The following is a 56,284-nucleotide window of genomic DNA, read 5'->3' on the forward strand; positions in this document are numbered from 1 at the left end:
TCGGCCTCGTGCCGACCAGCCTGCTCGGGCGCATCGCGGGGCATCCCGCCGTGCTGCACGAGGCCGGCACCAGCCTGTTTTCCGCCGCGATGAACCGCGATCTGGCCGCCGACAACGACCTTTTGCCGGATCTCGGCCTCGCCGACCTTTCCCCCGCCGCGCTGAAGGCGCTGTGCGAACAGGGCTTTTCCGCGTGAATATCCAAGAAGGAGGGGCGTCTGTTGACGACCCCTCTCCTGCGTCACGCTTGCGGCCTCTCTTTCGTCACCGTTGGGTTTAACCCGAGGGTCCACGCCGCAGGCGGCGCGATGGATGGTCGGGTCGAGCCAGACCATGACGGAAGAGAGCGAGAGGCACTTTGATAACGACCCGGCTGCGGTCGTCTCACATGACCGCACCGATCTGCCACGGCACGAATTCGTTGCGGCCGTAGCCGAGCTCCTCCGATTTCGAGCGTTTGCCCGAGGCGACGGCGAGGACCGTGTCGAAGATTGCCCGGCCCTTCTCCTCCAGCGACACGCCCTCGACGATATCGCCGCAATTGATGTCCATGTCGTCAGGCATGCGGGCGTAAAGCTCGCTGTTGGTGGCGAGCTTGATCGAGGGCACCGGCTTGCAGCCATAGGCCGAGCCGCGCCCGGTGGTGAAACAGAGGATGTTGGCGCCGCCGGCCACCTGTCCCGTCGCCGCGACGGGATCGTAGCCGGGCGTGTCCATGTAGACGAAGCCCTTGCGGTCGATGCGCTCGGCATAGCGGTAGACGCCGCGCAGGGTGGAATTGCCGCCCTTGGCGACCGCGCCGAGCGATTTTTCCAGGATGGTGGTGAGCCCGCCCGCCTTGTTGCCGGGGGAGGGGTTGTTGTTCATCTCGCCGCCGTTGCGGCGGGTATAGTCCTCCCACCAGTGGATGAGGTCGACGATCTTCTGCCCGACCTCGACGCTTTCGGCGCGCCGCGTCAGGAGATGCTCGGCGCCGTAGATTTCCGGGGTTTCGGACAGGATGGCCGTGCCGCCGTGGCGGACCAGCATGTCGGCGGCCACGCCCAGCGCCGGGTTGGCGGTCAGTCCAGAATAGCCGTCCGAGCCGCCGCACTGGAGCGCCAGCGTCAGTTCGGCGGCGGAGACCGGCTCGCGTTTCGCCCGCGCCGCGAAGGGCAGCATGTCGCGGATGCGCGCGACCCCTGCCTCCACCGCCTTGCGCGTTCCGCCGATCTCCTGAATGGTCAGCGACTGGAAGTGGTCGCCCTCGGCGATGCCGTAGGTGTCCTTCATGCGCGGGATCTGGAAGACTTCGCAGCCGAGGCCGACCAGCAGGATGGCGGAGAAGTTCGGGTGGCTGGCATAGCCCCATTGCGTGCGCGACAGCACGTCGAAGGCCTCTCCCCTGCCGGCCATGCCGCAGCCCTGCCCGTGCGGCAGGGGAACGACGCCGTCGATGCCGGGATAGTCGCGGAGAATGCCGGAGCGCTCGATCGTGTCGGCGACGTAGTCGACGACGGTGGCGGAACAGTTCACCGAGGAGAGGATGCCGATATAGTTGCGCGTGCCGACGCGGCCGTCGGCGCGGCGGAAGCCCTCGAAGAAGGCGGGAACCTCGCCGGGCCGCAGGCCCTCGGGCGGCCTCGCCTCGGAGGCGAAGGCGTAATCGCGCTCGAAATCCTCGCCCATCGTGACGTTCTTCTCATGCACCCATTCACCGGGTGCGATGTCGGAACTGGCAAAGCCGATGATCTGGCCGAACTTGCGGATCGGCTCGCCGCGGGGGATCGGGCGCACCGCGACCTTGTGGCCGCGCGGCACGCGGGCGGCGGTGACGACCTCGCCTTCCGCCGGGCTGCCGGCGGGCAGGTCGGCGACGGTGACGACGACATTGTCCTGCGCGTTGAGGCGCAGGGTCTTGTTCACGCTCATGTCATACCTCCAGAATGGCCTTGATCACGCCGGTGTCCGGGCGCGACCAGTCGGCGAACAGTTTGACGCCGTCTTCCAGACGGCCCGTATGGGTATTGAGCGCCCGTGTCGGCACCGCGCCGGCCTCCATCTGGCGGACGACCTCGGCGAAATCCTCCGGCTGCGCGTTGCGGCTGGCCAGCAGCGTCGCCTCGCGCTTGTGGAACTCCGGGTCGGAGAAGGCGATATCCTGCCGCACCACCGACAGGAGCACGTAGCGCCCGCCGTGGGCGAGGAAGTTGAAGCCGCGCTGCATGGGAATGGCGTTGCCGGTGGCGTCGATCACCACGTCGAACCCGTCGCCGCCGGTCATGCGCATGGCCTCCGTCCCGGCGGAGGCGTTGGCGGGCAGCGAGGTGTTGGCGCCGAGCCGGTCGACGGCGAAGGCCAGCCGGTCCTCGCGGGTGTCCATCACCGTGACATGGGCGCCGCGCGCCCTGGCGAAGATGATCGCCGACATGCCGATGGGCCCCGCGCCGGTGACGAGCACGCGGTCTTCGCCGGCGATCGCGCCGCGCCGGACGCCATGCGCGCCGATAGCCAGGAACTCGATCATCGCCGCGTCGTCGAGCGCGATGCCGCCGGTCGGAACCACGTTCCGTTCGGGAACCGAAAGATATTCGGCCATGCCGCCGTCGCAATGGACGCCGAGCACCCGGATGGCCTGGCAGGCATTGGTCAGCCCCTTGCGGCAGGCATGGCAGGCGCCGCAGGAGAGATAGGGCACGATATAGACCGGATCGCCCCGTTTCAGCGCGCTGCCCGGCGGCGCTTCCTCCACCGTGCCGGAAAGCTCGTGGCCCATGACGCGCGGATAGTCGAGAAAGGGATGCTTGCCGGCGAAGATGTGAAAATCCGTGCCGCAGATGCCGACATGGCGGATGCGCACCAGAACCTCGTCGTCCGCCCGCACCGGGGCGGGCCGGGAGATGACGGAGAGGCGGCCGGGCTCGTCGCAGATCAGGGCCTTCATGACAAGAACCCCGTCCGTCCGGCGAAAGATGCCCGGATGGCGTGCATGCGGCAGGCGGCTGCGATCATGAAATCCTCCCTTTCAGGTCGCGGCGAATGTCTTTGTTCTTTTTCGATAAAAGACATCAGGCTTGCGCGCAATTTGTTTTTTATGTTAAAAAATCAACCGTAAAAAACATGCGTCGGCGGTCCCGGGAGACAAGGACGGGAGACAGGGAGCGGAATGAAGACCAACGTGGTCTACAGGCGGGCCTACAACCGCTGCCTCGATCTGCTCGCAACGCACGCGCCGGGCGGCGGCCTGCCGTCCGAGCCGGCCTTTTCCGCCCTGCTCGGCGTCAGCCGCACGACGGTACGCGCTGTTCTCGCTGAGCTGGCGTCGCGCGGCATCGCCGGTGTGGACGGCCGGGAAAAGCGGCTGCTGCGCCGCCCCTTGCGCGGCGATTATCTCGACGCCGCCGCGCTGGAGCCGATGGCCGACATGCTGGAGCGCAAGTTCATGGCTTGGATGGTCGGGCCGGACTGCCATGCCGGGCAGGTCATCAACGGGCTCGATCTCGCCCGCCAGTTCGGCGTCTCCACCTCGGCCATCCGCGAATGCCTGAACAAGTTCAGCCATTTCGGGCTTCTGGAACGGCAGAGCAACGGCCGCTGGCGGACATTGGGCCTGACCGTCGATTTCGTCGAGGAACTGTTCGACATGCGCGAGGTGATGGAATTTCGCGCCGTCGACCGCTTCGTCGCCCTGCCGGACGGCCACCCCGCCTGGGAGGCGCTGACCGGGATCGAGGAGCAGCACCATGCGCTGATCGCCGATTTCGCCAACCGCTACCGCGATTTCTCCGAACTCGACCACCGTTTTCACCGGCTGGTCAACAGCGTCGCGCCGAACCGTTTCCTCGGCAATATCCACGGCGTGATGTCGGCGATCTTCCACTACCATTACCAGTGGAACAAGAAGCACGAGAAGGAGCGCAACCACATCGCGCTTCAGGAACACCTCGCCTATATCGACGGGCTGCGCAGCCGCGATATCGCCCGCGCCCGCGCCGCCAGCCGCCTTCATCTGGAAACCGCCCGCTCCACCATGCTGGCCTCGATCGAGATCGCTGGCGAATAATGGTCCTACCAATGCCGTCTTGACTCCGGCGAAAATTGCCGTATTCGAAAAGACAGAGGACGTCTGGAGCAGGGGTTTCGATATTGGTAGGACCAAATGAGGCCGCGCCGTCGCTGGCGGGCGAGATCGAGGCGATGATTGCCGAACGCGGGCTTGCGCCCGGCGCGCGCCTGCCGGCCGAGCGGGCGCTGGCCGGCGAACTCGGCGTGTCGCGCTCGCGGCTGCGCGAGGCGATCCAGCAGCTCGTCAGCCGCGGCGTCGTGGTCAGCCGCCGGGGCGGCGGCACCTATGTCTGCGAACCGGGCGCGGCCTTTCCGTTCGAACGGGCCCTGCAACCGCTCGGCGCCCTCATCCGTACCGACAGCGGCTACTGGCGCGACGTGATGGAAATCCGCAAGTCGCTCGAGACGGATGCCGCCTATTACGCGGCCCTGCGCGCCGACGCGGCCGACAGGGCAAGGCTTCGTGCCGCGCTGGAGGCCGTGAGCGGGCCGGGAGCGGACGATCCGGCGGCGCAGGCGCAGGCCGATGCGGCGTTCCACATGGCGATTGCCGGGGCCTCGCACAACGCCGTTCTGCGGCAGGTGATGGCCGGCCTGTTCGAGCTGATGCGCGTCAGCATCGCCGAAAGCCTGAAGCAGCTTTTCCGCCTGCCGAGGACGGCGGAGGAACTGGAGCGGCAGCATCGCCGCATCGTCGAGGCCATTCTGGCGCGCGAGCCGGACAAGGCGAGGGCGGCAGCCGCCGGCCATCTCGCCTTCGTGGAGGATTGCCTGGGGCGGATCGACGAGGCGGCGGCCCGCGACCGCCGCGCCGCGACCGCCCGGCACGTCATCTTGCAGGAGGAGGCAGGATCATGATCATTTCGTCCGCAACGGACTACCGCGAGGCCGCCCGCCGCCGGCTGCCGCCGTTCCTGTTCCACTATATCGACGGCGGCGCCTATGCCGAGCATACGCTGCGCCGCAACGTCGACGATCTCGCCGGACTGGCGTTGCGCCAGCTCGTGCTGAAAAGCGTCGGCGAGGTGGATATCGCCTCGACCTTCTTCGACGAGGCCGTCTCCATGCCCGTGGCGCTGGCGCCGGTGGGGCTGACGGGCATGTTCGCCCGCCGGGGCGAGGTGCAGGCCGCCCGCGCAGCCGCGAGCCGGGGCATTCCGATGACGCTTTCCACCGTCTCGGTCTGCCCCATCGAGGAGGTGCAGGCCCGGGTGCCGAAACCGATCTGGTTCCAGCTCTACGTGCTGCGCGACCGCGGCTTCATGCGCAACGCGCTGGAGCGCGCCTGGGCGGCGGGCATCCGCAAGCTGGTCTTCACCGTGGACATGCCCGTGCCCGGCGCGCGCTATCGCGACGCCCATTCCGGCATGTCGGGGCCGAGCGGGCCGGCGCGCCGCTTCCTTCAGGCGGTGACGCATCCGCGCTGGGCGGTCGATGTCGGCCTGCTCGGCAAGCCGCACGATCTCGGCAACATCTCGGCATATCGCGGCGAGCCGACCCGGCTGGCCGATTACATCGGCTGGCTCGGCGCGAATTTCGATCCCTCCATCGGCTGGGTCGATCTGGAATGGATCCGCGATTTCTGGAAGGGGCCGATGATCATCAAGGGCATTCTCGATCCCGAGGACGCGAAGGACGCCGTGCGCTTCGGCGCCGACGGCATCGTCGTCTCCAACCACGGCGGCCGCCAGCTCGACGGCGTCCTGTCGTCCGCCCGCGCCTTGCCGGCGATTGCCGACGCGGTGAAGGGCGAGCTGGCGATCCTCGCGGATTCCGGCATCCGCTCGGGGCTCGACGTGGTGCGGATGATCGCGCAGGGCGCCGACGGAGTTCTCATCGGCCGCGCCTTCGTCTACGCGCTGGCGACGGCGGGCCAGGCCGGGGTGGAGAACCTGCTCGACCTTTTCGCAAAGGAAATGCGCGTCGCCATGACGCTGACCGGCGCGCGCTCGGTGGCCGGGATTTCGCGCGAAAGCCTCGTGCGCGAGATGAGACAGGCGGCCGGGTAGCCATCCGCCGCTTCTGGCGGAAAAGGGCCGCCTTTATTGCAGCCCGGCGTTTAACGGGATCGCTGAGCGACTCTCTCTCGTTGTTTTCACGCAATTCCGGACGGAAAACCGCTGCACACTTTTCCTGGAATTGCTCTATCGCAGCCCGGCGTTCACCAGATCGCGCCAGCCGCGCGCTTCGGCCAGTTCCAGCGGGAAAAGGCCGGGAATGGCGAAGAAGGAGGCCGAAGGATCGGCGGGGTCGGCATCGGCGGCCGCGGCGAGGATTTCGGCGCGGCGCGGATCGTCGCAGTCCCCGCGCTTGCGCACGGCGGCGATCCAGACGGCGACGGCATGGGCGAACGCTGCCGCGTCGCCGTCATCGGACAGGGCACGGACGGCGGGCGCGAGGAGGCGCTGCGGCAGCTTCTGCGTCGTGTCGAGGGCGATCTGGACGCAGCGATGCGCGATGGTCGGGTTGGCGAAGCGCTCCATCAACTGGTCCATATAGGCCGGAAGGTCGACGCCCGGCACGGGATCGAGCGTCTTCGCCGCGGCGTTCATGTGCGTGCGGGCCTGCGCGGCGAATTCCGGCACGGCCATGACGTCGCGGATGCAGTCGAGCGCGGCCAGAATGCCGAGATGGGCGAGCAGCGTGTGCGTTCCGTTGAGCAGGCGCAGCTTCATGTTCTCGTAGGGTTCGACGTCGCCGGTGAAGATCGCGCCGCCGGCCTCCCACTGCGGCCGGCCCAGAACGAAATCGTCCTCGATCACCCATTGCAGGAAGGGTTCGGTGTCGAGCGCCAGCGTGTCCGTCACGCCAAGGATGCGCTCGGCGCGCTCGCGCGTCTCGTCCGTCGCGGCGGGCACGATGCGGTCGACCATCGAGCAGGGAAAGGCGCCTTCCTCCGCGATCCAGCGGGCCAGTTCCGGGTCGTGCCGCCCGGCCATGTCCAGCACGAGGCGGCGGACGATCCGGCCGTTGGCGGGAAGGTTGTCGCAGCACAGGACCGTGTAGGGCGCGATGCCCTTGGCGCGCCGCAGCGCCAGCCCCTCGACGAGGAAGCCGATGACGCCGACCGGCGCATGCGGATCGGCGAGATCGGCGGCGATGGCGGGATGACCGGTATCCAGCCCGCCGCTTTGCGGATGCAGGCCGTAGGCCTTTTCCGAGACGGTCAGCGTGACGATCCGGGTGTCGGGGCTCGCCAGACGATCGAGAACCTTCGCGCCGTCCTGCGCGGCGCAGACCCAGCCCACCGTAGTGCCGACGATTTCCGGCCTGTCGTCGCCGATGCTGCGCACGGTGACGGAATAAAGGCCGTCCTGCGCTGCGAGCGCCTCGACCGGTTCGGCCGAGCGCAGGTTGACGGCAACGATGCCCCACGGCCCGAACTGCGCGTCGAGCGCGCGCTGGGTGAAGACGGCCTGATGGGCGCGGTGAAAGGCGCCGAGGCCGATATGGACGATGCCGGGCGTCAGCGCCGTCCGGTCGTAGGAGGGGCGTGCGACGAAGGGGGGCAGGGCGATTTTCGCGGAAAGCCGTTCCATGTGCTCATACCAGTCCGTAGCGGTGATGAAGAAGCGTGCGCTCGATGCCGCGCAGTTCGGCAAGACCCTTGAGGCGGCCGATGGCGGGGTAGCCCGGCTGGGCGCCGCGCGCCAGGTCGTCGAGGATGTCCTGCCCGTGGTCCGGCCGCATGGGAATGGCATGGTCGGCGCGGCCTTCCTCGCGGCGGCGGGCCTCCTCCGCCAGCAGGGCGGCGATGACGGCCACCATGTCGGTGCCGCCTTCCAGATGCTCGTCCTCGAAGAAGGAGCAGGGCACGGTGTCGGTCTCGCGCGTCACGTTGCGCAGGTGGACGAAATGGATGCGGTCGGCGAAGCGCGTGGCGATGGAGGGCAGGTCGTTGTCGGGCCGGGCGCCGAGCGAGCCGGTGCAGAGCGTCACGCCGCTGGCGCGGCTGTCGACCTGCGCCAGCATGTGGGCGTAGTCCGCCTCGGTCGACAGGATGCGCGGCAGGCCGAGCAGCGGCCAGGGCGGATCGTCGCCATGCGCGCAGATGTTGATGCCGGCCTCCTCTGCCACCGGCGTGACCTCCGAGAGAAAATCGACGAGGTTCTGCCGGAGCGTTTCGCGGTCGATGCCCTGGTAGGACCGCAGTTTTTCCAGCAGCTCGTCGAGCGAGTAGCCGTCCGCCGAGCCGGGCAGGCCCGCGCCGATGTTGCGGCCGAGCGCCGTGATCCTGTCGTCGGCCATCGCGGCGAAGCGTCTCGCCGCCTCGTCGGCCAGCCATTCGGGATAGTCGGCCGCCGCCTCCGGCCGCTTCAGGATGTGGATGTCGAAGGCGGCGAAGTCGGGCAGGTCGAAGCGCATGGCGCGGGCGCCGTGGCGGGTTTCCCAGCGCAGGTCGGTGCGGGTCCAGTCGAGCACCGGCATGAAATTGTAGCAGACCGTGCGGATGCCGGAGGCGGAAAGGCGGCGCAGCGTTTCCTGCCAGTTGGCGATATGGGCCCTCCATTCGCCCTTGCGGGTCTTGATGTCCTCGGACACCGGCACGCTTTCCACCACGTCCCAGACAAGGCCGCCCTCCCGGATTTCGGCGTGCCGCTTCTCGATCTCCGCGACGGGCCAGACCTCGCCGGTCGGGATGTGGTGCAGGGCGCTGACGATGCCCTGCGCCCCGGCCTGCGCCGCATCGCGCACCGTCACCTTGTCGACCGGTCCGAACCAACGCCATGTGTGTCTCATTGTCCTGGTCCTCCGCAGATCAGTTGAAGCCGGCGAATGTGAGCTGCACCTTGCAGGCGGCCGTGCGGTCGCCGGCCTGCTCGAAGGCCTCGACCGCCCGTTCGAGAGGAAATGTATGCGAAATGATCGGGCGCACGTCGATGGCGCGCCGGGAAATGAGATCGACGGCCTGCGGGAACTCGGCGTGGAAACGCTGCGAGCCGCGCCAGACGATCTCCTTGCCGACGAGGGCGTTGAGCGGGATCGTCACGTCGCCGGTGACGCCGACCTGCACGATCACGCCCCGCGGCCGGACGGCGGCGAAGGCCGAGCGCAGGGCAGGCGCGGCGGCCGAGCAGTCGAATGCCACGTCGAATGCGCCCTTGTTCGCCTGAAAGGGCGCAAGGCCGTCCGGCTGCGTCGCGACGTTGATCGCGGTCGTCGCGCCCATCGCCGGGGCGCGGGCGAGCGCGGCGTCGGTCAGGTCGGTCATGACGATTTCGGCCGCCCCCGCGTGGCGGGCCGCGGCGGCCGTCAGCAGGCCGATGGGGCCGGCCCCGGTGACGAGGACCCGCGCGCCGGCAAGGTCGCCCGCCTGCGCCACGGCATGCAGGCACACGGCCAGCGGCTCGGCGATGGCGGCCTCGCCCGGCGTTACGTCCGGCCCGACGGGGTGGCACTGGATGGCGGGGACGACGAGCCGGTCGCGGAACATGCCGTCTTCGTGGGGAAGGCGCATGGCCGAGCCCATGAAGCGCATTTCGAGGCAATGGATCGGCTGGCCGATGTCGCAGTAATGGCAGCGGCCGCAGGGCTGCGACGGGTTGACGGCGACGAGCCGGCCGACGGCAAGCCCCTCGATCCCTGTGCCGCTTCCTGTGCCGATAGCCTCGACGACGCCCGCGGCCTCGTGGCCGGAAACGATCGGCTGGCGAACGCGGACCGGGCCGAAGCCGCCGTCCTGGTAATAGTGAAGGTCGGAGCCGCAAATGCCGCCGGCCGCCATGCGCAGCGACACCTCGCCCGGGCCGGGCGGCGCATAATCCATCGTTTCGACCCTCAGGTCCCGCATGCCATGAAGGCGGGCAACGCGCGTCTGCATCTGTTTAAAGCCTTTTCTGCTTGTCTTCGGGGAAAGGCCCGCGCCGCCGGTGCCGCGCGAGCCTTCGTTTCGTCAGCGGATCAGCCCCATCTGCGTGGGCAGCCACAGCGAGATCGACGGGATGAAGGTGATCAGCAGCAGGGCGATGAACAGCGGTACCAGCCAGGGCAGGATGGCGATCGTGGTCCGCTCCACCGACAGTTTCGATATCCGCGACAGCACGAACAGGATCATGCCGACCGGCGGCGTCAGCAGGCCGATCATCAGGTTCAGCGTGACGATCAGGCCGAGATGGACCGGATCGATGCCGTAGCGCGCGGCGACGGGCATGAGGATCGGCACGAGAATGCTGATCGCGGCGATGGTGTCGAGGAAGGCGCCGACGATGAGCAGCAGGATGTTGACGATGATCAGGAAGGTCCACCAGTTGTCCGTTAGCGAGAACATGAAGTCGGAGAACATCTGCGCCGCCTGGCTGACGGTGAGAAGCCACGCGAAGATCGATGCGGCGGTGACGATGAACAGCACCGACGCCGTGGTCTCGATGGTGTCGAAGGTCGCCTTGGCCAGCGTCTTGAAGGTCATGGTGCGGTAGCGCACGAGGCCGAGGAACAGCGACCACATGACGGCGGCGACGGCGGCTTCCGTCGGCGTGAACCAGCCCATCGTCATGCCGCCGATCAGGAGAACCGGCGTCATCAGCGCCATCACGGCGGAGAAGTCGTAGTACCAGTCGAGCGCGACGAGGGCGGCGAGGCAGAGGAACACGGCGACGTTGAGCGAAAGCCCGAGAAGCAGCATCACGTAGACGGCGGCCGGGAAGGACAGCACGATCACCACCTCCATCGAGGCGGAGAGGAGCTGCTTCATCTCGAACGGCGTATCGGAGCCCCAGCCCTTGCGGCGGGCGAAGACGTAGACGGTCAGCATCATCAGCACGGTCATGACGACGCCCGGAATGATGCCGGCCATGAACAGCGCGCCGATCGAGGCGTTGGCCATCATGCCGTAGATGACGAAGGGCAGCGACGGCGGGAAGATCGGGCCGAGCGTGGCGGAGGCGGCGGTGACGCCCACGGCCGCCTCGACCGGATAGCCGTGGTCCTTCATCGCCTTGATCTCGATGGTGCCGATGCCGGCGGCGTCGGCGAGCGCCGTGCCGGACATGCCGGAAAAGACCACCGAGCCGATGATGTTGACCTGGGCGAGCCCGCCCTTCATCCAGCCGACCAGCGACAGCGCGAAGCGGTAGATGCGGCCGGTGACGCCGGCGATGTTCATGAGATTGCCGGCCAGGATGAAGAACGGCACGGCGATCAGCGGAAAGCTTTCGACGCCGGCGATCATGCGCTGGGCGGCGATGATGTCGGGCGCGACGCCGTAGAGGACGAGATAGAGAAGCGAGGCCACGGCCATCGACACGGCGACGGGGGTGCCGATGATCATGAGAAGAAGAAAGGAGCCGATGAGAAGCAGCATGTTCAAATCCCCTGTATGCCGCCGGCTTCCTGAGCCTGCTCGCGTACGGTTTTCTTGCCGGTGAGGTCCTTGACGAAGTTCTGGAAGGAACGCAGGAACATCAGCACATAGGCGGCGAAGACGGTGTAGAAGACGAGGCCGCGCGGCAGGTCGACCGTGACCATGCGCTCGTCGCCGACGATTTCCAGATAGCGCCACATCAGCCACGAGATGTAGGCGAAGAAGGCGATGCAGATGAGGTCCACCGACACTTCCAGGAAGCGCACGGCGCGCTTCGGCAGGAAGCGGTAGATGAGGTCGACCTGGATGTGGCGCATCATGCGCACGCACATGACCGAGCCGAGGAAGACGACGAGCACGAGGCAGTTGGCCGCGATTTCCTCCGTCCATGCCAGGCTGTTGTTGAGGGCGTAGCGCGTGAAGAATTGCAGGAACACGCAAAGGCCCATGCCCCAGAACACGGCGAGCGCGATCCAGTCCTCGATGGCATAGGGCGAGATGTCGACCGGCCCGATTTCTTCCTCGAAGGCATGCGCCATCTCTTCGACGCTGATGGGGGCGTTCTGTTGGTCTGTCATTTTGGAAGGCTCCGCTGAACGGGATGGTGCAGGGATCTTGGATCCCGGCGCCGCAAGCGGCGCCGGGCTTGCCGTATCCGTCACTCGATGGCGCGGATGGCGTCCCAGTCGGCCTTTTCGTAGCCGAAGTCCTCGAGCTTGACCTTCTCGATGACGTTCTTCTCGAAATCGGCCTTGTCGATCTCGATCACGTTGATGCCGTTGGCCTTGAACTCGTCGACCAGCTCGATCTCGCGGGCCTCGATGGTCTTGGTCGTGCGGGCGGCGGCTTCCTGCATCACCTCGGTGAAGATCGCCTTGTCCTCGTCCGAAAGACTGGCCCAGCGGGTCTTGGAGACCAGCGTGTTGAGATGGTCGACGATGTGGCCGGACAGGACGACGTTCTTCTGCACTTCGTAGAACTTCTTCGCCTCGATGGTCGTCAGCGGGTTTTCCTGCGCCTCGACCGTACCGTTCTGGAGCGCCAGATAGACTTCGGCGAAGGCGATGGGCGTGGTGTTGGCGCCGCAGGCGCGCGGCATGGCCAGATAGGCCGGAACGTCCGGAACGCGCATCTTCAGGCCCTGCATGTCGGCACATTTCTCGATGGGCCGGTTGGACGTGGTGTGGCGCGTGCCGTAGTAGCTGACGGCGACGATGTGGTTGCCGGTCTTTTCCTCGTAGGCCTCGGCCAGCCTCTTGAAGACGTCGCTCTTGGTATAGGCGATCAGATGGCTCGGATCGCGGAAGACGTAGGGATAGTAGGTGACGCCGATCGGCTTGTGGTCGCGGGCGGCGAAGCTCGACCCGGAGATGATGATGTCGACCGTGCCGAGCTTGAGGCCCTGGTTGATATCGGCTTCCTTGCCGAGCTGCGAGGCCGGGAAGACCTCGATCTTGTAGCGGCCGTCGGTGCGCTTGGCGATTTCCTCGGCAGCCCAGACGGAATCCGTGTGGAACGGTTCCGACATTTCGTAGACATGCGCCCATTTGAGCACGGTTTGCGCATGGGCGGACAGCGCGGACGCCACGACGATGGCCGTCGCGCCGAGCAGGGTTTTCAATCTGATATTCATTCTCTCCTCCCGAGTTGATGTCAGATCTGCGTCGAATGTCCCTTCGCGCCGGTGGGTGCGAAAGGGTCAGTCTTCTCTTGCCGGCTCCTCCCCGAAGCTTTCAGAGAACCTCGTCTGCGCCAGAACCAGATGCCGGCGCATCGCCTCGCGCGCGGCGGCGGGGTCGCCGGCGGCGATGGCATCGCGGATGACGCGGTGCTCCTCCAGCGCCAGCCGCCAGGTGTGCGGGCCTTCGAAATAGCTGGCGAGCTTTTCGAAATAGGGGGTCATGCGCTTGTCGTAGATCAGGCCGGTGAAGCGGTTCAGCGCCGAGTTGCCGATGATGTCGGTAATGGCGGTGTGGAAGGCGCGGTCGCAGGCAAGCGCCGTCGTCGCGTCGCCCAGAACCGCTTCCATGCGCCCGAGAATGGCATCGAGCCGGGCGATGTGCTCCGGCCCGGAGAGCCTTGCGGCTTCCTCCGCGATGCCGCTCTCGATCAGGCAGCGCGCTTGCAGGATCTCGAACGGCCCGTCGCTGTCCTCGGCCGGCGCGGCGTCGGAGGGCGCGCGCGGCTTGCGGCGGACATAGACGCCCGATCCCATGCGGATGTGCAGGTGGCCCTCGACCTCCAGCACGATCAGCGCCTCGCGGATCGTCGGGCGTGATACGCCGAAGCGTTCGGAAAGCTCGCGTTCGGCCGGCAGCTTGGCGCCGGCCTTCAACTCGCCCGTTTCGATGAGTGCACGAATCTGCTCCGCGACCTGCCGGTAAAGGCGGCGCGGCTCCAAGGCCACGAACATCTGCATCCTCCCGGCGCACCGCTCCTCCGGTGCGCGCCGGTCAGGTTGTCTGACCGCTTTTCCCAGTAAAGCCCTTCATGCCGCAAAGTCAATCGCAAAAATGCGGCATATGTTTCATAAAGCATTGAATTATAAAGCAAAAATAACAAAAACGCCATCCTCCGCGGCGTTGGCGCCACGGTGCGGTCCGGTCGGGTTCCGGCATGCCGATGCGGGCCGGCCTCAGCCGCCGGGCATGGCCACGCCATATCGTTGCGCCAGCGCCTCGAAGGCGGACAGGGTGGCCGGGTCGATGGCGACACCCTGTTCCTCGCGGCGCGCGGCGACGTCCCACTCCCGGTCGCCGGGCGCCATCACCCGGCAGCCTTCCCGGGCCTGCGAATGGCGCAGCGTTTCCAGATAGCGGTTCATGCCCTCGTCGAAGGCGGCGCGTTCGATGAAGGCCTCGGGCCGGATGGCCAGCACGAAGGCGCCCATGCCGCGCGGCGTCGAGAAATCGGGGCCCTGCATCGGCGCGATGTCGAAGGACAGTTTCATGCCCGTCAGCACGGCGCTGAGGATTTCCGCCAGACCGGCGAGGCCCGCGCCCTTGAAGCCGAATTCGCCGCCGAGCGGCGCGAGCATCGCGGTTTGCCCGGCGTCCTGCGTGTCGAACCCCCGGGCGTCGGAGGCCACGGCCTGCGGCAGCGGCTGGCCGAGGCTGCGGTAGAGCAGCACGCGGTTGAACGGCACGGCGCTGGTCGCCATGTCGAGCAGCCACGGATTCGCGCCTGCCGTCGGAACCGCGACCGAGATCGGATTGGTGCCGTGGAAACGCTCCGCGCCGTCATGCAGGCGCACGAAGCTGTCGGAATTGGCGAAGGTGAAGCCGATATGGCCGCGCCGCGCCGCCTCGATGGAGAAGGCGCCGGCCGGCCCGAAATGCGAGGTGTTGCGGATGGCCACGGCGCCGATGCCGAAGCGCTCGGCCAGCGCGACGGCCCGCTCCATGCCCGTATAGGCGGCGAGCGCGCCGTGCGCGTGGTCGGCGTCGAGCGTCTCGACCGCGCCGAAGGCGGAGACCGTCACCGGTTTCGGCGCCTTGTTGAGCCGGCCGCCCTCCAGCGCCTCGACGTAATGCGGCAGAAGCCGGATGCCGTGGCTGTCGACGCCGTGGCGGGTGCCGTGCATCATCGCCCGCGCCGCGGCGTCGGCGGTGGCACGGTCGGCCCCGCAGGCCGCAAGCGTTTCGCGGCAAAACCGGTCCAGTGCGGCAAGGCCGACGCCCGCCTGCGGATTTGACTGCAACATCGCGGTTCCTCCTCCCGGCGCCGTGTGTTGGAATGTATTGTGCGTACACTAGACATTTTGAATGCGCGGCGCAATCCCCGGCGCGCGGCATCGCCTATGGTTTCGGTTGTCCGGGTGCGTGCTTTGCGCCATTCTTTGTGGAAAACCGCTGATCGGGAAGGAGCCTGCCCTGAGCATGCGCAGCCATACGTCGCCCATCGCCCCGAAACTCTACCGGCGGGCCTGTGACGCGCTGGCCGCCGATATTGCCGGCGGCATCATCGCGCCGGGCACGCGCCTGACCGAAACGGCGGTCGCCGGGCGCTTCGGCATCAGCCGCGCGCCGGCCCGGCAGGCGCTGGCGGAACTGGCGCGCCTCGGCCATGTCCGCAAGGCGGAAGCGCGGGGCTATGACGTCGTGGATGGCGCCGCCCCGCAGGCGAGGTCGCCCGGGACGGATGCGGCCGGTGCTCCGCCGTCCGGGGATCCGAAGATTCATTTCCTGTCGAGCTGGGAGCTGATCTATCCGGATATCGAGATCGAGATCGTCTCGCGCACCTCGCTGGCGGGCTGGCGGATCAACGAGGCGTTGCTGGCCAAGCATTATGGCGTCAGCCGCACGGTGGCGCGGGACGTGGTCGCCCGGCTCCAGCAGCGCGGCATCGTGCAGAAGGACGACAAGGGCCGCTGGCACGCGCCGGCGCTGACATCGCAGCATATCGACGAGCTTTACGAGCTGCGCTGGGTTCTGGAGCCGCTGGCGCTGGAAAAGGCGGTGCCCCGCCTGCCGAAGGGGCTTCTTGCGCGGATGCGCGCCCATGTCGAGGCGGCGCTGGCGGCGACCGAGGTCGACGGCTCGACGCTCGACGCGCTGGAGCAGGAGCTGCATGTCGAGCTGCTCGGCCATTGCGGCAACGCCTCGCTGATGCGCGCCATCAGCCTGCCGCAGGCGCTGCTCGTCGCCCACCATTTCCTCTACCGCTGGACCTCGGAACTGTTCGACACCGAGCCCTTCCTGCCGGAACATCTCGACATCATCGCCTGCCTGGAACGGGGCGACACCGGGGCCGCCGGCGCGGCGCTGGTCGACCATCTGAAGATTTCCCGCCAGCGCGCCATGCTGCGCATCCAGGCGGTGGCCGAAATCATCCGGCCGGACGAGCTGCCCTATCTGGAACGGCTGGAGGTGGGCTAGTTGTTCAGTCCCGCCATCAGGCGCACCTGCCGCAATGTGTTCTCGCGGCTGCGGCCGAGATGGGCGAGGAGGGCCTCGACGGCCCGCCGGCCGTCTCCGGCGTTCACGGCGTCGAAAATGGCGGCGTGCTCGGCAATCGAGCGGTCGTATTCGCCGGGCACGGAGACGAACAGCGTATGCGTCTGGGCGAGGATGCGCGCATGGGTTTCCGCAATGAGCGGAATGCCGGCGGCCCGCACCAGCGCGCCGTGGAAGGCGCGGTCGTGGGATAGCGCCTGCGACAGGTCGTCGAGCGACGCGGCGCCGGCGAACGCCCTGTGGCCTTCGAGGCTGGCGGCAAGGTTCGCCTTCACCCCGGCGTCGATTCGCCCCGAGGCGAAGGCCGCCTCGACCGCACCCTTCTCGATGAGGATGCGGGCGGCGTAAAGCTCCTCCACGTCTTCCTGCGTGAAACGGCGCACGACCATGCCGCGCCGGGCCGCCGTCACCAGCAGCCCGTCCGCCTCCAGCCGCAGGCAGGCCTCCTTTACCGGCGTCGGGCTGATGCCGAGATCGGCGGCCAGATCGTTCGGCAGAAGCCGCGTGCCGCCGGCAATCCGCCCGTTGACGATGCGTGCGCGCAATTCCCGATAGGCCTGCTCGGCCAGCGTCGTTTTCACTAGGGTCATGGCGGCAGGATCGACCAGCCTTCCGGCAATGACAAGAGAAAATAAAAAATTTTTTATTTTGTGAGATGAAAAGTTTCGCGCTACCAATGGCCGTCATGGCGCTGCCGGAACCGTGGAAACGCTGCGGGGCCGGCGCCGCGCAACCGGGAGGAGGAGACCCGTCATGAAGATCGCATCGGTCGAGCCGTTCATCCTGCATCTGCCGCTGACGGCGGAGTCGATTGCCGATTCCACCCACAGCATCACCCACTGGGGCGTCGTCGGCGCGAAGATCGCCACCACTGACGGGCTGGAGGGCTACGGCTTCACCGGCACGCATGCGCATCTGCCCTCGGACCGGCTGATCACGGCCTGCATCCGCGATTGCTACGCGCCGCTTCTTTCCGGCGAGGATGCCGCCGACCACCAGCGGTTGTGGACGAAGCTCGCCCGCCATCCGGCGCTGCAATGGGTGGGCCGCGCCGGCATCACCCATCTGGCGCTCGCGGCGATCGACGTGGCGCTGTGGGACCTGAAGGCGAAGAAGGCGGGCGTGCCGCTCTGGTCCTGCCTCGGCGGCGCGCGCACCGACCGGCTGGAAGCCTACAACACCGATATCGGCTGGCTGTCCTTTTCGACCGACGATCTGGTCGCCGGTTCCGCCCGGGCGGTGGAGGAGGACGGCTTCACCCGCATCAAGATCAAGGTCGGCCACGACGATCCGACTATCGACGTGGCGCGTCTGGAAGCGGTGCGCAGGCGGGTGGGCAGCGCGGTGCGCATCGCCATCGACGGCAACGGCAGGTGGGACCTGCCGACCTGCCAGCGCTTCTGCGCGCGGGCGGCCGGCCTCGACATCTACTGGTTCGAGGAGCCGATGTGGTACGACGACATCGCCGGCCATGCGGCGCTGGCCCGCAGCACGCCGATCCCGGTCGCGCTCGGCGAGCAGCTCTACAGCGTCGACGCCTTCCGCGCCTTCATCGCCGCCGGGGCCGTCGCCTATGTCCAGCCCGACGTGACGCGGCTCGGCGGCATCACCGAATATATCCAGGTGGCCGATCTCGCCCTGGCGCACCGCCTGCCCGTGGTGCCCCATGCCGGCGAGATGAGCCAGGTGCATGTCCACCTGAGCTACTGGCACCCGGCCTCCACCATTCTGGAATATATTCCGTGGATCAAGGATCATTTCCATGAGCCGGCCCAGGTTGAAGGCGGCATTTTCCACCGTCCCGAACAGCCGGGCGCGAGCACCACGCCGCTGGCCGACAGTCTTGCCCGCTACGGGCAGAGCCTCGGCTGAACCGATGTGGCCGGGGTGGGCGTTTCCGGCTGGAACCGGCGCGCGGAAATGCTCTACAGTCACGATCAGGTTGTCCGACAGTTGCGGAAGGAGAGAGACATGCCCGCCCCGAAAAATCCGTTCAAGCAGGCGCTGAAGGAGGGCCGCGTCCAGCTTGGCCTCTGGCAGGGCCTGACGAGCAGCTATGCCGTCGAGATCTGCGCCGGGTCCGGCTACGACTGGCTGCTGCTCGACGGCGAGCATGCCCCCAACGACCTGCCGGCCCTTTCGGCGCAGGTCCATGCCGCGCAGGGTTCGCCGAGCCATGCGGTGGTGCGCCCGCCGGTCGGCGAGACCTGGATCATCAAGCAATTGCTGGATATCGGCGCCCAGACGCTGCTGATCCCGATGGTCGAGACGAGGGAACAGGCCGAGGCGCTGGTCAGGGCGACGCGCTATCCGCCGCACGGCGTGCGCGGCGTCGGCGCGGCGCTCGCCCGCGCCTCGGCCTACAGCCGCATTCCCGACTATCTGGAAACGGCCAATGACGAGATCTGCCTTCTGGTGCAGATAGAGAGCCGCGCCGGGCTGGCCGCCATCGACGACATCGCCGCGCTCGACGGCATCGACGGCATCTTCATCGGCCCGGCGGACCTCGCCGCCGACATGGGCTATCTCGGACGCTCCGGCAACCAGGCGGTGCAGGACGCGATCGCGCAGGCCTTCACCCGCATCCGCGCCCACGGCAAGGCGGCCGGCATCCTCACCGGCGACGTGTCGCTCGCCAAACGCTACCAGCAGCTCGGCGCGACCTTCATCGCCATCGGCATCGACGTCCTGCTGCTGGCGGCGGCGACCGAAAGACAGCTCGCCGATTTCCACGCGGCGGAAGCGGTCGTCGGCCCGGTCGGCGACAAGGTCTACTGAGACGCGGTCTCTTGCAGCCTCCCTCGCACGCCCTTTCCCGCGTCATGGCCGGGCGTGACCCGACCATCCATGCGAGGGGTGCCGCATGGATCCTCGGGCCGGGCCCGAGGATGACGGCTGGAGAGGATTTCCCCCGGAATGGTTCCGTGTCATGCTGGTGGGCGACAAGGTTCACCGAGGCTCGGTCTTCCGCCTTTTTCCCTCTCATGCTCCCTTTCCGCTGTCATGGCCGGGCCTGATGCGGCATCCACGCCGCGGGTTCAGGGTGGATCCTCGGGCCGGGACCGGGGATGACCGCTGGAGAGGGTTTCCTCCGGAATGGTCCGGGGCGAGCGGAGGGCCGACAAGATTTACTGAAGTGCGGTCTCCGCTGCCTCTCTCGCACGCGCTTTCCTCGTCATGGTCGGGCCTGACCCGACCATCCATATCGCGGGTGCAGCGTATCCCATCGACGATGGCGACCGGAGAGAGCGCCCTCCGGAAACGATCAAGGCCGCCTCGTCGGAGGCGGCCTTGAGGCGCGGCGGCATGGGTCGAGGATGATGCCGCCGGCCGTTCAGCGCAGGTCTTCGGGCAGGAGATCCTGCGGCATGTTCTGGTAGGACACGGGCCGGAGGAACCGGCGGATGGAGAGGGTTCCGACCGAGGTGGCCCCGAAATTGGTGGAGGCCGGATAGGGCCCGCCGTGGACCATCGCGTCGCAGACCTCGACGCCGGTTGGATACCCGTTGGCGAGAACGCGGCCCGCCTTGCGCTCCAGAACCGGCATCAGCCGGCGGCCAAGCTCGGTGTCGGCCTCGTCGAGGTGGAGGGTGGCGGTGAGCTGGCCCTCGAAGCTCTTCGCCACCTCGATCATCTCGCCGGCGTCTTCGACGGTGACGATCAGGCCAAGCGGACCGAATACCTCCTCCGAAAGCGCGTGGTTGGAAATCCAGTCCTTGGCCGACACCCGGAAGAGATAGGGGGTCGCGTTGCGCAGATCGCAGGTGGAGGTCATCACCTCGCGCACGCCCGAGCCCGCCGCGATGCGGTCGCGGCCGTCGCGATAGGCGCTGGCTATGCCGTCGGTCAGCATGACCTGCGGTCCGGTTTCGGAGAGCGCGGCGCGGGCCGTTTCGGCGAAGGCGTCGGCCTGCGCCTCAAGAATGACGGCGATGCCGGGATTGGTGCAGAACTGGCCGGCGCCCATCGTCAGCGAGCCGGCCCAGCCTTTGGCGATTGCCTCGCCGCGTGCGCCGGCAGCTTCCGGCAGGATGAACATCGGGTTGACCGAGCCGAGTTCGCCGAAGAAGGGGATCGGTTCCGGGCGCTTTGCGCACAGGTCGAACAGGGCGCGGCCGCCGGCCAGCGAGCCGGTGAAGCCGACCGCCTTGATGAGCGGATGGGTGACGAGGCCGGTGCCGACATCGCGGCGGCCGCCTTGGATGAGCGAGAAGACGCCGGGATGCAGGCCGAGCGTGACGATGGCCGCATGGATGGCCCTGGCGACGATCTCGCCGGTGCCGGGATGGGCGGAATGGCCCTTGACGACCACCGGGCAGCCGGCGGCCAGCGCCGCGGCCGTGTCGCCGCCGGCCGTGGAAAAGGCCAGCGGGAAGTTCGAGGCGCCGAAGACGGCGACGGGCCCGACCGGGCGCTCGATCAGCCGGATATCCGGCCGGGCCAGCGGCTTGCGGTTGGGCAGGGCCTCGTCATGGCGCCTGTCGAGATAATCGCCCTTGCGGATATGGGAGGCGAAGAGGCGAAGCTGGCCGGTGGTGCGGCCCCGCTCGCCCTCCAGCCGGCCGGCGGGCAGGCCGGTCTCGGACGTGCCGATTTCGGTGATCGCCTCGCCGCGCGCCTCGATCTCGTCGGCGATGGCCTCGAGGAAGGCGGCGCGCTGCTCGCGGGTGGAATAGCCGTAGGACCAGAAGGCTTCCTCGGCGGCCTCCGCCGCCCTGTTCACCAGCTCCACCGTGCCGGTGAAGAAGTCGTACGCCTCGCCGTGGGCCGGTTCGCTGCGGAACGTGGCGTCGGTCGCGACCCATTCGCCGGCGACCAGATGCTTGCCGTGTGGCTTGAAACTCATCGTTTTTCCTCCCGTTTGTCGTCAATGGTTGTGGCGCGGCGGCGTCTTCGAAAGCTGGCGGAACTGTTCCGCGCCGCGGATCGTCGCCCCGTCGGAAAGCTGCGTCACGGTCTGGCGATAGATCATCTGCCAGGGCGTGGCGTCGGCGGGCGTCTTGGGAATGCCGTCCGCCTTGCGGCGGGCGATTTCGCCGTCATCCACCAGCATATCACATCGTCCCTCGTTGAAGTCGATGCGGATCGTGTCGCCCGTGCGCACCCAGGCCAACCCGCCGCCCGCCGCACTTTCCGGCGAGGCATTGAGGATCGAAGGACTGTCGGCGGTGCCGGACTGGCGGCCGTCGCCGATGGTCGGCAGGCTCATGATGCCGCGCTTCAGCAGGTGATCCGGCGGCTGCATGTTGACCACCTCCGCCGAGCCCGGCCAGCCGAGCGGCCCGGCGCCGCGAATGACGAGGATGCACCTCTCGTCGATGTCGAGCGCCGGATCGTTGATGCGGCGATGATAGTCCTCCGAACCGTCGAAGACGATGGCCCGGCCTTCGAAAATGCCCTCGCGGCCCGGCTCGGAGAGATAGCGCCTGCGGAAATCCGCCGAAACCACGCTCATCTTCATGATGGCGAAATCGAACAGGTTGCCCTTCAGCACGAGGAAACCGGCCCGTTCCTTCAGCGGCTCGTCGAACGGTTTGATGACCTCGCGGTCGGTCGCCTCGCGGCCCTTCAGGTTTTCGGCCATGCTCTTCCCCGTCACGGTCGGACAGGTGCCGTCGAGCCTGCCGGCGGCCAGCAGCTCCCACATGATGGCCGGCACGCCGCCGGCGCGGTGGAAGCGCTCGCCGAGCCAGGCCCCGGCGGGCTGCACGTTGGCGATGAGCGGAATGTCGTAGCCCACGTCCTGCCAGTCCTCCGGCCTCAGATCCACGCCGGCATGCTTCGCCATCGCCATCAGGTGCGGCTGGGCGTTGGTCGAGCCGCCGATGGCGGAATTGACCCTTATGGCATTGAGGAAGGCCTCGCGCGTCAGGATGTTCGAGGGGCGGATGTCTTCGAGCACCAGTTCCACGGCGCGGCGGCCGGTGCGGTAGGCCATCTGGCCGCGCTCCCGGTAGGCGGCGGGAATGGCGGCGCAGCCGGTGAGCGACATGCCGAGCGCCTCGGCCATCGCGTTCATGGTCGAGGCCGTGCCCATCGTGTTGCAATGGCCGACCGAGGGGGCCGAGCTGAGGGCCGCTTCGAGAAACTCCTCGTGGCTGATCTCGCCGGCGGCGTATTTGCGGCGCGACCGCCAGATGACCGTGCCGGAGCCGACGAGTTCCCCTTCGTGCCAGCCGTCGAGCATCGGCCCGCCGGAAAAGACGATGGCCGGGATATCGACGGTCGAGGCCGCCATCAGCGCCGAGGGCGTGGTCTTGTCGCAGCCGGTCGTCAGCACCACGCCGTCGAGCGGGTAGCCGTAGAGGATTTCGACGAGGCCCAGATAGGCGAGGTTGCGGTCGAGCGCTGCCGTCGGGCGCTTGCAGTTTTCGAACAGCGGATGCGAGGGAAACTCGATGGGAATGCCGCCGGCATCGCGGATGCCGTCGCGGATGCGTTTGGCCAGTTCGAGGTGGTGGCGGTTGCAGGGGTTGATGTCGCTGCCCGACTGGGCGATGCCGATGATCGGCTTGCCGGCGCGCAGCTCCTCGGGTGTCGTGCCGTAATTCATGAAGCGTTCCAGATAGAGCGCCGTCATGTCGAGATGGTCGGGATTGTCGAACCAGTCCTGCGAGCGCAGGCGGCGGCCCTTTGCGCTGTCGTCGCTCATCGGTCCTCCTCCTTCCGGCGGCCGTTGATCTTTTCGAGGTGCAGCAGCAGGCCGGAATGGTCGGTCTCGGCGTGGCCGTCCGCCACGAAGGCGCGGAATTCGCCGCGCACCTCCTCGGTCAGCGGCAGGCGCAGCGACAGGCTTTCGGCCATCGCCGCCACGGCGTCGAGGTCCTTGAGTTGCAGCCGCGAGGGGCCGCCGGGCTGGAAGGCGCGGTCCACCATCCGCTGGCCGTGCAGCTCCAGGATGCGGCTTTCCGCGAAGCCGCCGCGGATCGCCTCGCGGAACCGGCCGCGATCCGCGCCGCCGGCCTCGACCAGCATCATGGCCTCGGCCACCGCGCCGATGGTCACGGCGACGATCTGCTGGTTGGCGAGCTTGCAGACCTGCCCGGCGCCGGACGGGCCGACACGGGTGACGCGGCCGAGCGGGGCGAAGACGTCGGCGAGGCCTTCGATGACGTCCGCCTCGCCGCCTGCCATCAGCGCCAGCGTGCCGGCCTCGGCGCCGACCGTGCCGCCGGAAACCGGGCAATCGACATGGGCGATGCCGCGGGCCTTGAGCTTTGCGGCGTGCTCGCGGGCGACCGGCGGGGCGATGGACGAGGTGTCGACGACGACGGCGCCGGGCGCGAGCGCCTCCGCGACGCCGCTGTCGAACAGCACCGCGCCGACGGCTGGACCGTCGGACAGCATGGTGAAGACGACGGAAGCGTCCTTCACCGCGCCGGCGGCGGTGGCGGCAACCGTCGCGCCGTCGCCGGCAAGGGCCTCGGCCTTCTTCGGATCGCGGTTCCAGACCGTGACGTCGAAACCTGCGCCCAGCAGCCGCCGCGCCATCGGCGCGCCCATCAGCCCCGTGCCGAGAAAGGCGATTTTCCGGTTTGCGGTCACAGCCTGCCTCCCAGCTCGTCGTCGATATGGGCGCGGATGATCTCGTCGAACGAGGTTTCGGCAACAAAGCCCAGTTCGCGGGCGCGTTTCGCCTCGAAGCCCGGCGCCCAGCCGGCGCACATGCGGGCGATCATCTCGTCCGGCTCGCGGCGGATGAGCTTCACCGCCCCGTCGCCGGCCACGCGGCGCAGCGCCTCGATCTGCTCGCCGACGGTGGCGGAAAGGCCGGGCATGGACAGGTTGCGGCGCGGGCCGACCTGCGAAAGATCCATTGTCGCGGCATGGACGAGGAAGCCGACGGCGGAGCGCGGCGAGGTGTGCCAGTGGCGCACGTCTTCGGACACAGGCAGGACGGCCTCCTGCCCGACCAGCGGCTCGCGCAGGATATTGGAGAAGAAGCCGGACGCCGCGGCGTTGGGCCTGCCGGGGCGGATGCAGATCGTCGGCAGGCGGATGCCGATGCCGTCGAAGAAGCCCCGGCGGGTATAGTCCGACAGCAGCAGCTCGCAGATCGCCTTCTGGGTGCCGTAGCTGGTCAGCGGCGTGGTGTGGAACTCGTCGGGAATGGGGAAGGGCAGCGGCGCGCCGACGACGGCGATCGACGAGGTGAAGACGATGCGCGGAAAGTAGCCGTCCGCCTCATGGGCGGCGCGCACCGCGTCGAAGAGGGCGCGGGTGCCGTCGAGATTGATGCGGTAGCCCTTGTCGAAATCAAGCTCGGCCTCGCCGGAGACGATGGCGGCCAGATGGAAGATCACGTCCGGGCGGCCCTCGATCAGCTTTTGTGCCGTGCCGGGCGCGGAAAGATCGCCGGTTTCGAGCACTGTTCTGCCGGCGAAGCCGTCCGGGGTCTCGGGCGGCACGACATCGACCAGCGTCAGGGCCTCGACCGGCGCTTCGCCGAGCGCGCCGTCGCGCGCCAGACGCCCGGCCAGCTTGCGGCCGACCATGCCGGCGGCGCCGATAATCAGGATATGCATGCGTTTTCCTCCTCCGTCCTTTCACGCGCAGCGGGAAGCCATGCCGCTGCGCGAAAAAAAGTATTTGTAAGGTTGTCTGATAACCTTATATCATGCGTTTGAAAACCGAATAATGCAGTTGCCCCTCACTTCCCGTGTCCGAAAGGGCCGGACGGGGAAGGGGCAGGAGGAAAGATGACCAGCAAAGGCAGCCGGGCGGCAATCGAGGCCCCTGTGGAAGATCTTGTACAGGGGCTCGTGGCGGCGCTCGGCGCCGACCTCGTCCTTTCGGGCGGGGAGGTGGAGCGTTATTGCCGCGACTGGCACGGCGACGTGACGACCGGTGCGGTGGCGGTCCTCCGCCCGCGTTCGACGGAGGAGGTTTCGGCCTGCGTGCGCGCCGCCGCGGCCCTCGGCCTGTCCGTCGTGCCGCAGGGCGGCAATACCGGCCTTGTCCTCGGCGCGACGCCGGACGCGCCCTCCGCGCAGGTCGTGCTCAGCCTGGAGCGCATGACGCGCGTGCGCCGCATCGACGCGGACGATTTCTCCGCCGTCGTGGAAGCGGGCGCGATCCTCGCCGAGTTCAAGGACAGGGTGGAGGATGCGGGCATGTTCTTTCCGCTGGCGCTCGGCGCGCAGGGTTCCTGCCGCATCGGCGGCAACGTCTCCACCAATGCCGGCGGCATCAACGTGCTGCGCTACGGCATGACCCGCGAGCTGGTGCTCGGCCTCGAGGTGGTCCTGCCCGACGGCTCGGTCTTCGACGGCCTTTCGACGCTGCGCAAGGACAATCGCGGCATCGATCTCAAGCAGCTCTTCATCGGCGCGGAAGGAACGCTCGGCGTCGTGACCGCCGTGTCGGTCAAGCTCATGCCGCAGCCGGAGCAGGTGGCGACCGCGCTGATCGGCCTGAAGGCGCTGGACGATGCGATCACGCTCTACCGCCGCGCCCGGCGCGATTGCTGCGACCTGCTGTCGGCCTTCGAATTCATGCCGCCGCTGGCCTTCACGCTGGCGCGCGAGGCCATGCCGGATCTCGCCATGCCGATGGACGGCGGCTATCCCGCCTATGTGCTGATGGAGATTTCCGGCTCCGGCCTGATCGACATCGAGGAACTGATGCAGCGCTTCCTCGAAGGGGTGCTGGCGGACGAACTGGTCGTCGACGGGGTGATCGCCACGTCGCGCGACCAGTCCCGCAAGCTCTGGCTGTTCCGCGAGGGCATGAACGAGGGGCAGGCCCGGCGCGGCCCGCACCTGCGCACCGACGTCTCCGTGCCGCTCTCGCGGCTGGCCGATTTCGTCCGCGACGCGGAGGCAGCGGTGCTTGCGGCGCTGCCGGATTGCATCTGCGTGTCCTATGGCCATGTCGGCGACGGCAACGTGCATCTGAACGTGCTGCCGCCCGGCGATCTCGGCCGCGCCGACATCGACGCGCGCATCTACCGGGCGAAGACCGTGGTCAACGAGGTCGTCGATGCCTATCGCGGTTCGATCAGCGCCGAACACGGGATAGGGCGTCTCAAGAAGGCGGATTTCGACAAGCGCCTGCCGGATGTGCAGCGGCGGCTGCTGACCGCGATCAAGGCGGCGGTCGATCCGACTTTGGTCATGAATCCCGGTTGCCAATTGAATTTTCCGTCGCTTTCGGGGAAAAGCGCTTAAGCGGCAATGGAAAGAAAGGCGGCATGTCGGTGGATTTCGGTCAGATCAGGCGCACTGAGCATCTTCCCGCGCGTATCGCGGTCCAGATCGCAAGCGACATTCACGACGGTCGCCTGAAGCCGGGCGACAAGCTGCCGACGGAACATTTCCTGGCCCGGTCGCTGGGCGTCAGCCGCTCGGTCGTGCGCGAGGCGATCGCGCAATTGCGCAACGAGGGGCTGGTCGAGACCCGGCAGGGCGTCGGCGCCTTCGTGACGGAGCGCCAGTCCCGCCAGATCCGCATCGGCGAGGACGAGCTGTTCGAGCGCGACAGTTTCCGCGATCTCTTCCAGCTTCGCATCCCGCTGGAAATCGAGGCCGCCGGGCTCGCCGCCGTGCATCATACGGCGGACGATCTTGCCCGCCTCGACGCGGCGCTCGACCAGATGACCGGCGCGGAGAAGTGGACCGAGCAGGGCATCGTGGCCGATCTCGCCTTCCACCGGGCCGTGGCCGAGGCGACGGGCAACGACTACTTCGCCATGTTCATCGGCTTCATCGCCGAGCGCATCAGCCTGGCGATCAACGCCGCCCGCGCCAAGGCGGTGCTGGAGGAGATCGTCAACATCACCATCGAGGAGCATGTCGTGGTGCGCGACGCCATCGCCAGCCGCGATCCGAAAGCGGCCCGCGCCGCCATGCGCCGGCATCTGCTGGGGGCGGCGGCCCGCATCGACCTGACGCTCGAAACGGACTGAGGCCTTTCCCCGGCCTGCATATGGCCGGTGGGAATTGACGATGGATAATTGCAGGGCGTGTATTTCGGCGCTGGACAGCGCAACCGAGTCCGACTAGAACATTTCCGTATGGTTGTCAGACATCCTGACAATATGGCAGGCCGACTGGAGGGTCGCCTGCGGAGGAGCAGAGGGAGGATAGCTTGGTTTCCAGGCCTTCGCTGAATGCCGGCACGATTCTGCCGGAAGACGCCGTCGACGCCGTGCTGATCGGCCGTGTGTGGTCGAACGCCGCCGGGGGGGCGAGCCCCGTCCTGGTGCGCGACGGCCGCGTGCTCGACCTGACCGCAATCGCCGCAACCGTTTCGGGCCTGCTCGAAATCGACGGCATCGCCGCAAAGCTGGCGGCGGCCGCCGATCTTGCCGATCTCGGCAGCCTCGACGATTTCCTGAACGGTGCGTCGGGCCGCCTGCTGGCGCCGGTCGATCTTCAGGCCGTGAAGGCGGCGGGCGTCACCTTCGCCGACAGCATGCTGGAGCGGGTGATCGAGGAACAGGCCAAGGGCGATGCCTCGCGCGCCAGGGCGATCCGCGAGAAGCTGGCGCCCGTCCTGGGCGACAGCCTGCGCGGCGTCGTCGCGGGCTCGCAGCAGGCGGCCAGCGTCAAGGCACTGCTTCAGGAGATGGACCTCTGGTCGCAATATCTCGAAGTCGGCATCGGCCCCGATGCCGAGATCTTCACCAAGGCCCAGCCCATGTCGTCGGTCGGCTGCGGCGACACGGTCGGCATCCACCCGATTTCCGAGTGGAACAACCCGGAGCCGGAGGTGGTGCTGGCGGTGCGCTCCGACGGCGCGATCCTCGGCGCGACGCTCGGCAACGACGTCAACCTGCGCGACGTCGAGGGGCGCTCGGCGCTGCTGCTCGGCAAGGCCAAGGACAACAACGCCTCCTGCGCGATCGGCCCTTTCATCCGCCTGTTCCACGGCGGCTTCACGCTGGAGGCGCTTTCGCGCGTGCGCGTCTCGCTGCGCGTCGAGGGCACGGACGGCTTCGAAATGACCGGCGAGAGCCCGATGGAGGCCATCAGCCGCTCGCCGGCGGACCTCGTCTCGCAGTTGCGCAACCGCAACCACCAGTATCCGGACGGCGCGGTGCTGTTTCTCGGCACCATGTTCGCCCCGGTCAAGGACCGGCGCGGCGCGGGGCAGGGCTTCACCCACGAGATCGGCGACCGGGTGGAGATCGCCACCCCGCTTCTCGGCCGCCTCGTCAACTGGGTCGACCGCTCCGACGCCTGCCCGGAATGGACCTTCGGCACCCGCGCGCTGATTGCGAACCTCGCCGCGCGCGGCCTTCTCGAAAAGGTGTGACGGCCATGATCAGGACACTCATCAACCTGTTCTTCCGGTTTCTCGAAATCCTGCTGGTGGTGATGATGGCCGGCATGGCGCTCATGGTCTTCGTGAACGTCGTCATGCGCTACGGCATGAATTCCGGCATCGCCATCTCCGAGGAAATGTCGCGCTACTTCTTCATCTGGGTCACGTTCATCGGCGCGGTGCTGGCCTATCGCGAACACCTGCATCTCGGTGTCGAAACGCTGGTCGCCAAGTTCGGGCGCACCGGCCGCCTGGTGCTGATGGCGCTTTCCAACCTCATCGTGCTCGGCTGTTCCGGCATCTTCTTCTGGGGAACCTGGGTCCAGCTTCCGATCAACACCAGCATGGTGGCCACCGTGTCCGGCCTGTCGATGGGCTGGGTCTACGGCATCGGCCTGTTCACCGGCGGCGGCATCTTCCTCATCGCGCTCGAACGCCTCGTCCGCCAGGCGACGGGCCGTATCACGGACGAGGAGATCGCCGCCTTCGCCGGCGAGAACATGAGCCTCGAACAGCTGGCGGAGCGTACCTGATGACCCTCTTCGTCTTCGTCGGATCGCTGCTTGGCGCGATGGCCATCGGCGTTCCCGTCGCCTTTTCGCTGATGTTCTGCGGCGTCGTGCTCATGTGGTACATGGACATGTTCAACTCGCAGATCATCGCCCAGAACATGATCGCGGGTGCCGACACCTTCACCCTGCTCGCCATTCCCTTCTTCATCCTGGCCGGGGAACTGATGAATTCCGGCGGCCTGTCGCGCCGCATCATCGACTTCGCCATCGCCTGCGTCGGCCACATCCGCGGTGGCCTCGGCATCGTCGCCATCCTCGCCGCCCTCATCATGTCGAGCATTTCCGGCTCGGCTGCCGCCGACACCGCTGCGCTCGCCGCCATCCTGCTGCCGATGATGGCCAAGGCCGGCTACAACGTGCCGCGCTCCGGCGGTCTCATCGCCGCCGGCGGCATCATCGCCCCGGTCATTCCGCCGTCGATGGCGCTGATCGTCTTCGGCGTCGCCGCCAACGTGTCGATCACCAAGCTGTTCATGGCCGGCATCTTTCCCGGCCTGCTGATGGGCATCTCGCTGATCGTCGCCTGGCTGATCGTGGCGCGCAAGGACAACGTCCAGCCGCTGCCGCGCACCTCGGCGAAGGAGCGTGTTCAGGCGACGGGCCGCGCGGCCTGGGCGCTCGGCATGCCGGTGATCATTCTCGGCGGTATCAAGGCGGGCGTCGTCACGCCCACGGAAGCGGCGGTGGTCGCGGCCGTGTATGCCCTGTTCGTCGGCCTGTTCATCTATCGCGAGATGAAGGTTTCCGATCTGCCGCGCGTCTTCCTGTCCGCCGCCAAGACCACCTCGGTCATCATGTTCCTCGTGTGCGCGGCGCTGGTGTCGTCCTGGCTGATCACGGCGGCCAACATCCCGGCCGAGATCACCGGCTACATCGAGCCGCTGATCGACCGTCCGAAGCTGCTGATGTTCGTCATCATGATCCTCGTTCTGGTCGTCGGAACGGCGCTCGACCTGACGCCGACCATCCTGATCCTGACGCCGGTGCTGATGCCGATCGTCCTCAAGGCGGGCATCGACCCGGTCTATTTCGGCGTGCTGTTCGTGATCAACAACTCGATCGGCCTGATCACGCCGCCGGTCGGCGTCGTGCTCAACGTTGTCAGCGGCGTGGCCCGCATTCCGCTCGGCCGCGTGACCGCCGGCGTCTGGCCCTTCCTCGTGGCGCAGACGATCGTGCTGTTCCTGCTGGTCCTGTTTCCGGACCTCGTGCTCGTACCTGCCTCGTGGCTCTATTGAGCCGCGGGTTTTCTGTCCACTTTCTCAAGCTTCGGGAGGAATGATCATGAGAAAGTTTCTGAAAGCCGCAACGGCGCTGGCCGCCGCTGCCGCCGCATTCGGCGCGGCGCCGGCCTTCGCCGAATTCAACAGCCGCAATATCCGCGTGTCGAACGGCATCAATGCCGACCATCCGGTCGGCAACGGCATCGAGGCCATGCAGACGTGCCTCGACGAGAAGTCGGGCGGCAAGCTCAAGCTGACGGCCTTCTGGGGCGGGGCGCTGGGAGGCGACCTTCAGGCCACGCAGGCGCTGCGCTCCGGCGTGCAGGAGGCGGTCGTCACCTCGTCCTCGCCGCTGGTCGGCATCGTGCCGGCGCTCGGCGTCTTCGACCTGCCCTTCCTGTTCGTCAGCGACGAGGAGGCCTATCAGGTTCTGGACGGCGAATTCGGCGACTTCATCAACGAGAAGCTCGACGCCGCCGGCCTGGTCAATCTCGCCTACTGGGAGAACGGCTTCCGCAACCTGTCGAACTCGCGGCGCCCGATCACCAGATGGGAGGATCTGGACGGCCTGAAGGTCCGCGTGATGCAGAACAACATCTTCCTCGACACGTTCGCGAATTTCGGCGCCAACGCCACGCCGATGGCGTTCGGCGAGGTGTTCTCGGCGCTGGAAACCAAGGCGATCGACGCGCAGGAAAACCCCTACGTGACCATCGACACCTCGAAATTCTACGAGGTGCAGGCCTATGTGTCCGAAACCAAGCACGCCTACACGCCGTTCCTGTTCCTCTTCTCCAAGGCGATCTTCAACACCTACACGCCGGAAGAGCAGCAGGCCCTGCGCGATTGCGCGATCGTCGGCCGCGACGTCGAGCGCGAGGTCATCGGCGATCTCAACAAGGCGTCGCTGGAGAAGATCCAGGCCGCCGGCGTCCAGTTCAACACGCTGTCGCCCGAAGAGCATGCCCGCATCCTTGAAAAGTCGCAGCCGATCTACGAGAAGCACAAGGCCGCTATCGGCGCCGACGTCGTCGACCGCGTGCTGAAGATCCTCGCCGACCTGCGCAAGTAACGGCGCGAAGAAAGGCCCGGCGGCAAAGCGCCGGGCCTTTCTGTCTGTCGACAAACGGCTCATCGCCTTCTTTCGTCATCGTCGGGCTTGACCCGACCATCCACCGAGTCGCTTGCGGCGTGGAGCCTTGGGGCTCGAGCCCGAGGGTGACGAAGGAGAGGGCTCGTAAACACGCCGAAGGCCCGGCGCTTTGCGCCCGGGCCTTTCCGTTCGTTCGTGCGGGGCGCCGCCTTTTCAGGCCGCCTTCCGTCTCTTCAACTGCTGTTCGCGGAAGAAGATGAACAGGCCGGAGCCGACGATCAGGGCGGCGCCGGCCAGCATGGCGGGTTTCGGCAGGTCGCCGAAGAACAGCCAGCCGAACAGGATCGCCCACAGCAGCAGCGTATATTGCAGCGGCGCGACGGTGGCGGCATCGGAGATCTTCAGCGCGCGGTTGACCAGCATGTGCGCCGACATGGCGACGACGCCGAGGAGCAGCATGAGGGCGACGTCTCCCGGTTCGCCGAGCGGCCGCCAGTCGAACGGGGCGACGACCAGGCCGGCGACGAGGGCGCCGGAAAGCTGGAAGAAGACCAGCGTCCTGTCCGGCGTGCCGCGCAGGCTGCGGCCCGAGATCATCATGAAGGCGAAGGCGAGCGTGCCGAGGATCGAGACGATCGCCGGCGGCGTGAACATGGCGCGCGACGGGTTGAGCGCGATGAGCACGCCGGCGAAGCCGATGGCGATGGCCGTCCACCGCCGCCAGCCGACCCTTTCGCCGAGCAGGAAGGGCGAGGCCGCCGCCACATAGATCGGCGCCGCCAGCCAGTAGGTCATGACATCGGCCAGCGGCAGGGAGATGACCGCATAATAGAAGGCGAAGACCTCGAAGGTGGAGAAGAACACACGCGCCGCCTGCATCCGCGGCTTTTCCGCCGACAGGATGGGCTTCAGCCCGGCCTTCCACAGGAAGGGCGCGAGAATGACCAGCGCGGCGACGCTGCGGATCAAAAGCACCTGACCGACGCTGTAGCTCGCCACGAGCCACTTGCCCATCGCGTCGTTGAGCGAGAACATCAGCATGCCGACGAGCATGAGCGCCGGACCGGCCATCGCCGGCAGCGCGTTGCGGGCCGCGTGCGGGCCGATGGTGGCAGACATGGATTCCTCCCGTTGGCGTGGTCTCGTTGCGGAGCGTGTGCAGTGGTTTCGCGCGAAAGGGAAGGGAGAAAACGGTGCCGCCGCCCGGTTTTTAACCGGAATCGCCCTCCATTTCCGGCCCGCCCCGGCGCGGCGCGTTCCGTCGTCGCTCCTCCTCCCGTGCCTGTGCGCCATGCGGAGGCCTCCTCAAGCCGGTGCCGCATGCGCGGCAGGCGGCCCGGAGGCCGCCTGCCTGTCTTCCCGTGTCCGGGTGCGAAGAGGCAGGACGCTCAGGCGTCGGCCCTGAACGTCTGCTTCTGCGTTCCGAGACCCTCGATACCGAGTTCGACGACATCGCCGGGCTTGAGATAGCGCGGCGGTTTCTGGCCCATGCCGACGCCGGGCGGCGTGCCGGTCGAGATCACGTCGCCGGGATGCAGCGACATGAACTGCGAGAGATAGGAGACGAGGAAGGCGACGCCGTAGACCATCGTCTTCGTCGAGCCGTCCTGCCGCGTCTCGCCGTTCACCTTCAGCCACATCGGCAGGTCCTGCGGGTCGGCGATCTCGTCCTTCGTGACCAGCCACGGGCCGATCGGGCCGAACGTGTCGCAGGACTTGCCCTTGGTCCACTGGCCCGAGCGCTCGGCCTGGAAGGCGCGCTCCGAAACGTCGTGCGACACGCAATAGCCCGCGACGTAATCGAGGGCGTCGGCCTCCGACACGTATTTGGCCGTCTTGCCGATGACGACGCCGAGTTCCACTTCCCAGTCGGTCTTTTCCGAGCCGCGCGGGATGAGCACGTCGTCGTCCGGCCCGACGATGGCCGACGTCGCCTTCATGAAGATCACCGGCTCGGGCGGAACCGCGGCACCCGTTTCGGCGGCATGGTCGGAATAGTTCAGCCCGATGCAGACGAACTTGCCGGTGCCGGCCACGCAGGGGCCGATGCGCGGCGAACCGTCCACCACCGGCAGCGTGTTCACGTCGATGGCGCCGAGCTTCGCCAGCGCATCGGGCGCGAGCACCGGCCCCGACAGGTCGGCGATCTGCCCGGACAGGTCGCGGATCGTGCCGTCCTTCGCGAGAAGGCCGGGCTTTTCGGCCCCGGCGGGTCCGTAGCGGAGAAACTTCATCTTGCTCTTCCTTTCAGATCGAATGTCTTGCTGTTCGGGGCGATGCGCCCCTCCGGAACGCCTGCCTCAAATGGACCAGCCGCCGTCGATGCCGAGCGCCTGGCCGGTGGTGTAGGTGGCGCCGGCCAGGTAGACGGCGAGGTCGGCGATCTCCTCCGGCGTGCCGAGGCGTCCCATCGGCTGGCGGGCGATGAAGGCGGCGCGCGCCTCCTCGTAATCGCCGAGCGCCCGCATGCGGCTTTCGAGCGACGGGCTTTCCACCGTGCCGGGGCAGATCGCGTTGCAGCGGATGCCGCGGGCGACGTAATCGGCGGCGACCGATTTGGTGAGGCCGATCACGGCCGCCTTGGTTACGCCGTAGGCGCAGCGGTTGGCAACGCCCTTGGCGCTGGAGGCGATCGAGGCCATGTTGATGATCGAGCCGTCGCCGCGCTCCAGCATGCCCGGCAGCACCGCCTGGATGGTGCGGATCATGGCGCGCACGTTGAGGTCGAAGGCGAAATCGAGATCCGCGTCCGTGACCTCCAGCACCGTGCCGCCATGCACGACGCCAGCGCAGTTGAAGAGGATGTCGACGCGCCCGACCCCGGCGAAGAAGGCCGCCACCGCCTCCGCGTCCAGCACGTCGAGCCTGACGGGATGGATATTCGCCTCGCCGCGAAGCGTCGCCAGTGCGTCGCCGTTGATATCCGCCGCATGGACCGTGGCGCCCGCCGCCGCGAACGCCCGGGCGCTGGCCCGGCCTATTCCCTGTCCCGCCGCGGTGACGACGGCGATCCTGCCTGAAAGTGTAGCCACCAAAACTCCTCCCGTTATTGTCATGTTGTCCGACAACAATTTGGTGATACCGTACATTTACCGCCTTTGCCGGAGAGCGCAATCCCCCGGATATGGCGAAACGGTACTATTTTATGGGGCCTGTTCCGGCCGTGCGAAAGCGTATTTCGATATAGCAGAACTGGTATATTCTGTTGCGGCAATTCGATTTGCCTGCCATGTCGTGAGGTTTTATTGCTTGCGCCGGAAAAACCGGCGGTCAGCCCGGCGGGGAATCCCTGCGCCGCCGGAAGGAGGTTGCGCATGGATATTTTCGATCACACGCCCTGCGAGCTCGGGGAAGGGGCCTTCTGGCACCCGGAGCGCGGTACGTTCTTCTGGTTCGATATCATGAACCGGACGCTTTACAGTCATTGCGGCGGCGGCGTCGAGGCGCACGACCTTCCCGCCCTGTTTTCCGCCGCCGGCTGGATCGACCGCGATGCGCTGGTGCTGTCGGGCGAGAACGGGCTGTTCCGCTACGATCTCGGCGAGCGCCTCTTGTCTCCGCTCGCCGCCATCGAGGACAACGATCCCTGGACGCGCTCCAATGACGGGCGAACCGATCCGTGGGGCGGATTCTGGGCCTCGACGATGGGAAAGAAGGCGGAACAGGGCGCAGGCTCCATCTACCGCTATTATCGCGGCGGCCTGCGCCGGCTGCACGAAGGCCTCTCCGTTCCCAACGCCATCTGCTTCGACGCGGCCCGCTCGTTGGCCTATTTCGCCGATTCCGAACGCAAGACCGTCTGGCGGCAGGCCTGCGACACCGCGACCGGCTGGCCGGCGGGCGTGGCCGAGATCTTCCTCGATCTCAGGCACGAGAACCTGGTGCCGGACGGCGCCGTCACCGATGCCGGCGGCAATCTGTGGATTGCCCATTGGGGGGCGGGCATGGTGGCGCGCTACAGCCCGCAGGGCGAGCGGACCGCCACCGTTGCCGTGCCCGCCACGCAGGCGAGCTGTCCGGCCTTCGGCGGGCCGGAGCTTGCGACGCTCTACGTCACCACGGCGCATGAGGGCATGGACGAGGCCGCCCGCGCGGCGGACGTGCATGCCGGCAAGACCTTTTACACGGCCGTCGAGGCGCGCGGCGTGCCCGCGCCGCAGTTCATTCCGTAAACGGCGGCGCGCCGCCTCTCAATCGTGGAAGGCGTCCGTCACCTTGCGCCGTCCGAGCAGGAAGGCGTCGGCGACGTGAACGAGCGGCGCGAGGTCGAAATCCGACCGGCCGTTCGCCACGAGCGAGACGAAATGGCCGTAGAGGGTGCGGTATTCGCGGTCTTCCTCGGCCATGCGCTCGACGCCATCGACCGAAAGCCGACTGCCGCCGAGGGAAAGTTTCAGCGTGCCCTCGTCGGTGACGACGACGATGTCCCAGGTCTGCGGCCCGGTCTGGCGGAAATCGAACGATGCCGCGACCGGAATGCCGGAATCGGTGCTGAAGGCGAGTTCGGCGGCGATCGGCGCGGCGCGGTTTTCCGGGAATTCCAGCGTCGCCCCTGTCAGGTGCATCGCTTCCGGCAGGATGCGGGTGACGATGGAGAGCGCGTTGATGCCGGGGTCGAACACGCCGAGACCGCCCGGTTCCCAGATCCATTGCTGGCCGGGATGCCAGTGGCGCACATCCTCCTTCCATTCGATCCTGACGGAGCGGATCGTCTTGCCGGACAGGAGGGCGCGGGCCGGCTCCACGCCGGCGGCGGCGCGCGAATGCCACGTGGTGAAGATGGTCAGGCCGCGGTCCTCCGCCAGCCGCCCGAGCGCCTCGACCTCGGCCACCGACATGCCCGGCGGCTTTTCGAGCATCAGGTGCTTGCCGGCGAGAAGGGCGGCGCGCGCCTGCTCGAAGCGGCCCTGCGGCGGCGTGCAGAGCGAAACGGCGTCGATGGCCGTGCCGCTGGCCAGCAGGGCGTCGATGTCGTGGAAATGCGGCAGGTCCGGCAGGCCGGCATTGCGGCTGGCGATGGCCGCCAGTTCGATGCCGTTTGTGGCGGCGATGGCGGGCAGGTGCTGGTCGCGGGCGATCTTGCCCAGGCCGACGAGGCCCAGTCTGATGGTCATGGAAATCTCCTCCCGGGCGGACGGCGAAACCGGCCCTCCGCTTCCTCGCAGGCACATTAGCGAGGCCGGACGACCGGCGTCAATCCGTTGCGCGGATTCGAAAAAGATATTTCTTTCAATATGATAATTCTGGTATGTCGCCCTGCCGTCCGGTTATGCGGAGCCAAGGAAGGTTTCGGCGACATAGTCGAAGATCAGCTTCAGCGACAGGATCATCAGCGCGATCTGGATCAGCCGGAAGAACAGCCAGTCGGGAATGAACTCCGTCAGCTTGCGGCCCGCCACGGTGCCGGCGATGGCTGCCGGCACCAGCCACAGCACCAGCGGCGTGTCGAAGCGCGAGAACTGCCCGAGCTGCCAGTAGGGAACGAGCTTCACGGCGTTGACGATGGCGAAGAGGATGGTGGACGTGCCGGCGAAGGACATCTTTTCGAGCTTCTGCGGCAGCACGTACATCTGGAAGGGCGGGGCGCCCGTGTGGGAGACGAAGCTGGTGAAGCCGGTGAGCGCGCCCCAGAAGATGCCGCGCGGCACATCCGCCTCGCGCTGGCTCGCCCGGAACCGCGCGCCGAACCACACATTCAGGCAGAACAGCACGCCGACCAGGCCGACCAGCAGACCGATGAAGGCCGGGGACAGCGAGGAGGAGAAGAACCAGCCGATGGCCACGCCGAGAATGGCGGCGGGCGTGAGGATGACGAGATTGCGCATCGAGAAGTCGCGCCGGTAGAGATAGAGCCCCACCAGGTCACTCGCCACGAAGATCGGCAGGAGCAGGGCCGCCGCCGTCACCGGCGACATCACCATCGCCAGAAGCGGCACCGCGATCGCTCCGACGGAGGGCAGGCCGCCCTTCGACAGGCCGACGAGAAACGAGGCGAGGCAGGCCAGCGCGACGATGGCGGGCGTGTGTTCGATCACGTTCATGGGTGAGAGCCGCCCTGTGCGCGGATCCGGGGAATGGGGATTCGGGTCATGGTCGAAACTGTTCTGCCGCGCCGGTTTGCTGGATGTCCTCGGCTTCACCATTACGGTGGACGCGGCAGGCGCGCAACAGCGATCCTGCCGCCGCCGCATCTGTCCAGCGGAATGTTGCCGGCACGCTCCGGCGGTGTCGGTGCGCCCGTCGTCTGCGTCTATTTGCCGAGGCCGCCCGACTGGCCCTTCAGGCCCGGCGCGCATATGCTGGCGACACCGGCATGGGGAGGCCGGGGCGACCTTGAGGGTTGGGGAGGGCAGCATGGACACGACCGCGACCGGCGCATTTCTGGAGACGGTCCATCCGTATGACGGTCTTTCGCCTGCCGCCTTCGAGCGGGTGCTGCGGCAGGTCAGCCGCCACGACATTCCTGCCGGAAGCCCCGTCTATGGCCATGCGGACCGTCTGGCCGGCCTCTACATCGTCATGGAGGGCAGGGTGGAAATCCGCGACGCCTCGGGCGCGCTGATCTCGGAGCTTGTCCCCCGCGACTGGTTCGGCGAGCGCGGCCTTCTGGCCGACGGCCATGCCGCGACCGCCGCGAAGGCGCTGACGGACGTCAGCCTGCTTCTGGTGCCGGCCGATGTCTTTCGCCGTCTCGTGGAGGAGGAGCCGGCCTTCGCCCGCCTTTTTGCCCGTCCGGCCGACGGGACCGGCGAGCGGAGCGGCGACATGGCCACCCGCAAGGCCGGCGAGCTGATGTCGACGCCGCCGCTCGTCTGCGCGCCGCAGGATACGGTGCGCACGGCGGCGGAGACCATGCGCGACCGCAAGGTCTCCTGCCTCGGCGTTGTCGACGGCGGCCGCTTCGCCGGCATCGTCACCCTCCGGGACCTGACGACGCGGGTGCTGGCGGCCGGGCTCGACCCGCAGGCGACGCCGGTTTCGGCGATCATGACCCGCGATCCCGTCGGGCTCGCCCCGGGCGATCTCGGCTCCGACGTGCTCCACCTGATGCTGGAGCGGGGCATCGGCCACCTGCCGGTGGTGGAGAACGGCCGGCTGGTCGGCATGATCACCCAGACGGACCTGACCCGCCTTCAGGCCATCTCCCCCGTGCAGTTCATCCGCGACATCGCCCGCGCCCGGCAGATCGGCGAATTGCAGGCGACGACGGCGCGCATCCCGCAGCTTCTGGTCCAACTCGTCGGCGGCCACGGCCCGCACGAGGTGGTGACGCGGCGCGTGACCGACATCGCCGATGCCGTCACCCGCCGCCTGATCGCGATGGCCGAGGAGCGGTTCGGGCCGCCGCCGGTTCCCTATCTCTGGCTCGCCTGCGGCAGTCAGGGGCGGCAGGAGCAGACGGGCGTCAGCGATCAGGACAATTGCATCCTCATCGACGACGGCTACGAGGAGGAGCATCGCGCGTGGTTCGAAAACCTCGCCGGCTTCGTCTGCACCGGCCTGAACGCCTGCGGCTACGTCTTCTGCCCCGGCGACATGATGGCCACCAATCCGCGCTGGTGCCAGCCGGTCCGGGTGTGGCGCGGCTATTTCCGCGACTGGATCGCCCGGCCCGATCCGATGGCGCGGATGCTGTCGAGCGTCATGTTCGATCTGAGGCCGATTGCCGGAACCGCGTCGCTGTTCTCGACGCTCCAGGCCGAGACGCTCGGGCTCGCCGGCAACGATTCGATCTTCGTCGCCCACATGGTCGCCAACGCGCTGAAGCATGCGCCGCCGCTCGGGCTGCTGCGGGGCTTCGCGACCCTGCGCAGCGGCGAGCATCGCAACCGCATCGACATGAAGCACAACGGCGTCGTGCCGGTGGTCGATCTCGCTCGCGTCTATGCGCTGGTCGAGCGGTTGACCCCTGTCAACACCCGGGCGCGGCTGCTGGCGGCGGAAGCCGCGAACGTCATTTCCGGCGGCGGTGCCCGCGACCTCGTCGCCGCCTACGACCTGATCGCCGAATACCGGCTGCGCAACCAGGCGGCGCAGGTGAAGGCCGGCGCGCAGCCGGACAATTACCTCGATCCGTATGAACTGGGCGAATTCGAGCGCTCGCAGCTTCGCGACGCCTTCGTCATCGTCCGCACCATGCAGGCCGCGCTCGCCAACCGGGGCGTGGCGCCGGTCTAGGTCCTGACTGCCGGCCTGACTCCGGGCCTGACACTTTGGGCTTATGTCCTTCCCGGCGCAAAGCGGCTACAGATTTTCGGGACCGGGCGTTTGGCGGGGGAGCCGGAGGAGAAGATTGCGAAGGGGCATGCCGTGGGCGTGAGACTGGGGTTGCGCATCCGTATCCTGCTGTTCTTCGTCGCCATCGCGGCGGGCGTGGTGGCGATGACGGCGCTCGGCCTCTTTCTGGCGCGGAGCCGGATGGAGGACGCTGCGGCTTTCGACGCGCTGGTTCAGGGCGCCATCGTCGCGGTCTTCGGCATGTGCGGCCTGATCGCGTGGATCTGGCTCCTGTTCGACACCCATGTGGCGCGGCCCATCGAGGCCATCGCCTCGGCCATGCGCGCGCGCCTCCATGCCGATATCGCCGCCGGCATGGACCCCGCAGAAGGGCGCTATCTGGGCGATCTTGCGGCCGCCGCCTCCGCAACGGCCGCCCGGCTGGCGGAGGACCGCAACGCGACGGCCGAAAGCATCGCGCGCGAAACGGCGCGGCTTTCCGCCGACAAACGCCGGCTGGAGCATCTGCTGGCCGACGTGCCGCCGGCGGTTCTTCTCTGCACGGGCCGTCACCGGCTGGTGTTCTACAACGGCGTCGCCCGGCAGCTTCTGGTCGATGCCGGACAGCCGGTCTGCCTCGACCGCAGCCTGCTCGACTATCTGGGCGACGGCGCGGTGCGCCAGGCCCATCGCCGGCTGGTGGAGGCGGGCTCCCGGCAGGCGGTGATCGAGTTCGCCGCCGCGACGCCCGCCGGTTCCCGGCGTCTGGCGGCCCGCATGCGCCTTGCCGCCGACAATGGCGGCGATGACGGCGCCTATGTGATGACCCTGCGCGACATGACGGCCGAGATTGCCGGCTCCGGCCAGCCGGGCGAGCGGGACCGGGACGAGCCGCTTCATGATGTCGTCTACGATTTCGACCTTCTGGCCCGCGCCCCGCCGCAGACGATCGCCGGCGCCCGGATCGAGGACCTGACCTATGTCGTGTTCGATACGGAAACGACCGGCCTGCTGCCCGATCAGGGCGACGAGGTGGTGCAGATCGCCGCCGTGCGCATCGTCGCCGGCAAGCGGGTCAGGGGGGAGGCCTTCGACATGCTGGTCAATCCGGGCCGGCCCATCCCGCCCGGCGCGACAGCCATTCACGGCATCACCGATGCGATGGTTGCCGGTGCGCCGCGCATTCTCGACGCCGTGGAGCGTTTCCACCGCTTCGCCGAGGGCGCCGTCCTCGTGGCGCACAACGCGCCTTTCGACATGGCATTCCTTCGCCGGCGCGAAAGGCAGATCGGCAGGCGCTTCGACAATCCGGTCCTCGACACGGTGCTGCTTTCCGCCGCCGTCTTCGGCCGCGGGGAGGAGCATTCGCTCGACGCGCTCGCCGCCCGCCTCGGCGTCGACCTTCCGGCGGAGCGGCGGCACACGGCGATGGGCGACGCCGAGGCGACGGCGGACGCCTTCCTCAAGCTCACGACCATTCTCGCCGGCAAGGGGCTGACGCGTTTCGGGGACGTGCTGGCGGAGGCGAGGCGGCACGGTCGGCTGGCGAAGGACCCGGACGGCACGAGCGCGGCCGGCTGACGGAACGCCGTCAGCCGGTCATGTGCAGCGCGCTGTAGCGGCTGCCCTTGCGGGCGATGAGGTCCGCATGGCTGCCGTCCTCGACGATGCTGCCGTTTTCCACCACGAAGATGCGGTCGGCGCCGGCGATGGTGGCGAGGCGGTGGGCGATGATCAGCGTCGTGCGCCCGTTCGCCAGTTCGGCCAGCGATTGCTGGATCGCCTTTTCCGTTTCCGTGTCGAGCGCCGAGGTCGCCTCGTCGAGGATCAGGATCGGCGGGTTCTTCAGGAAGATGCGGGCAATCGCAAGGCGCTGCTTCTGGCCGCCGGACAGCTTGACGCCGCGCTCGCCGATCACGGTGTCGAGCCCCTCGGGAAGCGTTTCGATGACGGTGTCGAGCCGGGCGCGGCGGGCGGCCTCCAGAATATCCGCCTCGCTCGCGCCGAGCCGGCCATAGGCTATGTTCTCGCGGATCGTGCCGGCGAAGAGGAAGACGTCCTGCTGGACGATGCCGATGTTCGAGCGCAGCGACTTCAGTGTCAGGTCGCGGATATCCGTGCCGTCGATGGTGATCGCGCCGCCGGTGACGTCGTAGAAGCGCGGCAGGAGCGAGCAGATCGTCGTCTTGCCCGCCCCCGAGGAGCCGACGAAGGCGACGGTCTGGCCGGCGGCGACCGAAAAGGACACGCCGTTGAGCAGCGGCGCATCCTCGTTGTAGCCGAAGCGCACGTCGCGGTAGACGATATCGCCCTTCAGGCGCCCGGCGGCCGTGGCGCCGTCGCGGTCGGTGATGTCGGGCCTCGTTTCCAGAAACGCGACGTAGCGCTGGAAGCCGGCCACGCCCTTCGGATAGGTCTCGATGACCGAATTGATCTTGTCGACCGGGCGGAAGAACACGTTGACCAGCAGGAGGAAGCCGACGAAGCCGCCGGCGCTCAGGTCTCCGCGCACCACGAACCACGCCCCGGCCAGCATGACGACCACCTGAACGAAGCGCATCGACATGTAGGACAGCGAGGTGGAGGCCGCCATCACCTTGTAGGCGGCAAGCTTGGTGGCCTGGTAGTTGCGGTTGCTTTCGGCGAACAGCCGGCGCTCGTGGTCCTCGTTGGCGAAGGCCTGGACGACACGGATGCCGCCGACATTTTCCTCGATGCGGGCGTTGAACTCGGCGACGCGGCCATAGAGCGCGTGCCAGGTCGAGGTCATGCGCAGGCCGTAATGCGTCGTGACCCAGGCCGTCAGCGGCACGATCACCGCGGTGATCAGCGCCAGCGGCACATGCACGGAGAGCATCAGCAGGAAGGCGCCGATCAGCGTCATCATGGCGATGAACAGGTCTTCGGGGCCGTGATGGGCGACCTCGCCGATCTCCTCCAGATCCTTCGTCAGCCGCGCCACCAGATGGCCGGTCTTCTGGTTGTCGAAATAGCCGAAGGAAAGCTTTTGCAGATGGTCGAAGGCCTTGCGCCGCATCTCCGTCTCGATGCCGATGCCCAGCATGTGGCCCCAGTAGGTGACGATGAGCTGCAACCCGGCATTCACCAGATAGATCACCAGAAGGCCGGTGGCGGCCAGCGCGATGAGGCCGAGCTGGCCGGTCGGCAGCAGCCGGTCGATGAACAGGGTCACGGCCACGGGAAAGGCCAGTTCCAGCAGACCGGCGGCGACGGCGCTGCCGAAATCGAGGGCGAACAGGCCGCGATGGGGCCGGTAATAGGCGGCGAACCGTTTGATGAGGGCAGTTTTCGTCATGTTCTCGTCTGTTGCCGGTGAACATATCGCTGGCGGGAAGGACAGCAGGGCCTTTTCGCAGATCGGACCCCGCCGGGTAAAGGGCGCAACCGGTGAAAATCGTCAATCTTTCGTGCCGGAGGTTCAACTTGATTTTCTAGACCGGATGGTCTAGAAAAAGCCATGCCGATATCCGCCAGACGACCCGTTTCCGCCAGTCGAGGCCGGCCCGCGCTCAATCGCGAGGATGCCGACGTCTACCGGCGGCTCATCCGGGCCGGGCTGGCGCACCTGACGGAGAAGGGCTATTCGGCCGTCAGCCTCGATGAAATCCTTCAGGCCGCCGCCGCGCCCAAGGGCAGTTTCTACCATTATTTCAGGTCCAAGGCCGATTTCGGCAGCCGGCTGATCGCCGCTTACGACGAGTATTTCGTCGGCAAGCTCGAGGGATGCCTGTCGAACGAGGCCTTGTCGCCGCTGGAACGGCTGCGCGCCTTCACCGCCGATGCGGAACGGGGGATGGAGCGGCACGGGTTTCGCCGCGGATGCCTCGTCGGCAATCTCGGGCAGGAGATGGGCGCGCTTCCCGAGCCGTTCCGCGACCAGCTCGTGCGGATCCTGCAAGGCTGGCAGGAGCGGACGGCGCGCTGCCTGCAACTGGCCCGCGACCGGGGCGAACTCGGCGCGCATCATTCGCCCGAAGCGCTGGCCGCCTATTTCTGGATCGGCTGGGAAGGGGCGGTCCTGCGCGCCAAACTGGAGCGCCGGGCCGAGCCCCTGCACATCTTTTCCGACATCTTCTTCCGATCACTCCATCCCTGAAGCGAGGATCTCCATATGTTCGACGCCATTCTGATCGACAAGAGCGAGGAAGGGCAGAGCGTTTCGCTCGTCAAGCTTTCTCCCGAACAACTGCCGGAAGGCGATGTTCTGGTGGACGTCGCCTATTCGACGCTGAACTACAAGGACGCCCTTGCCATCACCGGCCGGTCGCCGATCGTGCGCAGCTTCCCGATGGTGCCGGGCATCGACTATTCGGGCGTGGTGGCCGAGAGCGCCCATCCCGATTACAAGCCGGGCGACCGGGTGGTGCTGAACGGCTGGGGTGTCGGCGAAAAGCACTGGGGCGGGCTTGCCGGGCAGGCGCGCGCCCGGGGAGAGTGGCTGGTGCCCCTTCCCGAGACGATCGGTCTCCGGCAGGCGATGGCGATCGGCACCGCCGGCTACACCGCCATGCTGTCCGTCATGGCGCTGGAACGGCATGGCGTAACGCCGGACAAGGGCGAGATCGCCGTGACGGGTGCCGCCGGCGGCGTCGGCAGCGTGGCGACGGCCCTGCTGGCCGCGGCAGGCTATGACGTGGCTGCCGTCACCGGCCGGCCGGAGGAGGCGGACTATCTCCGGAGCCTTGGCGCCCGGTCGATCGTCAGCCGCGGCGAGCTGACGGAAAAGGGCCGGCCGCTCGCCAAGGAGCGCTGGGCCGGCGCCGTCGACGTCGCCGGCGGCACGGTGCTGGCGAACGTGCTGGCCTCGATCCGGCACCGCGGCGTCGTGGCGGCCTGCGGCCTCGCCGCCGGCATGGACCTGCCGACGACCGTCGCGCCGTTCATCCTGCGCGGCGTGACCCTGGTGGGCATCGACAGCGTGATGTGCCCGCGCCCGGAACGGCTCGAAGCCTGGCGGCGCCTGTCCGAAGGCCTCGATCTGAAAAAGCTCGACGCGATCACCACCGAGGTGGCCCTCGGCGACGTCATCGCAACGGCGCCGACGCTTCTCGAAGGCCGGGTTCGCGGGCGGATTGTCGTGCCGGTCAATCCGGGGCTCGGCTGAGGGCCGGCCCCGCACGTATGAGGCGTTCTCCCGTCAGCCCGCCTTGCCTGCGAGCGCTGCCTGCCGCATCTGCGACAGCGTCTGCCGGGGCGTGAGCGCCTCGGCGGAGACGTCGAGATCGAGCAGCGCGCCGGTTTTCGAGGCGAGGGCGCGGGCGAAGGCGGCGGGGAAGCCGTCCGTGGTTTCCACCCGCTCGGCATGGAAGCCGTAGGCCTTCGCCAGCGCCACGAAATCCGGGTTCACCATGTCCGTGCCCGAGACGCGGGCGGGATAGTTGCGTTCCTGATGGGCGCGGATCGTGCCGTAGATGCCGTTGTTGACGAGAAGGATGATCGGCTGCGCCCCGGCCTGAAGCGCCGTCGCCAGTTCCTGGCAGTTCATCTGGAAATCGCCGTCGCCCGCGAAGCAGACGACGGTGCGCTGCGGATGGGCGACCTTGGCGGCGATGGCGGCGGGAACGCCGTAGCCCATCGCGCCCGATTGCGGCGCCAGAAGCCGCGCCTTCGCGCCGAACTTGAAGAACTTGTTCGGCCAGACCGTGAAGTTGCCCGCGCCGTTGGTGAGGATCGCATCGTCGGCCAGCGTGTCGCGCAGATGCGCCGTGACCTTGGCCATATCGACCGGCGAGGGCTGTTCCGGCGCCTCGAAGGAGGCTTCCCACGCCGCGCGAGCCTCCCGCCGCCAGCCGGCCCAGCCGCCCCGGACCGGGGAAAGGGCGGCGGCGAAGGCGTTCGGCCCGGCCTGGATGCCGAGCGCCGGCTGGTAGATCTTGCCGATCTCCAGATCGGAGCCGTGGACATGGATCAGCGTCTGTTTCGGAGCGGGCACGGACAGCAGCGTGTAGCCGTCGGTGGTCATTTCGCCGAACCGGACGTTGACGGCCAGAATCGTATCGGCCCCGGTGATCAGGCGGCGCACATGGGCCGGCATGCCGACCCCGGCCTCGCCGCAGAAGACGGGCGAGAAATTGTCGAACTGGTCCTGATAGCGGAAGGCCGCGACGACCGGAATGTCGGAGGCTTCCGCGAAGGACTGGAGTGCCGCGGCACCCCCGGCCTTCCAGTTGCAGCCGCCCATGAGGATGAGGGGGCGTTGGGCTTCTGCAAGGAGGCCGAGGGTTTTCGCGATGGCCGCGCCGGACGGCACGGGCTCATCGACCCCGTTGAAACCGGCAAGCGGCTCGCTGTCGGTCAGCGAGGTCAGCATGTCTTCCGGCAGGGCGACGACGACCGGGCCGGGCCGGCCGGAGAGCGCCGTGCGCCAGGCGCGGCCGAGGATTTCCGGGATGCGCTCGACCCGGTCGATCTCGACGGCCCATTTGGCCACGGTGCCGAAGACGGCCTTGTAATCGACTTCCTGAAAGGCTTCGCGGCCTTTCATGTCGGTTCCGACTTGTCCGACGAAGAGGATCATCGGCGCGCTGTCCTGCATGGCGGTGTGGACGCCGATGGAGGCGTTGGTCGCGCCGGGGCCGCGCGTGACGAAGCACAGGCCGGGCTCGCCGGTCAGCTTGCCGTAGGCCGCCGCCATGAAGGCCGCGCCGCCCTCGTTGCGGCACAGCACGTAATCCAGTTGGCCTGCCGTGTCGTGCAAGGCGTCCAGAACGGCGAGATAGCTCTCGCCCGGCACGCCGAACCCTTTTCTCGCTCCGAGCGCCACCAGGCACTCGACGAGCAATCGTCCTCCGTTACGCATGTCACTCCTCGATCTTTTGCTGGGCGCGCCGCGGCGCCGGATGGCGGACGCCATGCTCCCGACACGGCGTTTTTTTCTGGAAACCGGCCCGCGGGAGCCGGCCGGATGTCAGTGTTCGGCGTGGAACCGGTTGAGGAACGCCTTGAGGCGCTCGTTCGACGGATGGCGCAGGATGTCGCCGGGGGCGCCGATCTCGGCCATAACGCCGTCGTTCATGAAGCCCACGCGGGAGGAAACGTCCGCCGCGAAGGCCATTTCATGCGTCACGAGCACCATCGTCATGCCTTCGGCGGCGAGCGAGCGGATGACGTTCAGCACCTCGCCGACGAGTTCCGGGTCGAGTGCCGAGGTCGGTTCGTCGAACAGCATGACCTGCGGCTTCATGGCCAGCGCCCGGGCGATCGCCACGCGCTGTTTCTGGCCGCCGGAGAGCCGGGCCGGATGCGCGTCGGCCTTTTCGGAGAGGCCTACCTTGGCGAGAAGGTCCATCGCCAGCTCCTTCGCCTCGGCGACGGGCGTTCCCCGGGCCTGCACCGGGCCTTCCATGACGTTGGCGAGCACCGTCATGTGCGGGAAGAGGTTGAAGTGCTGGAACACCATGCCGACGTCGCGGCGCAGCGCGGCGAGCTGGTTGTCCTTTGGCGGCCTTTGAGCGGCGGCAAAGGAAAAGCGGTGGCCGCAGATGTCGATGAAGCCGTCCTTGGGCGTTTCCAGAAGGTTCATGCAGCGCAGGAACGTCGACTTGCCGGAGCCGGAGGCGCCGATCAGCGTCACGACCTCGCCGCGCGCGACCTTCAGCGACACGCCCTTCAGCACGTCGTGCGAGCCGAAGGACTTGAAGATGCTTTCCGCCTGAAGGATGAAAGAGGGGTTTGGTCCGGTCATCGATGGGCTCCCATACGGCGCTCCAGCCGGTCCGCCGCGAGCGTGAGCGGCAGCAGGACGATCAGGTAGAGGGCGGCGATCGTCGTGTAGACTTCGAGCGGGCGATAGCTGGCGGCGGTGATGACGGAGCCCTGGTAGAGCAGGTCGCCGACCGCCACGACGGAGACGAGCGAGGTGTTCTTCAACTGGAGAACCGTCTGGTTGATGAGCGAGGGGATCATTACCTGCACGGCCTGCGGCAGGACGATGCGCCGGAAGATCCGGCCTCTCTTCATGCCGAGCGCCCGGCCCGCCTCCCACTGGCCGCGGTCGACGGCCTCGATGCCGCCGCGGAAGACTTCCGCATAGAACGAGCCGGCATAGAGCGACAGGGTGAGGAAACAGGCCGTCGCCGCCGTCATGTCCACGCCGATCAGGACGGGAAGGGCGTAATAGACCCAGACGAGCTGCACCAGAAGGGGGGTGCAGCGGAACACCTCGATATAGGCCCGCAGGGGCAGGGAGAGCCATCGCCCCCCGCCGCTGCGCAGGATTCCGACGACGAGGCCGATGATCAGGCCGGTGATGACGGTGGTGATCGTATAGAACACCGTCGTCAGCAGGCCCTGGCCCATCAGCCCCCAATAGGGCCGGAGCGCGGTGAAATCCCATTCATACATGCGCATGCCTCTTCGAGCATTTCGGGGAAATGCGTAAAAACAAAGGATGGAGCGTTTCCGCCACTCCGTTCCACGGCAGGCGACGCGCTATGGCGCCGCCCTTTCCGCCCCGCCGCAAGAAGGAGGGGCGAAACGCTGCGGCATCAGCCCTCTTTCTTTCTCCGCGGAGACGATGCCCGCAGGGCGGGCGAGGGGCCGGCCCGTATCGCGGGCCGTGGCTCCGTGACAGGCGGAAATCTCTAGAACTGGACTTCCGGCGGCAGGTCGTCCGCGGTGATGCCGACGGTTTCGAAGCCGGACAGCATCCATTCGCGCATCTGGCCGATGGAGCGGTTGTAGTCGGCCCAGACGGAGAGGAACGTCTTGAAGCGCAGGTCCTGCTCGGTGCGCAGGCCCATGTTGGTCGGCAGCGTCAGCAGCGGCTGCGGCACGGCGAGGCCGCCGAGGTTCGGGTTCTTCTTCAGCGTCGAGATCGCCAGAACGGTCAGCGAGACGTTGCAGTCGGCCCGGCCGGTGGCGACCGCCATGATGGCCTCGTCGCGGTTCTTGAAGCCGAGGATCGTGGCGTTCGGGCAATAGCGGCGCGCGATCAGGTCGTGCGTGGAGCCGGTGTCGACGGCGATCCTGACCTCGGGCTTGTCCAGTTCCTTCCACGTGGCCGGCTTGGCGAAATTCTTGCCGGTGATGACCATGAAGGAATGGATCAGGATCGGGGTCGAGAAATCGATGACGAGGGCGCGCTCCGGCGTCGGGTTGACGGCGAAGGCGAGGTCCACCTTGTTGCCCTGAAGATCCGTCACCTGCGTGCCCCAGGTCGATTCCACGAATTCGGCCTTCGCACCGAGCTTGTCGGCGATGTCGCGGGCCATCTCGACGCAGGCGCCGGACCATTCGCCGGAGGCGAGGTCCTTGTGGAAATACGGTTCCTGGCCGACGATGACCGCGACGCGCAGCACGCCCGAAGACTTGATCCTGTCGATGGTCGAGGCGGCGCCCTGGGCTGCGGCCGGAGTGGCGGCGACGGCTGCGGCGGCGCCGACGCCGCCAAGGGCGAGAGCGCCCAGCATATCCCTGCGGTTCATGGATTTCCCTCTGATGGTTGGTTGGCTGCGAAAGGCCCCCGGAAGGGGTCGGACGGTTGCGATTATCCTGTATTCAGAACAAAATGCAATATCGTATGTCGGGGATGATGAAGATTTTTATGCAAAGGGAAAATCGGCTTAAAAAATATGCAAGTGATTGCAATATCGCCATTATTTTCCGATGCAGAAATTTCTTGCAAGCAACATTCAATTCTGTATACAGATTTGAACGCCATCGCTGAAGCGCGGTCGCGAAGGCAGTCCAGCAGCAATCGAGGAGAGAAAATTGCGAGCCGTTTTCGTAGATGCCAACGACACTCTTTCTGCCGTCACCGAGCGGCTGCTCCGAGACGGCGATCCGCAGGTCGAGATCAATCGCCAGCCCGCCATCACGCCGCCGGAACTGCCGGCCGTTCTCGGCGATGCCGAGATCGCCATCGTCGACCACACCCACCTGCCGCTGGATATCGCGCTGGCCTGCAAGGCGCTGAAGCACGTCGTGTTCCTCGGCACCGGGCCGCGCAGCTACATGGATGTCGATGCGCTGGCCGAAAACGGCATCACGGTCCATATCGTCAAGGGCTATGGCGACACGGCCGTTGCCGAATGCGCCATTTCGCTGATGTGGGCCGCCGCCAAGGGCTTCGCCGGCATGGACCGTGCCATGCGCGCCGGCCAGTGGCTGCGCACCGACGGCGTGCAGCTGACCGGCAAGACGCTCGGCCTGATCGGCTTCGGGGGCATCGCCGCCGAGGTGGCGCGCATCGCGCTCGGCAGCGGCATGAAGGTCATCGCCTGGAACCGTTCGCCGAAAAGCTGGCCCGGCGTGGAATTTGCCGATCTCGACACGGTTCTGGCCCGCTCGGACGTGCTGTCCCTGCACCTGCTGCTGACGGACGAGACCAAGGGCATCATTTCCCGCGAGAAGATCGCCGCCATGAAGCCGGGCGTCATCCTCGTCAACACGGCGCGCGGCGCGCTGGTGGACGAGGACGCGATGGTCGAGGCGCTGCGCTCCGGCCATATCCGCCATGCGGGCCTCGACGTCTACACCATCGAGCCGATGCCGGCCGGCCATGTCCTGACCACGCTGGACAATGTGACGCTTTCGGCGCATTCGGCGTTCCGCACGCCGGAAGCCAGCGACAACCTGATCGGCACGGCGCTCGACCATTGCCGCCGCATCGCCGCAACCGGCAAGTGAGGTAAAACCATGAACGATATCGTCCGCATCGACCGCAACGCGCGGCGCGCCCGCGCCAGCGCCTTCAAGGATCTCGTGCTGCTGGCCGGCCAGGTGGCCGACGACAAGACCGCCGGCATCGAGGAGCAGACCCGGCAGGCGCTGGCCAAGGTCGACGCCCTGCTGGCCGAGGCCGGAACCGACAAGTCGCGCGTGCTTTCGGTGACGATCTGGCTTACATCCATGTCGGATTACGATGGCTTCAACGCGGTCTGGGACGGCTGGGTGGTTGCGGGTTCCGAACCCAGCCGCGCCTGTGCCAAGGTGGAGCTGGCCGATCCGGCCTACCGGGTCGAGCTGATCGTGACCGCCGTCCGCTAGGGCGTTTCCGCTTTTCTCCGGAAAGCGAAAACGTTCCGACTGTTTGTGTTTGTGCAGTTCCAGCAGAAGCGCTTCACATTCTTGCTGGAAATGCTCTCAAGGGGAAGAAACATGGATCAGGCTGCCTCTCCGTTTCGCCGTGCCACGCGCATCGGCGCCATCGGTGTATCGGAGATTCTGAAGATCGGCGCCCGTGCCGCGGCGCTCCGGCGCGAGGGGCGCCCGGTGATCGTGCTCGGCGCCGGCGAGCCGGATTTCGACACGCCGGAAAACGTCAAGGAGGCAGCGATCCGCGCCATCCGCGACGGCGAGACCAAATATACGATTCTGGATGGAACGCCGGCGATGAAGGCGGCGGTTTCGGAAAAGTTCCGCCGCGAGAACGGCTTGGCCTACGCCCCGGACGAGATCACCGTCGGCGCCGGGGCGAAGCAGATCCTCTACAACGCCTTCATGGCGACGCTGGATGCCGGCGACGAGGTCATTCTCGCCGCGCCCTACTGGACGTCCTATGCCGATATCGTGGCGATTTCCGGCGGCACCGCGGTGCCGGTCGTCTGCCGCGAGGAGAACGGCTTCCGGCTCGATCCGGCTGATCTGGAGGCGGCGATCACCCCGAAGACCCGCTGGCTGCTGCTCAATTCGCCGTCCAACCCCTCGGGTGCCGCCTATGGCGAGCAGGCGCTGCGCGCCATTCTCGCCGTCTTGAAGCGCCATCCGCATGTCTGGCTGATGATGGACGACATCTACGAGCATCTCGTCTATGACGGGATGGATTTCGTCACCGCCGTCCAGCTCGAACCGTCGCTGAAGGACCGCACGCTGACCGTCAACGGCGTCTCCAAGGCCTATGCCATGACCGGCTGGCGCATCGGCTATGCCGGCGGGCCGAAGGCGCTAATCGCGGCGATGGCCGTGGTCCAGAGCCAGAGCACCTCCAATCCCTGCTCCGTCAGCCAGGCCGCCGCCATCGAGGCGCTGACCGGGCCGCAGGACGTGCTGGCCGGTCGCCGCGCCGCCTTCGCCGCGCGCCGCGACCGCGTCGTCGCCGGTCTCAACGCCATCGAGGGCATCACCTGCCGCACGCCGGAGGGGGCCTTCTACACCTTTGCCAACTGCGCCGGCGTCATCGGCCGCCGGACGCCGCAGGGCGAAGCGATCGCCACCGACAGCGACTTCTGCCGCTACCTGCTCGATGCCGCCGATGTCGCCGTGGTGCCGGGAAGCTGCTTCGGGGTGGCGCCCTATTTCCGCATCTCCTATGCGGCGTCGATGGACAGCCTCGAAGAGGCGCTGGCGCGCATCGCCAAGGCCTGCGGGGCGCTGTCATGAGCCGTCATATCGCCGTCATCGGCTCCGGCGCCATCGGTTCCGTCAGCGCCATCGAACTGCTGCGGGCCGGCCATCGCGTCACCGTCATCGAGCCCGAAGCCGCCGGCGGCGAGCAGGCGGCGAGCTATGGAAACGCCGGCTGGCTGTCCTCGCACTCCGTCATTCCGCCGGCCGAGCCGGGCGTGTGGAAGAAGGTGCCGGGCTATATTCTCGATCCGCTCGGCCCGCTGGCCATCCGCTGGCCGCATCTGCCGAAATCCGCGCCCTGGCTGGTCCGCTACCTGCTGTCCGGCTGGACGGAGGCGCGCGTCGAGGCGACCGCGCAGGCGCTGCGCCCCCTGCTGAAGGACGCGCCGGCCCTGCACAAGGCGCTGGCTGCGGAGGCCGGCGTTCCGCATCTGGTCGCCGAAGGCGGCGTCCTCCACGTTTACCGGGACAGGTCGGTGTTCGATGCGGATTCCCTTGCGTGGAATATCCGCGCCCGCACCGGCATCGCGTGGCGCGAGCTTTCCGGCGAGGCGCTGCGGGCCGAGGACCCGGCACTGCCGGACCGCTACGGCTTTGCGGTGGCGGTCGACGAGGCCGGGCGCTGCCGCAATCCCGGCGCCTATGTCGCGGCCCTCGCGGCTCTCGCGAAAAGCCGCGGCGCGGTGGTGGAGCCGGCGCGGGCGATCGACTTCCGCTTCGACAACGAACGGCTGACGGGCGTGGTGACGGATCGCGGCATCGTCGATTGCGACGGCGCGGTGATCGCCGCCGGCGTCCATTCCGCCCCGCTGACGCGCCGGCTGGGCGATGCCCTGCCGCTGGAAAGCGAGCGCGGATACCACGTCATGCTGGAAGGCGTGCAGACCGGGATGAAGACCGCCTTCATGGCCTCCGACGCGAAGATGGTCGTGCAGCAGATGGAGCACGGGCTGCGCGCCGCCGGGCAGGTGGAAATCGCCTCGGTCGAGGCCTCGCCCGACTGGCGGCGGGCGGAGATCCTGCGCGGCCATCTGGCGAAGATGTTTCCCGGCGTCGATGTCTCGCAGGCCAAGCTCTGGCTCGGTCATCGTCCCTCCACGCCGGACGGCCGGCCCTGCATCGGCCTGTCGCGACGCTCACGCGATGTGGTCTATGCCTTCGGCCACGGCCATGTCGGCCTCGTCTCGTCCGCACGCACCGGGCGCGTGGTCGCGCAGCTCGTGGGCGGACAGGCCGCCGAAATTCCGATTGCGGGCCTCGACCCGCGCCGTTTCCTCTAAACTCCCGGAGCCTTTCCGTCCGTTTTTTTCGCATTTCCGGACGGAAAACCGCTTCACACTTTTCCTGGAAATGCTCCAAGAGGCTCTCATGGCTGACACATCCCGCATCGCCAAGGGCGGCAAGGCGCTTTACGGCGTTCCGCTCGGCATTCTCATGCTCGAAGCCCGTTTCCCCCGCATTCCCGGCGACATGGGCAATGGCACGACCTGGCCTTTCCCGGTGCTCTATCGCCTCGTGCGCGGCGCGAGCCCGGAAAAGGTGGTGCTGAAGGGCGCCTCCGGCCTGCTCGACGATTTCGTCGTCGCGGCGCGCGATCTGGTTTCGCAGGGTGCGGAAGCGATCACCACCAATTGCGGCTTCCTGGCGCTGTTCCAGAAGGAACTCGCCGCTGCGGTCGGCGTGCCGGTCGCGACCTCCTCGATGATGCAGGTCCCGTGGGTTCAGGCGACGCTGCCGCCGGGCAAGCGGGTGGGCATCGTCACCGTCAGCGCCTCGACGCTGACGCCGGCCCATCTCGAAGGCGCCGGCGTGCCGCTCGACACGCCGGTCGCGGGCACGGAGAACGGCAGGGAATTCTTCCGCGTGCTGATCAAGGCGGAGAAGGACGACATGGACGTCGATCTCGCCCGCGAGGACGTGGTGAACGCGGCGAAGGCGCTCGTGGCGAACAATCCCGATGTCGGCGCCATCGTTCTCGAATGCACCAACATGCCGCCCTACGCCGCCGCCGTCCAGGAGGCGACCGGCCTGCCGGTCTACGACATCTATTCGATGATCACCTGGTTCCACGCAGGGCTTCGCCCGCGCCGTTTCCAGGGCATCGACCGGTAACGAGGAGCGCCCTGCGGGCGCCCCTCGTGATCGATTGCGCCGCTGCGTTCAGTCGGTAATGCTCTCGCCATTCGCCAGGCGGTCTTCGATATAGAGGTCCAGCAGGCGCCTGCTGACCGGGCCGGGTGTGCCATCGCCGATTGTGTGCCCGTCTATCGAAACGACGGGCATGACGAAACTGGTCGCGGAGGTGATGAACGTTTCGGCAGCACCCTTTGCCTCTTCGGGTATGAAAGCCCGTTCCTCGGCGCGAAGGCCCGCCTTCCGGGCCAGATCGAGAATGGAGCCGCGGGTTATGCCGTGCAGCAGCGCGTTGGACAGATCCCGCGTCACCAGTGTCCCTTCCGGGGTGATCATGTGGAAGTTGGCCGAACTCGCCTCAGTGATGAAACCGTCTTCGACGAAAAGCACGTCGTCGAAACCATCGCGTGCCGCGTTGACCTTTGCCAGCGAGGAATACAGCAACTGCACGGTCTTGATCTGGCGGTTGGCCCAGCGGCCTTCAGGCGAGGTCTGCACGCTGATGCCGCTTTTCCATCTGGGATTGTCGAGAACCTGTTTCGCTTGCGTGAACATCACGAAGGTCGGGTGAAGGCCCTCGGGAAACAGAAAGTCCCGGTCTTGCGCTCCGCGGGAAATCTGGAGGTATATCAGCCCGTCCAAGAGGGCGTTGCGCCGGGCGATCTCCTTGTGCAGGGACAGCAGCTGGTTTTCCGAGACCGGCGCGGGAATGCCCAGCGCATCGAGCGAACGCCTCAGGCGGGCGGCATGGCCGGCAAAGTCCACGAGCTTGCCGCTGATGACGGCCGTCACCTCATATATGGCGTCCGCGAACAGGAAGCCGCGGTCGAAGACCGAGACTTTCGCCTCGTCCTCGGACAGCCATGCGCCGTTGAGATAAACCGTTCTGCTCATGTCCGCTCCTTTGGGGAATTGCAGCGTCTTCGATATGGTGTGGCGTTCTTCACGCCGTATGTCAGGCGCTTGTGGCATGGTGGGATGCGTTGATCAATCGGCCGAACTTATCGGAATATAAGCTGCCGCGTTTGCGGGCCGGTTCCGTCCGCCAAAACCGTCCCTCCGGGCGGCTTAGTATCAGGAAATCATATAATTCGATTATAATTATCGCGGCCAATTTATATTGCGACGCATCTAAGCCCATGAAACTATCTCCTGCCAAGAAAAGCCGAAAAGGCATACCCCCAGCAGGAGAACACAGATGAAGCGATTTTTCAGATCCGGCATTGCCGGACTAACCCTCTTATTGGCTTTTTCATCCGTGCAGGCGCAGGAGACGCTGAAAACCGCGCTTGACGGCACGTTCGCGCCGCATGCCATGCCGACCCTCGACGGCAAGGTCGAGGGTTTCAACGTCGATCTGGTCAATCTGATCGGAGAACGCCTCGGCAAGACGGTGGAAATCACCGCCGCGCAGTTTTCGGGCCTCATTCCCGCATTGCAGGCGAAGACCTACGATTTTCTGGCTGCGCCCGTCACGGTCAACGGCGAGCGCGCCGCCAACCTTCTGTTTACGGAAGGTTTCATGGATACCAATTTCGGCTTCGTCGTCGCGGCGGACGCCCCGGAATACGCGTCTCTCGACGACTTCAAGGGCAAGACCATTGCCGTCAACAAGGGCTCGGCCTATGACAGTTTCCTTCGCGAGAAGGAAGCCGAATACGGCTGGACGGTCGAAAGTTACGGCACCAATACCGATGCCGTGGCCGCGGTGCTCGCCGGACGGGCCGACGCGAACCTGGCGGGAGCGACCGTCGCCGCCTGGGCCGTGAAGCAGAACCGGCAACTCAAGCTGTCCTATGAATATCCCACAGGGCTGGTCTGGGCGCTGACTTTCCGCAAGGACGATGTGGAAGGCCGGAACCTCGTCGACCGGGCCATCGAGTGCCTCAAGATCGATGGTTCTCTGGCCGCTCTTTCGGAGAAATGGTTCGGCGTTGCGCCGGTTGCCGGTACGACCATCGTCACGCCCGCGAAGGGTTACGGCGTTCCCGGCTTCGAGGGGTATGTCGAGGACGACCATGCGCCCTCGTGTGAGCTGAAATGACAGCGTCTTCACGGCAGGGCGGACCATTCCGTCCCCGCCGTGACATTGGTGTCCCGGAGCCTGTCATGCACGACCGCCCCATGCTCGAAATCGTCTCGCTCGAGAAACGGTTCGGACAGAACACGAT

At 67.2% G+C, this 56,284-nt stretch carries 51 protein-coding genes (2 of these 51 running past the window's edge); 25 read left to right on the forward strand and 26 right to left on the reverse strand.

The window, feature by feature from the left end; all coding sequences use genetic code 11:
• A protein-coding gene (locus tag NOF55_RS14445) for an NAD/NADP-dependent octopine/nopaline dehydrogenase family protein (protein WP_306412089.1) crosses the window boundary here: on the forward strand, positions 1-197 show its 3' end. Its footprint begins 883 nt before the window's first position; 197 of the gene's 1,080 nt are visible here — the last part of the coding sequence; the start codon falls outside the window, past its left edge; the stop codon is at positions 195-197.
• Between the two features lie 187 nt (positions 198-384).
• Here NOF55_RS14445 and NOF55_RS14450 read toward each other — a convergent pair whose 3' ends face one another.
• On the reverse strand, positions 385-1,911 hold the full coding sequence (locus tag NOF55_RS14450) for a UxaA family hydrolase (RefSeq protein WP_306412090.1): 1,527 nt from the start codon (positions 1,909-1,911) through the stop codon (positions 385-387).
• Between the two features lies 1 nt (position 1,912).
• Positions 1,913-2,923 carry a zinc-binding alcohol dehydrogenase family protein gene (locus NOF55_RS14455; protein WP_306412091.1) on the reverse strand — a complete coding sequence of 337 codons (1,011 nt, stop codon included), beginning with the start codon at positions 2,921-2,923 and terminating at the stop codon, positions 1,913-1,915.
• A 222-nt stretch (positions 2,924-3,145) separates the two neighbouring features.
• Between NOF55_RS14455 and NOF55_RS14460 the strand changes: the two genes are divergently transcribed.
• From NOF55_RS14460 to lldD, 3 genes are all read left to right on the forward strand, one after another.
• On the forward strand, positions 3,146-4,042 hold the full coding sequence (locus NOF55_RS14460; RefSeq protein WP_306412092.1) for a GntR family transcriptional regulator: 897 nt from the start codon (positions 3,146-3,148) through the stop codon (positions 4,040-4,042).
• An 83-nt stretch (positions 4,043-4,125) separates the two neighbouring features.
• Positions 4,126-4,902: an FCD domain-containing protein gene (locus NOF55_RS14465; RefSeq protein WP_306412093.1), complete on the forward strand. Its 777-nt coding sequence runs from the start codon at positions 4,126-4,128 to the stop codon at positions 4,900-4,902.
• Positions 4,899-6,053: an FMN-dependent L-lactate dehydrogenase LldD gene (gene lldD / locus NOF55_RS14470; protein WP_306412094.1), complete on the forward strand. Its 1,155-nt coding sequence runs from the start codon at positions 4,899-4,901 to the stop codon at positions 6,051-6,053. The genes NOF55_RS14465 and lldD overlap by 4 nt, the downstream gene beginning before the upstream one ends.
• 135 nt (positions 6,054-6,188) lie before the next feature.
• Here the strand turns inward: lldD and NOF55_RS14475 are convergent, their stop codons facing one another.
• The 8 genes from NOF55_RS14475 to NOF55_RS14510 form a co-directional block, all read right to left on the reverse strand.
• The gene (locus NOF55_RS14475; RefSeq protein WP_306412095.1) at positions 6,189-7,583 is read right to left on the reverse strand and encodes a mannitol dehydrogenase family protein; all 1,395 of its coding nucleotides are present in this window, start codon (positions 7,581-7,583) and stop codon (positions 6,189-6,191) included.
• A gap of 4 nt (positions 7,584-7,587) precedes the next feature.
• Positions 7,588-8,784 (reverse strand): mannonate dehydratase, encoded by a 1,197-nt coding sequence (uxuA, locus tag NOF55_RS14480; RefSeq protein ID WP_306412096.1) that lies wholly within the window; start codon positions 8,782-8,784, stop codon positions 7,588-7,590.
• 19 nt (positions 8,785-8,803) lie between these two features.
• On the reverse strand, positions 8,804-9,865 hold the full coding sequence (locus NOF55_RS14485) for an L-idonate 5-dehydrogenase (RefSeq protein WP_306412097.1): 1,062 nt from the start codon (positions 9,863-9,865) through the stop codon (positions 8,804-8,806).
• Positions 9,866-9,937: 72 nt separating this feature from the next.
• Positions 9,938-11,344, reverse strand: a complete 1,407-nt coding sequence (locus tag NOF55_RS14490; RefSeq protein WP_306412098.1) for a TRAP transporter large permease — start codon at positions 11,342-11,344, stop codon at positions 9,938-9,940.
• 2 nt (positions 11,345-11,346) lie between these two features.
• Positions 11,347-11,922, reverse strand: coding sequence for a TRAP transporter small permease (locus NOF55_RS14495; RefSeq protein ID WP_306412099.1), 576 nt, complete (start codon positions 11,920-11,922; stop codon positions 11,347-11,349).
• Positions 11,923-12,002: 80 nt separating this feature from the next.
• Positions 12,003-12,977: a sialic acid TRAP transporter substrate-binding protein SiaP gene (locus NOF55_RS14500; RefSeq protein ID WP_306412100.1), complete on the reverse strand. Its 975-nt coding sequence runs from the start codon at positions 12,975-12,977 to the stop codon at positions 12,003-12,005.
• 66 nt (positions 12,978-13,043) lie between these two features.
• A complete protein-coding gene (locus NOF55_RS14505) occupies positions 13,044-13,757 on the reverse strand; it encodes a FadR/GntR family transcriptional regulator (RefSeq protein ID WP_306412101.1) in 714 nt (237 codons plus the stop codon).
• A 222-nt stretch (positions 13,758-13,979) separates the two neighbouring features.
• Positions 13,980-15,047, reverse strand: coding sequence for an Ldh family oxidoreductase (locus tag NOF55_RS14510; protein WP_306412102.1), 1,068 nt, complete (start codon positions 15,045-15,047; stop codon positions 13,980-13,982).
• Positions 15,048-15,222: 175 nt separating this feature from the next.
• Here NOF55_RS14510 and NOF55_RS14515 point away from each other — a divergent pair, with 175 nt between their 5' ends.
• Complete coding sequence (locus NOF55_RS14515; RefSeq protein ID WP_306412103.1) at positions 15,223-16,221, forward strand: GntR family transcriptional regulator; 999 nt, start codon at positions 15,223-15,225, stop codon at positions 16,219-16,221.
• On the opposite strand, the gene NOF55_RS14520 is transcribed toward NOF55_RS14515, so the two are convergent.
• Positions 16,218-16,889, reverse strand: a complete 672-nt coding sequence (locus NOF55_RS14520; RefSeq protein ID WP_306412104.1) for a GntR family transcriptional regulator — start codon at positions 16,887-16,889, stop codon at positions 16,218-16,220. The genes NOF55_RS14515 and NOF55_RS14520 overlap by 4 nt on opposite strands.
• Positions 16,890-17,052: 163 nt before the next feature.
• On the opposite strand from NOF55_RS14520, the gene NOF55_RS14525 reads away from it, so the two are divergent.
• Both NOF55_RS14525 and hpaI read left to right on the forward strand, forming a co-directional pair.
• Positions 17,053-18,171 (forward strand): mandelate racemase/muconate lactonizing enzyme family protein, encoded by a 1,119-nt coding sequence (locus NOF55_RS14525; RefSeq protein WP_306412105.1) that lies wholly within the window; start codon positions 17,053-17,055, stop codon positions 18,169-18,171.
• Positions 18,172-18,270: 99 nt separating this feature from the next.
• Positions 18,271-19,077, forward strand: coding sequence for a 4-hydroxy-2-oxoheptanedioate aldolase (gene hpaI / locus NOF55_RS14530; RefSeq protein WP_306412106.1), 807 nt, complete (start codon positions 18,271-18,273; stop codon positions 19,075-19,077).
• A gap of 556 nt (positions 19,078-19,633) precedes the next feature.
• Here the strand turns inward: hpaI and NOF55_RS14535 are convergent.
• Genes NOF55_RS14535 through denD form a run of 4 tightly spaced genes read right to left on the reverse strand, consistent with a single transcriptional unit; the run spans position 19,634 to position 24,824 of the window.
• Positions 19,634-21,145, reverse strand: a complete 1,512-nt coding sequence (locus tag NOF55_RS14535) for an aldehyde dehydrogenase (NADP(+)) (protein ID WP_306412107.1) — start codon at positions 21,143-21,145, stop codon at positions 19,634-19,636.
• A gap of 21 nt (positions 21,146-21,166) precedes the next feature.
• Positions 21,167-22,951 (reverse strand): IlvD/Edd family dehydratase, encoded by a 1,785-nt coding sequence (locus NOF55_RS14540; RefSeq protein ID WP_306412108.1) that lies wholly within the window; start codon positions 22,949-22,951, stop codon positions 21,167-21,169.
• Positions 22,948-23,844, reverse strand: coding sequence for an NAD(P)-dependent oxidoreductase (locus tag NOF55_RS14545; RefSeq protein WP_306412109.1), 897 nt, complete (start codon positions 23,842-23,844; stop codon positions 22,948-22,950). The genes NOF55_RS14540 and NOF55_RS14545 overlap by 4 nt, the downstream gene beginning before the upstream one ends.
• Positions 23,841-24,824, reverse strand: coding sequence for a D-erythronate dehydrogenase (gene denD / locus NOF55_RS14550; protein WP_306412110.1), 984 nt, complete (start codon positions 24,822-24,824; stop codon positions 23,841-23,843). The genes NOF55_RS14545 and denD overlap by 4 nt, the downstream gene beginning before the upstream one ends.
• 174 nt (positions 24,825-24,998) lie before the next feature.
• Between denD and NOF55_RS14555 the strand changes: the two genes are divergently transcribed.
• The 6 genes from NOF55_RS14555 to NOF55_RS14580 all read left to right on the forward strand — a co-directional run bounded on the left by NOF55_RS14555 (position 24,999) and on the right by NOF55_RS14580 (position 31,433).
• Positions 24,999-26,468 (forward strand): FAD-binding oxidoreductase, encoded by a 1,470-nt coding sequence (locus NOF55_RS14555; RefSeq protein ID WP_306412111.1) that lies wholly within the window; start codon positions 24,999-25,001, stop codon positions 26,466-26,468.
• Between the two features lie 23 nt (positions 26,469-26,491).
• Positions 26,492-27,205, forward strand: coding sequence for a FadR/GntR family transcriptional regulator (locus tag NOF55_RS14560; protein WP_306412112.1), 714 nt, complete (start codon positions 26,492-26,494; stop codon positions 27,203-27,205).
• Positions 27,206-27,387: 182 nt separating this feature from the next.
• Entirely contained in the window at positions 27,388-28,557 is a 1,170-nt protein-coding gene (locus NOF55_RS14565) for a fumarylacetoacetate hydrolase family protein (RefSeq protein WP_306412113.1), read from the forward strand.
• Positions 28,558-28,562: 5 nt separating this feature from the next.
• Complete coding sequence (locus NOF55_RS14570; protein ID WP_370868983.1) at positions 28,563-29,099, forward strand: TRAP transporter small permease; 537 nt, start codon at positions 28,563-28,565, stop codon at positions 29,097-29,099.
• Positions 29,099-30,376, forward strand: coding sequence for a TRAP transporter large permease (locus NOF55_RS14575; RefSeq protein WP_306412114.1), 1,278 nt, complete (start codon positions 29,099-29,101; stop codon positions 30,374-30,376). The genes NOF55_RS14570 and NOF55_RS14575 overlap by 1 nt, the downstream gene beginning before the upstream one ends.
• Positions 30,377-30,422: 46 nt before the next feature.
• Entirely contained in the window at positions 30,423-31,433 is a 1,011-nt protein-coding gene (locus NOF55_RS14580) for a TRAP transporter substrate-binding protein (protein WP_306412115.1), read from the forward strand.
• A gap of 234 nt (positions 31,434-31,667) precedes the next feature.
• On the opposite strand, the gene NOF55_RS14585 is transcribed toward NOF55_RS14580, so the two are convergent.
• From NOF55_RS14585 to NOF55_RS14595, 3 genes are all read right to left on the reverse strand, one after another.
• Positions 31,668-32,573, reverse strand: coding sequence for a DMT family transporter (locus tag NOF55_RS14585; protein WP_370868984.1), 906 nt, complete (start codon positions 32,571-32,573; stop codon positions 31,668-31,670).
• Positions 32,574-32,842: 269 nt separating this feature from the next.
• Positions 32,843-33,688 carry a fumarylacetoacetate hydrolase family protein gene (locus NOF55_RS14590; RefSeq protein WP_306412116.1) on the reverse strand — a complete coding sequence of 282 codons (846 nt, stop codon included), beginning with the start codon at positions 33,686-33,688 and terminating at the stop codon, positions 32,843-32,845.
• A 66-nt stretch (positions 33,689-33,754) separates the two neighbouring features.
• Positions 33,755-34,510, reverse strand: a complete 756-nt coding sequence (locus NOF55_RS14595; RefSeq protein WP_370868985.1) for an SDR family oxidoreductase — start codon at positions 34,508-34,510, stop codon at positions 33,755-33,757.
• Between the two features lie 258 nt (positions 34,511-34,768).
• Between NOF55_RS14595 and NOF55_RS14600 the strand changes: the two genes are divergently transcribed.
• The gene (locus tag NOF55_RS14600; RefSeq protein ID WP_306412118.1) at positions 34,769-35,626 is read left to right on the forward strand and encodes an SMP-30/gluconolactonase/LRE family protein; all 858 of its coding nucleotides are present in this window, start codon (positions 34,769-34,771) and stop codon (positions 35,624-35,626) included.
• Between the two features lie 18 nt (positions 35,627-35,644).
• Here the strand turns inward: NOF55_RS14600 and NOF55_RS14605 are convergent, their stop codons facing one another.
• A complete protein-coding gene (locus NOF55_RS14605; RefSeq protein ID WP_306412119.1) occupies positions 35,645-36,568 on the reverse strand; it encodes a Gfo/Idh/MocA family protein in 924 nt (307 codons plus the stop codon).
• A 153-nt stretch (positions 36,569-36,721) separates the two neighbouring features.
• Positions 36,722-37,489: a sulfite exporter TauE/SafE family protein gene (locus NOF55_RS14610; protein ID WP_306412226.1), complete on the reverse strand. Its 768-nt coding sequence runs from the start codon at positions 37,487-37,489 to the stop codon at positions 36,722-36,724.
• 319 nt (positions 37,490-37,808) lie between these two features.
• On the opposite strand from NOF55_RS14610, the gene NOF55_RS14615 reads away from it, so the two are divergent.
• Entirely contained in the window at positions 37,809-39,632 is a 1,824-nt protein-coding gene (locus NOF55_RS14615) for a DUF294 nucleotidyltransferase-like domain-containing protein (RefSeq protein WP_306412120.1), read from the forward strand.
• Between the two features lie 132 nt (positions 39,633-39,764).
• On the forward strand, positions 39,765-41,252 hold the full coding sequence (locus NOF55_RS14620; protein ID WP_306412121.1) for a 3'-5' exonuclease: 1,488 nt from the start codon (positions 39,765-39,767) through the stop codon (positions 41,250-41,252).
• A gap of 10 nt (positions 41,253-41,262) precedes the next feature.
• Here NOF55_RS14620 and NOF55_RS14625 read toward each other — a convergent pair whose 3' ends face one another.
• Positions 41,263-42,987 (reverse strand): ABC transporter ATP-binding protein, encoded by a 1,725-nt coding sequence (locus NOF55_RS14625; protein WP_306412122.1) that lies wholly within the window; start codon positions 42,985-42,987, stop codon positions 41,263-41,265.
• A gap of 162 nt (positions 42,988-43,149) precedes the next feature.
• Between NOF55_RS14625 and acuR the strand changes: the two genes are divergently transcribed.
• Together acuR and acuI are read left to right on the forward strand one after the other, a co-directional pair.
• Positions 43,150-43,788 carry an acrylate utilization transcriptional regulator AcuR gene (acuR, locus tag NOF55_RS14630; RefSeq protein WP_306412123.1) on the forward strand — a complete coding sequence of 213 codons (639 nt, stop codon included), beginning with the start codon at positions 43,150-43,152 and terminating at the stop codon, positions 43,786-43,788.
• Positions 43,789-43,803: 15 nt separating this feature from the next.
• Complete coding sequence (gene acuI, locus NOF55_RS14635; protein WP_306412124.1) at positions 43,804-44,796, forward strand: acrylyl-CoA reductase (NADPH); 993 nt, start codon at positions 43,804-43,806, stop codon at positions 44,794-44,796.
• 33 nt (positions 44,797-44,829) lie between these two features.
• Here the strand turns inward: acuI and NOF55_RS14640 are convergent, their stop codons facing one another.
• The 4 genes from NOF55_RS14640 to NOF55_RS14655 form a co-directional block, all read right to left on the reverse strand.
• Positions 44,830-46,491 (reverse strand): thiamine pyrophosphate-binding protein, encoded by a 1,662-nt coding sequence (locus tag NOF55_RS14640; protein ID WP_306412125.1) that lies wholly within the window; start codon positions 46,489-46,491, stop codon positions 44,830-44,832.
• Between the two features lie 108 nt (positions 46,492-46,599).
• Positions 46,600-47,376: an amino acid ABC transporter ATP-binding protein gene (locus NOF55_RS14645; RefSeq protein WP_306412126.1), complete on the reverse strand. Its 777-nt coding sequence runs from the start codon at positions 47,374-47,376 to the stop codon at positions 46,600-46,602.
• Positions 47,373-48,035, reverse strand: a complete 663-nt coding sequence (locus NOF55_RS14650; RefSeq protein WP_306412127.1) for an amino acid ABC transporter permease — start codon at positions 48,033-48,035, stop codon at positions 47,373-47,375. The genes NOF55_RS14645 and NOF55_RS14650 overlap by 4 nt, the downstream gene beginning before the upstream one ends.
• Before the next feature lie 239 nt (positions 48,036-48,274).
• Positions 48,275-49,117 carry a transporter substrate-binding domain-containing protein gene (locus tag NOF55_RS14655; RefSeq protein WP_306412128.1) on the reverse strand — a complete coding sequence of 281 codons (843 nt, stop codon included), beginning with the start codon at positions 49,115-49,117 and terminating at the stop codon, positions 48,275-48,277.
• 286 nt (positions 49,118-49,403) lie between these two features.
• Between NOF55_RS14655 and NOF55_RS14660 the strand changes: the two genes are divergently transcribed.
• The 5 genes from NOF55_RS14660 (at position 49,404) to NOF55_RS14680 (ending at position 54,092) form a co-directional block, all read left to right on the forward strand.
• A complete protein-coding gene (locus NOF55_RS14660) occupies positions 49,404-50,321 on the forward strand; it encodes an NAD(P)-dependent oxidoreductase (protein ID WP_306412129.1) in 918 nt (305 codons plus the stop codon).
• A 9-nt stretch (positions 50,322-50,330) separates the two neighbouring features.
• Complete coding sequence (locus NOF55_RS14665; RefSeq protein ID WP_306412130.1) at positions 50,331-50,681, forward strand: RidA family protein; 351 nt, start codon at positions 50,331-50,333, stop codon at positions 50,679-50,681.
• Positions 50,682-50,792: 111 nt separating this feature from the next.
• The gene (locus NOF55_RS14670) at positions 50,793-52,013 is read left to right on the forward strand and encodes a pyridoxal phosphate-dependent aminotransferase (RefSeq protein WP_306412131.1); all 1,221 of its coding nucleotides are present in this window, start codon (positions 50,793-50,795) and stop codon (positions 52,011-52,013) included.
• Positions 52,010-53,260: an NAD(P)/FAD-dependent oxidoreductase gene (locus NOF55_RS14675; protein ID WP_306412132.1), complete on the forward strand. Its 1,251-nt coding sequence runs from the start codon at positions 52,010-52,012 to the stop codon at positions 53,258-53,260. The genes NOF55_RS14670 and NOF55_RS14675 overlap by 4 nt, the downstream gene beginning before the upstream one ends.
• Positions 53,261-53,348: 88 nt before the next feature.
• Positions 53,349-54,092 (forward strand): aspartate/glutamate racemase family protein, encoded by a 744-nt coding sequence (locus NOF55_RS14680; protein ID WP_306412133.1) that lies wholly within the window; start codon positions 53,349-53,351, stop codon positions 54,090-54,092.
• Positions 54,093-54,140: 48 nt separating this feature from the next.
• On the opposite strand, the gene NOF55_RS14685 is transcribed toward NOF55_RS14680, so the two are convergent.
• Complete coding sequence (locus NOF55_RS14685; RefSeq protein ID WP_306412134.1) at positions 54,141-55,007, reverse strand: D-amino-acid transaminase; 867 nt, start codon at positions 55,005-55,007, stop codon at positions 54,141-54,143.
• 349 nt (positions 55,008-55,356) lie between these two features.
• Between NOF55_RS14685 and NOF55_RS14690 the strand changes: the two genes are divergently transcribed.
• Both NOF55_RS14690 and NOF55_RS14695 read left to right on the forward strand, forming a co-directional pair.
• Positions 55,357-56,157 carry a transporter substrate-binding domain-containing protein gene (locus NOF55_RS14690; protein WP_306412135.1) on the forward strand — a complete coding sequence of 267 codons (801 nt, stop codon included), beginning with the start codon at positions 55,357-55,359 and terminating at the stop codon, positions 56,155-56,157.
• A gap of 65 nt (positions 56,158-56,222) precedes the next feature.
• Positions 56,223-56,284: the start of an amino acid ABC transporter ATP-binding protein gene (locus tag NOF55_RS14695; protein ID WP_306412136.1), read on the forward strand. Its footprint extends 682 nt past the window's final position; 62 of the gene's 744 nt are visible here — the first part of the coding sequence; its start codon is at positions 56,223-56,225; the stop codon falls past the right edge of the window.

The organism is Ectorhizobium quercum, from assembly GCF_026552795.1.
In the GTDB taxonomy this organism is placed as follows: Bacteria; Pseudomonadota; Alphaproteobacteria; order Rhizobiales; family Rhizobiaceae; genus Ectorhizobium; species Ectorhizobium quercum.

Bases quoted from the DNA above. Each gene is read 5' to 3' on its own strand.
- NOF55_RS14450 (WP_306412090.1), bottom strand. From the start codon at position 1,911: ATGAGCGTGAACAAGACCCTGCGCCTCAACGCGCAGGACAATGTCGTC.
- NOF55_RS14455 (WP_306412091.1), bottom strand. From the start codon at position 2,923: ATGAAGGCCCTGATCTGCGACGAGCCCGGCCGCCTCTCCGTCATCTCC.
- NOF55_RS14460 (WP_306412092.1), top strand. From the start codon at position 3,146: ATGAAGACCAACGTGGTCTACAGGCGGGCCTACAACCGCTGCCTCGAT.
- lldD (WP_306412094.1), top strand. From the start codon at position 4,899: ATGATCATTTCGTCCGCAACGGACTACCGCGAGGCCGCCCGCCGCCGG.
- NOF55_RS14475 (WP_306412095.1), bottom strand. From the start codon at position 7,583: ATGGAACGGCTTTCCGCGAAAATCGCCCTGCCCCCCTTCGTCGCACGC.
- uxuA (WP_306412096.1), bottom strand. From the start codon at position 8,784: ATGAGACACACATGGCGTTGGTTCGGACCGGTCGACAAGGTGACGGTG.
- NOF55_RS14485 (WP_306412097.1), bottom strand. From the start codon at position 9,865: ATGCAGACGCGCGTTGCCCGCCTTCATGGCATGCGGGACCTGAGGGTC.
- NOF55_RS14490 (WP_306412098.1), bottom strand. From the start codon at position 11,344: ATGCTGCTTCTCATCGGCTCCTTTCTTCTTCTCATGATCATCGGCACC.
- NOF55_RS14495 (WP_306412099.1), bottom strand. From the start codon at position 11,922: ATGACAGACCAACAGAACGCCCCCATCAGCGTCGAAGAGATGGCGCAT.
- NOF55_RS14500 (WP_306412100.1), bottom strand. From the start codon at position 12,977: ATGAATATCAGATTGAAAACCCTGCTCGGCGCGACGGCCATCGTCGTG.
- NOF55_RS14505 (WP_306412101.1), bottom strand. From the start codon at position 13,757: ATGTTCGTGGCCTTGGAGCCGCGCCGCCTTTACCGGCAGGTCGCGGAG.
- NOF55_RS14510 (WP_306412102.1), bottom strand. From the start codon at position 15,047: ATGTTGCAGTCAAATCCGCAGGCGGGCGTCGGCCTTGCCGCACTGGAC.
- NOF55_RS14515 (WP_306412103.1), top strand. From the start codon at position 15,223: ATGCGCAGCCATACGTCGCCCATCGCCCCGAAACTCTACCGGCGGGCC.
- NOF55_RS14520 (WP_306412104.1), bottom strand. From the start codon at position 16,889: ATGACCCTAGTGAAAACGACGCTGGCCGAGCAGGCCTATCGGGAATTG.
- NOF55_RS14525 (WP_306412105.1), top strand. From the start codon at position 17,053: ATGAAGATCGCATCGGTCGAGCCGTTCATCCTGCATCTGCCGCTGACG.
- hpaI (WP_306412106.1), top strand. From the start codon at position 18,271: ATGCCCGCCCCGAAAAATCCGTTCAAGCAGGCGCTGAAGGAGGGCCGC.
- NOF55_RS14535 (WP_306412107.1), bottom strand. From the start codon at position 21,145: ATGAGTTTCAAGCCACACGGCAAGCATCTGGTCGCCGGCGAATGGGTC.
- NOF55_RS14540 (WP_306412108.1), bottom strand. From the start codon at position 22,951: ATGAGCGACGACAGCGCAAAGGGCCGCCGCCTGCGCTCGCAGGACTGG.
- denD (WP_306412110.1), bottom strand. From the start codon at position 24,824: ATGCATATCCTGATTATCGGCGCCGCCGGCATGGTCGGCCGCAAGCTG.
- NOF55_RS14555 (WP_306412111.1), top strand. From the start codon at position 24,999: ATGACCAGCAAAGGCAGCCGGGCGGCAATCGAGGCCCCTGTGGAAGAT.
- NOF55_RS14560 (WP_306412112.1), top strand. From the start codon at position 26,492: ATGTCGGTGGATTTCGGTCAGATCAGGCGCACTGAGCATCTTCCCGCG.
- NOF55_RS14570 (WP_370868983.1), top strand. From the start codon at position 28,563: ATGATCAGGACACTCATCAACCTGTTCTTCCGGTTTCTCGAAATCCTG.
- NOF55_RS14575 (WP_306412114.1), top strand. From the start codon at position 29,099: ATGACCCTCTTCGTCTTCGTCGGATCGCTGCTTGGCGCGATGGCCATC.
- NOF55_RS14580 (WP_306412115.1), top strand. From the start codon at position 30,423: ATGAGAAAGTTTCTGAAAGCCGCAACGGCGCTGGCCGCCGCTGCCGCC.
- NOF55_RS14585 (WP_370868984.1), bottom strand. From the start codon at position 32,573: ATGTCTGCCACCATCGGCCCGCACGCGGCCCGCAACGCGCTGCCGGCG.
- NOF55_RS14590 (WP_306412116.1), bottom strand. From the start codon at position 33,688: ATGAAGTTTCTCCGCTACGGACCCGCCGGGGCCGAAAAGCCCGGCCTT.
- NOF55_RS14595 (WP_370868985.1), bottom strand. From the start codon at position 34,510: ATGACAATAACGGGAGGAGTTTTGGTGGCTACACTTTCAGGCAGGATC.
- NOF55_RS14600 (WP_306412118.1), top strand. From the start codon at position 34,769: ATGGATATTTTCGATCACACGCCCTGCGAGCTCGGGGAAGGGGCCTTC.
- NOF55_RS14605 (WP_306412119.1), bottom strand. From the start codon at position 36,568: ATGACCATCAGACTGGGCCTCGTCGGCCTGGGCAAGATCGCCCGCGAC.
- NOF55_RS14615 (WP_306412120.1), top strand. From the start codon at position 37,809: ATGGACACGACCGCGACCGGCGCATTTCTGGAGACGGTCCATCCGTAT.
- NOF55_RS14625 (WP_306412122.1), bottom strand. From the start codon at position 42,987: ATGACGAAAACTGCCCTCATCAAACGGTTCGCCGCCTATTACCGGCCC.
- acuR (WP_306412123.1), top strand. From the start codon at position 43,150: ATGCCGATATCCGCCAGACGACCCGTTTCCGCCAGTCGAGGCCGGCCC.
- acuI (WP_306412124.1), top strand. From the start codon at position 43,804: ATGTTCGACGCCATTCTGATCGACAAGAGCGAGGAAGGGCAGAGCGTT.
- NOF55_RS14640 (WP_306412125.1), bottom strand. From the start codon at position 46,491: ATGCGTAACGGAGGACGATTGCTCGTCGAGTGCCTGGTGGCGCTCGGA.
- NOF55_RS14645 (WP_306412126.1), bottom strand. From the start codon at position 47,376: ATGACCGGACCAAACCCCTCTTTCATCCTTCAGGCGGAAAGCATCTTC.
- NOF55_RS14650 (WP_306412127.1), bottom strand. From the start codon at position 48,035: ATGTATGAATGGGATTTCACCGCGCTCCGGCCCTATTGGGGGCTGATG.
- NOF55_RS14655 (WP_306412128.1), bottom strand. From the start codon at position 49,117: ATGAACCGCAGGGATATGCTGGGCGCTCTCGCCCTTGGCGGCGTCGGC.
- NOF55_RS14665 (WP_306412130.1), top strand. From the start codon at position 50,331: ATGAACGATATCGTCCGCATCGACCGCAACGCGCGGCGCGCCCGCGCC.
- NOF55_RS14670 (WP_306412131.1), top strand. From the start codon at position 50,793: ATGGATCAGGCTGCCTCTCCGTTTCGCCGTGCCACGCGCATCGGCGCC.
- NOF55_RS14675 (WP_306412132.1), top strand. From the start codon at position 52,010: ATGAGCCGTCATATCGCCGTCATCGGCTCCGGCGCCATCGGTTCCGTC.
- NOF55_RS14680 (WP_306412133.1), top strand. From the start codon at position 53,349: ATGGCTGACACATCCCGCATCGCCAAGGGCGGCAAGGCGCTTTACGGC.
- NOF55_RS14685 (WP_306412134.1), bottom strand. From the start codon at position 55,007: ATGAGCAGAACGGTTTATCTCAACGGCGCATGGCTGTCCGAGGACGAG.